The organism is Variovorax sp. CCNWLW235, from assembly GCF_037204085.1.
In the GTDB taxonomy this organism is placed as follows: Bacteria; Pseudomonadota; Gammaproteobacteria; order Burkholderiales; family Burkholderiaceae_C; genus Variovorax.
Window position 1 is genome coordinate 57,672 of the sequence record NZ_JBBCBW010000005.1, and the last position, 55,019, is coordinate 112,690.

The 55,019-nt window shown below is 67.1% G+C and carries 57 protein-coding genes (2 of these 57 cut by a window edge); 36 read left to right on the top strand and 21 right to left on the bottom strand.

Annotated elements, in window-relative coordinates:
• Together V9L21_RS07815 and fae (V9L21_RS07820) are read left to right on the top strand one after the other, a co-directional pair.
• Positions 1–285: the 3' end of a triphosphoribosyl-dephospho-CoA synthase gene (locus V9L21_RS07815; RefSeq protein ID WP_337310661.1), read on the top strand. Its footprint begins 654 nt before the window's first position; the window shows 285 of its 939 coding nt (coding positions 655–939); its start codon lies off the left edge, out of view; its stop codon occupies positions 283–285.
• A gap of 83 nt (positions 286–368) precedes the next feature.
• Positions 369–881: a formaldehyde-activating enzyme gene (fae, locus tag V9L21_RS07820; RefSeq protein ID WP_337310663.1), complete on the top strand. Its 513-nt coding sequence runs from the start codon at positions 369–371 to the stop codon at positions 879–881.
• Between the two features lie 70 nt (positions 882–951).
• Here fae (V9L21_RS07820) and V9L21_RS07825 read toward each other — a convergent pair whose 3' ends face one another.
• Positions 952–1,494, bottom strand: a complete 543-nt coding sequence (locus V9L21_RS07825; RefSeq protein ID WP_337310665.1) for a dihydroneopterin aldolase — start codon at positions 1,492–1,494, stop codon at positions 952–954.
• A gap of 215 nt (positions 1,495–1,709) precedes the next feature.
• Here V9L21_RS07825 and V9L21_RS07830 point away from each other — a divergent pair, with 215 nt between their 5' ends.
• From V9L21_RS07830 to V9L21_RS07850, 5 genes are read left to right on the top strand one after another with little or no spacing between them, the layout of a single operon-like run.
• On the top strand, positions 1,710–3,755 hold the full coding sequence (locus V9L21_RS07830) for a sigma-54-dependent Fis family transcriptional regulator (RefSeq protein ID WP_337310667.1): 2,046 nt from the start codon (positions 1,710–1,712) through the stop codon (positions 3,753–3,755).
• A gap of 19 nt (positions 3,756–3,774) precedes the next feature.
• Positions 3,775–4,428, top strand: coding sequence for a flavoprotein (locus V9L21_RS07835; protein ID WP_337310670.1), 654 nt, complete (start codon positions 3,775–3,777; stop codon positions 4,426–4,428).
• The gene (locus V9L21_RS07840) at positions 4,407–5,882 is read left to right on the top strand and encodes a DUF6513 domain-containing protein (RefSeq protein ID WP_337310672.1); all 1,476 of its coding nucleotides are present in this window, start codon (positions 4,407–4,409) and stop codon (positions 5,880–5,882) included. Before V9L21_RS07835 ends, V9L21_RS07840 begins: the two co-directional genes overlap by 22 nt.
• Positions 5,879–6,460 carry a DUF447 domain-containing protein gene (locus V9L21_RS07845; RefSeq protein ID WP_337310674.1) on the top strand — a complete coding sequence of 194 codons (582 nt, stop codon included), beginning with the start codon at positions 5,879–5,881 and terminating at the stop codon, positions 6,458–6,460. The genes V9L21_RS07840 and V9L21_RS07845 overlap by 4 nt, the downstream gene beginning before the upstream one ends.
• 5 nt (positions 6,461–6,465) lie before the next feature.
• Complete coding sequence (locus V9L21_RS07850; RefSeq protein WP_337311045.1) at positions 6,466–7,158, top strand: (5-formylfuran-3-yl)methyl phosphate synthase; 693 nt, start codon at positions 6,466–6,468, stop codon at positions 7,156–7,158.
• A gap of 38 nt (positions 7,159–7,196) precedes the next feature.
• Here the strand turns inward: V9L21_RS07850 and V9L21_RS07855 are convergent, their stop codons facing one another.
• From V9L21_RS07855 to V9L21_RS07865, 3 genes are read right to left on the bottom strand one after another with little or no spacing between them, the layout of a single operon-like run.
• Positions 7,197–7,796, bottom strand: a complete 600-nt coding sequence (locus tag V9L21_RS07855) for an amino acid kinase family protein (protein ID WP_258505724.1) — start codon at positions 7,794–7,796, stop codon at positions 7,197–7,199.
• Positions 7,796–8,887, bottom strand: a complete 1,092-nt coding sequence (locus V9L21_RS07860) for a hydantoinase/oxoprolinase family protein (protein WP_337310678.1) — start codon at positions 8,885–8,887, stop codon at positions 7,796–7,798. The genes V9L21_RS07855 and V9L21_RS07860 overlap by 1 nt, the downstream gene beginning before the upstream one ends.
• A complete protein-coding gene (locus tag V9L21_RS07865; protein WP_337310680.1) occupies positions 8,874–9,860 on the bottom strand; it encodes an ATP-grasp domain-containing protein in 987 nt (328 codons plus the stop codon). Before V9L21_RS07865 ends, V9L21_RS07860 begins: the two co-directional genes overlap by 14 nt.
• A gap of 41 nt (positions 9,861–9,901) precedes the next feature.
• Between V9L21_RS07865 and V9L21_RS07870 the strand changes: the two genes are divergently transcribed.
• The 8 genes from V9L21_RS07870 (at position 9,902) to V9L21_RS07905 (ending at position 18,839) form a co-directional block, all read left to right on the top strand.
• On the top strand, positions 9,902–10,639 hold the full coding sequence (locus tag V9L21_RS07870; RefSeq protein WP_337310682.1) for a HisA/HisF-related TIM barrel protein: 738 nt from the start codon (positions 9,902–9,904) through the stop codon (positions 10,637–10,639).
• Between the two features lie 253 nt (positions 10,640–10,892).
• Complete coding sequence (locus V9L21_RS07875; RefSeq protein ID WP_337310684.1) at positions 10,893–12,137, top strand: formylmethanofuran dehydrogenase; 1,245 nt, start codon at positions 10,893–10,895, stop codon at positions 12,135–12,137.
• Entirely contained in the window at positions 12,134–13,816 is a 1,683-nt protein-coding gene (locus V9L21_RS07880) for a formylmethanofuran dehydrogenase subunit A (protein WP_337310686.1), read from the top strand. The genes V9L21_RS07875 and V9L21_RS07880 overlap by 4 nt, the downstream gene beginning before the upstream one ends.
• 16 nt (positions 13,817–13,832) lie before the next feature.
• On the top strand, positions 13,833–14,795 hold the full coding sequence (gene fhcD, locus V9L21_RS07885) for a formylmethanofuran--tetrahydromethanopterin N-formyltransferase (RefSeq protein ID WP_337310688.1): 963 nt from the start codon (positions 13,833–13,835) through the stop codon (positions 14,793–14,795).
• Positions 14,792–15,622, top strand: coding sequence for a formylmethanofuran dehydrogenase subunit C (locus V9L21_RS07890; protein WP_337310690.1), 831 nt, complete (start codon positions 14,792–14,794; stop codon positions 15,620–15,622). The genes fhcD and V9L21_RS07890 overlap by 4 nt, the downstream gene beginning before the upstream one ends.
• Before the next feature lie 51 nt (positions 15,623–15,673).
• Positions 15,674–16,207, top strand: a complete 534-nt coding sequence (gene fae / locus V9L21_RS07895; RefSeq protein WP_337310692.1) for a formaldehyde-activating enzyme — start codon at positions 15,674–15,676, stop codon at positions 16,205–16,207.
• Positions 16,208–16,209: 2 nt separating this feature from the next.
• The gene (gene pabB, locus V9L21_RS07900; RefSeq protein WP_337310694.1) at positions 16,210–18,135 is read left to right on the top strand and encodes an aminodeoxychorismate synthase component I; all 1,926 of its coding nucleotides are present in this window, start codon (positions 16,210–16,212) and stop codon (positions 18,133–18,135) included.
• 47 nt (positions 18,136–18,182) lie between these two features.
• Positions 18,183–18,839, top strand: a complete 657-nt coding sequence (locus V9L21_RS07905) for an HAD family hydrolase (protein ID WP_337310696.1) — start codon at positions 18,183–18,185, stop codon at positions 18,837–18,839.
• Between the two features lie 6 nt (positions 18,840–18,845).
• Here V9L21_RS07905 and V9L21_RS07910 read toward each other — a convergent pair whose 3' ends face one another.
• The 3 genes from V9L21_RS07910 to V9L21_RS07920 are packed head-to-tail and all read right to left on the bottom strand — an operon-like array spanning position 18,846 to position 21,885.
• Complete coding sequence (locus tag V9L21_RS07910) at positions 18,846–19,502, bottom strand: response regulator (RefSeq protein WP_258505736.1); 657 nt, start codon at positions 19,500–19,502, stop codon at positions 18,846–18,848.
• Entirely contained in the window at positions 19,499–20,887 is a 1,389-nt protein-coding gene (locus tag V9L21_RS07915) for a histidine kinase (RefSeq protein WP_337310698.1), read from the bottom strand. Before V9L21_RS07915 ends, V9L21_RS07910 begins: the two co-directional genes overlap by 4 nt.
• Positions 20,884–21,885, bottom strand: a complete 1,002-nt coding sequence (locus V9L21_RS07920; protein ID WP_337310700.1) for an alpha/beta fold hydrolase — start codon at positions 21,883–21,885, stop codon at positions 20,884–20,886. The genes V9L21_RS07915 and V9L21_RS07920 overlap by 4 nt, the downstream gene beginning before the upstream one ends.
• 162 nt (positions 21,886–22,047) lie before the next feature.
• Between V9L21_RS07920 and pqqA the strand changes: the two genes are divergently transcribed.
• The 5 genes from pqqA (at position 22,048) to pqqE (ending at position 25,352) form a co-directional block, all read left to right on the top strand.
• Positions 22,048–22,122 carry a pyrroloquinoline quinone precursor peptide PqqA gene (gene pqqA / locus V9L21_RS07925; RefSeq protein ID WP_010100094.1) on the top strand — a complete coding sequence of 25 codons (75 nt, stop codon included), beginning with the start codon at positions 22,048–22,050 and terminating at the stop codon, positions 22,120–22,122.
• 74 nt (positions 22,123–22,196) lie between these two features.
• Complete coding sequence (gene pqqB / locus V9L21_RS07930) at positions 22,197–23,117, top strand: pyrroloquinoline quinone biosynthesis protein PqqB (protein WP_337310702.1); 921 nt, start codon at positions 22,197–22,199, stop codon at positions 23,115–23,117.
• A 23-nt stretch (positions 23,118–23,140) separates the two neighbouring features.
• Complete coding sequence (pqqC, locus tag V9L21_RS07935) at positions 23,141–23,905, top strand: pyrroloquinoline-quinone synthase PqqC (protein WP_337310703.1); 765 nt, start codon at positions 23,141–23,143, stop codon at positions 23,903–23,905.
• On the top strand, positions 23,902–24,195 hold the full coding sequence (gene pqqD, locus V9L21_RS07940) for a pyrroloquinoline quinone biosynthesis peptide chaperone PqqD (RefSeq protein WP_337310705.1): 294 nt from the start codon (positions 23,902–23,904) through the stop codon (positions 24,193–24,195). The genes pqqC and pqqD overlap by 4 nt, the downstream gene beginning before the upstream one ends.
• Positions 24,192–25,352 carry a pyrroloquinoline quinone biosynthesis protein PqqE gene (gene pqqE, locus V9L21_RS07945; RefSeq protein WP_443304517.1) on the top strand — a complete coding sequence of 387 codons (1,161 nt, stop codon included), beginning with the start codon at positions 24,192–24,194 and terminating at the stop codon, positions 25,350–25,352. The genes pqqD and pqqE overlap by 4 nt, the downstream gene beginning before the upstream one ends.
• Here pqqE and V9L21_RS07950 read toward each other — a convergent pair.
• From V9L21_RS07950 to V9L21_RS08010, 13 genes are all read right to left on the bottom strand, one after another.
• On the bottom strand, positions 25,336–26,334 hold the full coding sequence (locus V9L21_RS07950) for an MxaL protein (RefSeq protein ID WP_337310707.1): 999 nt from the start codon (positions 26,332–26,334) through the stop codon (positions 25,336–25,338). The two genes, pqqE and V9L21_RS07950, sit on opposite strands and share 17 nt — an antisense overlap.
• Complete coding sequence (locus tag V9L21_RS07955) at positions 26,331–26,882, bottom strand: MxaK protein (RefSeq protein ID WP_337310708.1); 552 nt, start codon at positions 26,880–26,882, stop codon at positions 26,331–26,333. Before V9L21_RS07955 ends, V9L21_RS07950 begins: the two co-directional genes overlap by 4 nt.
• Entirely contained in the window at positions 26,879–27,880 is a 1,002-nt protein-coding gene (locus tag V9L21_RS07960) for a vWA domain-containing protein (protein ID WP_337310710.1), read from the bottom strand. The genes V9L21_RS07955 and V9L21_RS07960 overlap by 4 nt, the downstream gene beginning before the upstream one ends.
• A 13-nt stretch (positions 27,881–27,893) precedes the next feature.
• Positions 27,894–28,763, bottom strand: coding sequence for a calcium incorporation protein MxaA (locus tag V9L21_RS07965; RefSeq protein WP_337310712.1), 870 nt, complete (start codon positions 28,761–28,763; stop codon positions 27,894–27,896).
• Entirely contained in the window at positions 28,760–29,638 is an 879-nt protein-coding gene (locus V9L21_RS07970) for a DUF58 domain-containing protein (RefSeq protein ID WP_337310714.1), read from the bottom strand. The genes V9L21_RS07965 and V9L21_RS07970 overlap by 4 nt, the downstream gene beginning before the upstream one ends.
• A 29-nt stretch (positions 29,639–29,667) precedes the next feature.
• Positions 29,668–30,687, bottom strand: a complete 1,020-nt coding sequence (locus V9L21_RS07975) for an AAA family ATPase (RefSeq protein ID WP_337310716.1) — start codon at positions 30,685–30,687, stop codon at positions 29,668–29,670.
• A 26-nt stretch (positions 30,688–30,713) separates the two neighbouring features.
• A complete protein-coding gene (locus tag V9L21_RS07980) occupies positions 30,714–31,259 on the bottom strand; it encodes an SRPBCC family protein (protein WP_337310718.1) in 546 nt (181 codons plus the stop codon).
• A 47-nt stretch (positions 31,260–31,306) separates the two neighbouring features.
• Positions 31,307–32,293, bottom strand: a complete 987-nt coding sequence (locus V9L21_RS07985; protein WP_337310720.1) for a YncE family protein — start codon at positions 32,291–32,293, stop codon at positions 31,307–31,309.
• Between the two features lie 25 nt (positions 32,294–32,318).
• Positions 32,319–32,693: a hypothetical protein gene (locus V9L21_RS07990; protein ID WP_337310722.1), complete on the bottom strand. Its 375-nt coding sequence runs from the start codon at positions 32,691–32,693 to the stop codon at positions 32,319–32,321.
• A 30-nt stretch (positions 32,694–32,723) separates the two neighbouring features.
• Positions 32,724–33,419: a hypothetical protein gene (locus V9L21_RS07995; protein ID WP_337310724.1), complete on the bottom strand. Its 696-nt coding sequence runs from the start codon at positions 33,417–33,419 to the stop codon at positions 32,724–32,726.
• An 11-nt stretch (positions 33,420–33,430) separates the two neighbouring features.
• On the bottom strand, positions 33,431–34,327 hold the full coding sequence (locus V9L21_RS08000; RefSeq protein WP_337310726.1) for a substrate-binding domain-containing protein: 897 nt from the start codon (positions 34,325–34,327) through the stop codon (positions 33,431–33,433).
• Positions 34,324–34,728 (bottom strand): c-type cytochrome, encoded by a 405-nt coding sequence (locus V9L21_RS08005; protein WP_157613452.1) that lies wholly within the window; start codon positions 34,726–34,728, stop codon positions 34,324–34,326. Before V9L21_RS08005 ends, V9L21_RS08000 begins: the two co-directional genes overlap by 4 nt.
• Before the next feature lie 102 nt (positions 34,729–34,830).
• Complete coding sequence (locus V9L21_RS08010) at positions 34,831–36,660, bottom strand: methanol/ethanol family PQQ-dependent dehydrogenase (RefSeq protein WP_337310729.1); 1,830 nt, start codon at positions 36,658–36,660, stop codon at positions 34,831–34,833.
• Between the two features lie 516 nt (positions 36,661–37,176).
• Between V9L21_RS08010 and V9L21_RS08015 the strand changes: the two genes are divergently transcribed.
• From V9L21_RS08015 to V9L21_RS08040, 6 genes are read left to right on the top strand one after another with little or no spacing between them, the layout of a single operon-like run.
• Complete coding sequence (locus V9L21_RS08015) at positions 37,177–37,890, top strand: ABC transporter ATP-binding protein (RefSeq protein WP_337310731.1); 714 nt, start codon at positions 37,177–37,179, stop codon at positions 37,888–37,890.
• Positions 37,891–37,930: 40 nt separating this feature from the next.
• A complete protein-coding gene (locus tag V9L21_RS08020) occupies positions 37,931–38,926 on the top strand; it encodes a PQQ-dependent catabolism-associated beta-propeller protein (protein ID WP_337310733.1) in 996 nt (331 codons plus the stop codon).
• Positions 38,923–40,113: a branched-chain amino acid ABC transporter substrate-binding protein gene (locus V9L21_RS08025; protein WP_337310735.1), complete on the top strand. Its 1,191-nt coding sequence runs from the start codon at positions 38,923–38,925 to the stop codon at positions 40,111–40,113. The genes V9L21_RS08020 and V9L21_RS08025 overlap by 4 nt, the downstream gene beginning before the upstream one ends.
• Positions 40,095–40,982, top strand: coding sequence for an ABC transporter permease (locus tag V9L21_RS08030; protein WP_337310737.1), 888 nt, complete (start codon positions 40,095–40,097; stop codon positions 40,980–40,982). The genes V9L21_RS08025 and V9L21_RS08030 overlap by 19 nt, the downstream gene beginning before the upstream one ends.
• Positions 40,979–41,974: a tripartite tricarboxylate transporter substrate binding protein gene (locus tag V9L21_RS08035; protein ID WP_337310740.1), complete on the top strand. Its 996-nt coding sequence runs from the start codon at positions 40,979–40,981 to the stop codon at positions 41,972–41,974. The genes V9L21_RS08030 and V9L21_RS08035 overlap by 4 nt, the downstream gene beginning before the upstream one ends.
• Positions 41,975–41,989: 15 nt before the next feature.
• Positions 41,990–44,293: a TonB-dependent receptor gene (locus V9L21_RS08040; RefSeq protein ID WP_337310742.1), complete on the top strand. Its 2,304-nt coding sequence runs from the start codon at positions 41,990–41,992 to the stop codon at positions 44,291–44,293.
• 18 nt (positions 44,294–44,311) lie between these two features.
• On the opposite strand, the gene V9L21_RS08045 is transcribed toward V9L21_RS08040, so the two are convergent.
• Entirely contained in the window at positions 44,312–45,289 is a 978-nt protein-coding gene (locus tag V9L21_RS08045; RefSeq protein ID WP_337310744.1) for a LysR family transcriptional regulator, read from the bottom strand.
• Positions 45,290–45,416: 127 nt separating this feature from the next.
• On the opposite strand from V9L21_RS08045, the gene V9L21_RS08050 reads away from it, so the two are divergent.
• The 10 genes from V9L21_RS08050 to fba form a co-directional block, all read left to right on the top strand.
• Positions 45,417–46,874, top strand: coding sequence for a form I ribulose bisphosphate carboxylase large subunit (locus tag V9L21_RS08050; protein ID WP_337310746.1), 1,458 nt, complete (start codon positions 45,417–45,419; stop codon positions 46,872–46,874).
• 35 nt (positions 46,875–46,909) lie between these two features.
• Positions 46,910–47,329: a ribulose bisphosphate carboxylase small subunit gene (locus tag V9L21_RS08055; protein WP_157613461.1), complete on the top strand. Its 420-nt coding sequence runs from the start codon at positions 46,910–46,912 to the stop codon at positions 47,327–47,329.
• A gap of 38 nt (positions 47,330–47,367) precedes the next feature.
• Entirely contained in the window at positions 47,368–48,297 is a 930-nt protein-coding gene (gene cbbX, locus V9L21_RS08060) for a CbbX protein (protein ID WP_337310749.1), read from the top strand.
• On the top strand, positions 48,294–49,097 hold the full coding sequence (locus V9L21_RS08065) for an HAD-IA family hydrolase (RefSeq protein WP_337310751.1): 804 nt from the start codon (positions 48,294–48,296) through the stop codon (positions 49,095–49,097). Before cbbX ends, V9L21_RS08065 begins: the two co-directional genes overlap by 4 nt.
• Before the next feature lies 1 nt (position 49,098).
• Entirely contained in the window at positions 49,099–49,824 is a 726-nt protein-coding gene (rpe, locus tag V9L21_RS08070; protein ID WP_337310753.1) for a ribulose-phosphate 3-epimerase, read from the top strand.
• Positions 49,821–50,549 (top strand): HAD-IA family hydrolase, encoded by a 729-nt coding sequence (locus V9L21_RS08075; RefSeq protein ID WP_337310754.1) that lies wholly within the window; start codon positions 49,821–49,823, stop codon positions 50,547–50,549. Before rpe ends, V9L21_RS08075 begins: the two co-directional genes overlap by 4 nt.
• Before the next feature lie 20 nt (positions 50,550–50,569).
• On the top strand, positions 50,570–51,643 hold the full coding sequence (locus V9L21_RS08080) for a class 1 fructose-bisphosphatase (RefSeq protein WP_157613465.1): 1,074 nt from the start codon (positions 50,570–50,572) through the stop codon (positions 51,641–51,643).
• 61 nt (positions 51,644–51,704) lie between these two features.
• Positions 51,705–52,583, top strand: coding sequence for a phosphoribulokinase (locus tag V9L21_RS08085; RefSeq protein ID WP_157613466.1), 879 nt, complete (start codon positions 51,705–51,707; stop codon positions 52,581–52,583).
• A gap of 52 nt (positions 52,584–52,635) precedes the next feature.
• Complete coding sequence (gene tkt / locus V9L21_RS08090; RefSeq protein ID WP_337310756.1) at positions 52,636–54,669, top strand: transketolase; 2,034 nt, start codon at positions 52,636–52,638, stop codon at positions 54,667–54,669.
• A 40-nt stretch (positions 54,670–54,709) separates the two neighbouring features.
• A protein-coding gene (fba, locus tag V9L21_RS08095; protein WP_337310758.1) for a class II fructose-bisphosphate aldolase crosses the window boundary here: on the top strand, positions 54,710–55,019 show its 5' end (the start). 704 nt of this gene lie beyond the right edge of the window; 310 of the gene's 1,014 nt are visible here — the first part of the coding sequence; its start codon is at positions 54,710–54,712; its stop codon lies beyond the right edge, outside the window.

Below are 55,019 nucleotides of genomic sequence, written 5' to 3' on the forward strand. Positions count from 1 at the left end.
GCCTGCCTGGGCGCCTTTCCCGATTCACACATTGTTCGAAAACACGGCGGGCGCGTGGCACAGACTGTCATGACGGCGGCGCAGGCCTGGCGCGAGCGCGCCGGCGAGGGCGCGGTGCTCGACGCGGACCCCGAATTCGCGGCATGGGACGTTTCGCTCAAGGAGGCGGGCATCAACCCGGGAACCAGCGCCGATTTCACCGTGGCCGCGCTGCTGCTGTCGGGCTGGATCCGCTCTTGCCCGGTGCCTGCTCGCGGCCCGGCGTGCGGATGGCACGGATCGTGATAACCATGGCATTGCGCTGGTCGTTCTGACCGGTGTCGTAATGACCCTAACCACCTTGGACCTCTAAGAGGAGACCCGAAACCATGGCAAAAATAGATCGACTGATGGTGGGCGAATCGCTCGTCGGCGACGGCAACGAAGTAGCCCATATCGACCTGATCATCGGACCGCGCGGAAGCGCCGCCGAGACCGCCTTCGCCAACGCGTTGACGAACAACAAGGACGGCTTCACTTCGCTGCTCGCAGTGGTGGCGCCCAACCTGCTGACCAAGCCTGCGACCGTGATGTTCAACAAAGTGACCATCAAGGGCGCCAAACAGGCGGTGCAGATGTTCGGTCCGGCACAGCGCGCCGTGGCACTGGCGGTGGCCGACAGCGTCGAGGACGGCACCATTCCCATGGCCGAGGCCGACAACCTGTTCATCTGCGTCGGTGTGTTCATCCACTGGCTTGCCGACGACGACAAGAAGATCCAGGACTACAACTATCAGGCTACGCGCGAATCCATTCAGCGCGCAGTGGCCGGCTTGCCGACCGCGGCTGAAGTGGTCGACAAGAAGGGCACCACGGCACATCCGTTCGCCGCGCACCTCTGAGTGAGAACCTGAAAGGAAGAAGCCGACGCGTGAACCGGGTCGGCTTCTTTTTTCTTGCCCGGTGTTTCGTTCAGTGTTTCGCAGGCACCATGCCGCTGGCAAGAAACTTCAGCACGGTTGCGCTGTGGGCAGGCTTCGAAGCACGGTGCGTTGCCGCATGGCGCTCGATCTGCACACCGACCGCTTGCACATCGTCGAACTTGCGCGGCTTCACGACCTTGACGCGTACCCAGCTGGCATTGAACTCGTCGATCAGGATGTCGGCGATGGCCTCTGCAAAGGCCTCCAGCAGCTGCAGCCGGTGTTCCGCCATGAGGCGCAGCAGCCGCTCGCGGACCACGCCGTAGTCGATGGTGTCGCCGATGCGGTCGGTGTCGCAGGCGCGCGCGCGGGGCAGGCCGGCATGCACGTCGATCACCAGCGGCTGCGCATGATGCAGCTCCGATTCGTGGATGCCGATGACCGTGTTGCCTTGAAAGCCCTCGATGAAGATCAGGTCCATGGGCGTTGCACTCCCGGACGCGGGCGCCTCGCCGGTGCCAGCGGACGCACTGGAAGCACGAGGAACATTCGAGGCAAAGTGGCCGATGGAAGGGCTCTGGCTGGTGGTCAAGCGATGTCTCCAGTGGATTCGAATGTGTTTGAAAGTGTGTCTGCAGACGAGGCGATGCCCCCATGCAGGATTCATCAACGCAAAATGCAGGCCAGACAGAGCGGATCCACTGCGGCGCTTTTCACTGCTTGGTGTTTCACCGGGTGTGCAGCGTGTCGGCAAGTACAACAATGGACCGACCAAGGAGACACGATGGAACGCGCTGGAGACATCCAATGACATTGACGCTGCGACAAGGCGACAGACACGCCGACCGGGTGCTCGACGTGGTGAGGCGAGGCTTTCACGAAGAGGGCAACGACCTGGTCACCCGCTCCTGGAGCCGCTGCCTCAACCAGTACCAGCTCGATCCGGGCCGTCCGCGCGAACCGGTGGTCATTGCGTCTTCGGCCTTGCAGAGCCGGCGCAACCAGCATGCCGACGTCATCGAATGCGCACGCTACGAGATGACCACGCTCTACCAGCAGTTGGCAGATGCGGAGTCCGCCGTGGTGCTGACCGATACCGACGGCGTCATCGTGCACATGGTGTCGTCGCCGGAGTTTGCCGCCGAGGCCGAGCCCATGGGCTTGCGCGCAGGTGGCATGTGGGGCGAGGCCGAGGCGGGCACCAACGGCATGGGCACCTGCCTTGCGGCCGCGCACCCGATCTCGGTCCGGCGCGAAGAACACTTCTTCAGCCACTTCACGCAGCTCACGTGTTCGGCGGTGCCGGTGTTCGATCCGTCCGGCGAGATCATCGCCGTACTCGACGTGACCAGCCGCTCCAGCCTTATGCAGCAGCACGTGCTCGTGCTGCTTGGCATGACCGCACGCATGATCGAGAACCGGCTTATCGACAAGCGCTTCTCGAACGCGCATCCGCTGCACTTTCACAGCCGGCCAGAGTTCGTCTACACGCTGCACGAAGGCAAGCTCGCCGTCGGCGACGACGGGCGCATTCTTGCGGCCAACCGCAGCGCCTTGTTCCAGCTTGGCGTGCAAACGATGGACGAGATCCGCACGCAGCGCATCGACGACCTGTTCCAGACTTCGCTCGAAGACATCGTGCAGCGCAGTCTTTCTTCTTCGTTCCACCCGGTGGTGGCGTACAGGGCCAACGCGGCGCTGCGCTTCTTTGCGGTGGCGCGCCGGCCTGCATCCGATGCGGCAACGCCGGCGCGCGCGCGTGCCGCCGGTGCCATCGCGGCGCCCATGGCGGCCGAGGCGGGAGCCGAGGCCTTTCGTGCGCCGCTGCGGCCCGCGGCAGCGCGCGCGCCCGGCATTCGCACTTTCAAGGATGCGCGGCTCGTGGCGCACCTGGACACCGCGCGCCGTGTGGTCGCGCGCCGGACCCCCGTGCTGCTGTGCGGCGAAACGGGCTCGGGCAAAGAGGTTTTTGCGCGCGCCATCCACGAGACCAGTCCGCATGCCGAAGGCGCTTTCGTCGCGGTCAACTGCGCAAGCCTGCCCGAGACGCTGATCGAATCGGAACTCTTCGGCTACAAGGCCGGCGCCTTCACCGGTGCGCAGCGCAGCGGCCGTCGCGGCAAGATCCTGCAGGCCGACGGCGGCACGCTGTTTCTCGACGAAATTGCCGACATGCCGCTGGAGCTGCAGGCCCGCCTGCTGCGCGTGCTCGACGAGCGGCAGGTCACGCCGCTGGGCACCGAAGAAACGCACCCGGTCGACTTCCAGCTTGTGAGCGCAAGCCACCAGCACCTGCCAAGCCTGGTGCGCGAAGGGCGCTTCCGCGAAGACCTTTATTACCGGCTGGCCGGCATCGAACTCGACCTGCCCGCGCTGCGCGACCGCACCGACAAGCGCGAGCTGATCCACGACGTGCTGAAGGACGAGGGCGGCAGCGACTGCAGGCTCGGCGAAGATGCCGAGCGCATGCTCATGGCCTATCCGTGGCCGGGCAACCTGCGCCAGCTCCGCCACGTGCTGCGCAGCGCTGCCGCGCTCGCAGACGGCAAGACCATCACGCGGGAGCACCTGCCTTCGCTTGTTGCAAGGGCTGCACCTTCGCCCGCACCGGCCTATGCATTACCTGCCGCAGCCATCGAGACGGCGGACGCGCAAGGCGAAGCCGCTGCTTCCGATGCGCCCCCGGCCGTCAAACTCAATCCGATCCAGGCCAACGAGCGGCAGGTGCTGCTGCAGATGCTCGAGCAGCACCGCTGGAACGTGAGCAACGTCGCCAAGGCGCTCGATGTCAGCCGCAACACCTTGTACCGAAAACTCCACAAGCTTCACATCGAGATCTCTCCACCCGATTGAGCCGGCAGGCTCGCCAGACATGACGAACGGAGGGACACCGGAAAAGGGCAAGATCGATCCGCGCGGTGCGGGCCTGGCAGTGGAAGACGGCGAGCCGCCGTTGCCCGCCTCGCCGCCGCGCTCGCGGCTGGCCTGGTGCATCACCGGTTCGGGTCACTTTCTCGAGGAGTCGCTTGCGCTTGCAGAGCGGCTGCCTTCCGTGGACCTGTTTCTTTCGGCCGCGGCGGAAGAGGTGTTGCCCATCTACAAGCTGCACATCGAGGCGCTGAAGTCGCGCTTTCGGGTGTTCCGCGACAAGACGGCCAGCGGCGTGCCCGTGGGCATGCTCTACGACGACATCTATCACACCGTGGTGGTGGCGCCGGCCACCAGCAACACGGTGGCCAAGTGCGCATTCGGCATCAGCGACTCGCTGCCGACCAACATGTTTGCCCAGGCCGGCAAGCTCGGCATTCCTGGCATCGTGTTTGCATGTGACACAGAACCCGTGGTGGTGACCAAGTCACCGCACGACTGGGTCACGCTGCGTCCAAGGCGCATCGAACTGGACAACGTGGAGCGGCTGCGCGGCATCGATTTTTGCCAGGTGGTCTCGTCGCCCGCCGAACTCGAAGCCGTGCTCGATGCACGCATGAAGGAACTCTCTCTCGCATGGAACACATCGTCTTCCTGACCGGGCGCCTCGCCCAAGCCAGCCTCTCGCGGGTGCTGGCCGGCATAGAGGCGGCACCGTTCACATGGGAAGTGCGGGAGATCGGGTTGCAGGTGGCCGCGTTGATGACGGCCGACATGATCCGCCGCCGCGTTGCGGCACCGGTGGTTACCGAGGCTGAAGGCGAGGGCGCCGCACCGCGCCGCGCCGACCGCATCATGGTGCCGGGCCGCTGCCGCGGCGACGTCGAGGCCTTGAGCCAGTACTTCGGCGTTCCGGTGGAGCGCGGGCCGCAAGAGCTGAAGGATTTGCCGCGCCATTTCAACCGCAGCGCGCGCGCCATCGACCTGAACGAGTACGAGGTCGCGATCTTTGCCGAGATCGTCGATGCACCGCGGCTCACCGTGGCGCAAATCGTCGAGCGAGCCCGGCAGCTTGCGGCCGATGGGGCCAACGTCATCGACCTGGGCTGCCTGCCCGAAACGCGCTTCGACCACCTGGCAGAAAGCGTGCAGGCGCTCAAGGCCGCGGGCTTTCAAGTGAGCGTCGATTCAAGCGATCCGCAAGAGCTGCTGCTCGGCGGCAAGGCCGGCGCCGACTACCTGCTGAGCCTGACGCTCGACAGCCTGTGGATTGCCGACGAAGTGGCCGCAACGCCGGTGCTGATACCGCGCGTGCCGGCCGATGAAGAATCGCTGTACGAAGCGGTGGCGCAAATGCAGCAGCGTGGCCGCGCATTCCTCGCCGATTCGATTCTCGACCCGATACCCTTCGGACTGACCGCCTCCATCGTGCGCTACCACCGGTTGCGCGAGCGTTTTCCGGATGCGCCGATCATGCTTGGCGTCGGCAACGTCACCGAGCTTACCGAGGCCGACACCAGCGGCATCAACGCGGTGCTGTTCGGCATTGCCGCCGAGCTGAACGTGGCGGCGGTGCTGACCACGCAAGTGAGCCAGCATGCGCGCCGCGCGGTGAGCGAGGCCGACTGGGCGCGCCGCATCATGCATGCGGCGGCCCGCAATGCCACGCTGCCCAAGGGCATGAGCGATGCGCTGATGACGGTGCATGCCAAGCATCCGTTCCCCGATACGCCGGAAGAAATCGGCGAGATCGCCTCGCAGGTGCGCGACCCCAACTTTCGGGTGCAGATATCGCCGCTGGGCCTGCACGTGTACAACCGCGACGGCTTGCGGCTGGGGCAGGGCGCCTTCGAGCTCTGGCCGCAGCTCAAGCTGCAGGACGATGCCGACCATGCCTTCTACATGGGCGTGGAGCTTGCGCGCGCCGAGATCGCATGGCAGCTTGGCAAACGCTATGTGCAAGACCAGCCGCTCGACTGGGGCTGCGCCGCGCCGCGGCCTGCCGAAGACCTTGCGCGCTGGTGCGCACCGGGCACCACGATGAAGACATCGAAGAACAACGCGCAAGAGCCCGGAGCCGTGAGTACGGCCGCCGCGCCATCACCCACATGAACGACCAGATCTTCGAAGCCGTGGTCACCACCGTTGCGCCCGGCGGCAAGCCGCACGTGGCGCCAATGGGCATCCGCTACCGCGAAGACGGCATCCTGCTGATGCCGTTCAAGCCCTCGACCACGCACGACAACATCGTGGCCACTGGTCATGCGGTGCTCAACATCGTGTGCGACACCCGCGTGTTTGCGGGCTGCGTCACTGGCCGCAAGCTGTGGCCCACGCTGCCCGCCGAACGCATTGAAGGCGTACGGCTTGCCGCGGCACTGCGCCACGTAGAGCTTGAACTGGCCGAGCAGCGCGACGACGTGCAGCGGCCGGTGCTGCGCATGGTGGCGGTGCACGAGGCCACCCATGCGCCCTTCGTCGGCTTCAACCGGGCACAGGCCGCGGTGATCGAAGGCGCCGTGTTGGTCAGCCGCCTGCACATGCTGCCCCCCGAGAAAGTGGAAACCGAAATGACCTACCTACAGATTGCCATCGACAAGACCGCCGGCCCCGAAGAGCATGAGGCCTGGGAGTGGCTGCGCACCGCCGTCGCGCAGCACCGCAACGGCACACCGGAGCGCGCATCGTGACCCGCATGCTGGTGAGCGTGCGCAGCGTGGATGAAGCCTTGATTGCCGCGCGCGGCGGCGCCGACTTCATCGACCTGAAGGAACCGAGCGACGGCGCACTGGGCGGCTTACCCGTGGCGACCATCGGCGCCATCGTGAGTGCATTGCGTGCGCACGGCATCGGCCTGCCCGTGAGTGCGACGATCGGCGACTTGCCCATGCATGCGCTGGGCGGCATCCTCGCTCAAGTCGATGCGGTCGGTGCTTGCGGTGTCGACTACGTGAAAGTCGGCATCGAGCGCGGGACCGAGGCCTTTGCGGTGCTCGACGCGCTCTCCGCCTGCGACTGGCCGGTGGTGCCGGTCTTCGTTGCAGACCATGGCATCGACGCGGCGCTGGTCGCGCATGCATGCACGCTCGGGTTTCCGGCGCTCATGGCCGACACTGCCGACAAGCTGGCCGGCAGCTTGTTCGATGCCTTGCCGACGGCGGACCTGCGCGCCTTTGCCGCCCGTGTGCGCGCCTCGGGCCGGCTCGTCGGCCTGGCGGGCGCGCTGCGCATGGCGCACGTTCCCTTGCTGCAATCCCTGGCGCCTGACTTCGCGGGCTTTCGCAGTGCTGTTTGTGTTGCCGATCGCAAGACGGCGCTGTGCCCGGAGCGGCTTGCAGCCTTGGCCGCATCGTTGCACGGCGAGGCTGTGGAGCCTGCAGCGGCCTGAGTACCAGGCGTGGGCGGCCGTGCCCGCGGCCTGCAGCTTCAGCGCGGAACGAAGGTGGCTTCTCCCAGCAGCAGCGCCCGCATGGTCTCCAGCTGATTCTTGTGAAGCAACGTGATCGGAAAGGCCGCATCGCCAGAGCGGTCGGCAAACTGCTGGTCCACCACGCCGGCGTCGCCAAGCTCGCCCAGCGTCATCTGCGGATCGATGGCGCAAGACTTGACCAGCACCAGTTGCTCGGCATTGAGATGCTTTGCCAGGTCGAGCGCAATCGTGTCCGAAGTGGCCTCCCAGCCGGTGCGCGAATCAGGCTTGTCGCGCCGCAGTTCAAGTGGCAGCCACAGCGCGGTTTTTCCGCGCCTCAGCAGGTCGGGGATCTCGGTCTTGCGTGTTGCGAGCTGCAGTGCCGGGTTCAGCGCATGCAGCTGATACGCCGTCTGCGCCATGGCCAGCACCGCCATGTTGTGGGCGGCCAGGTCGTTGAACTGCCAATGCGCCTGCACGCGCCGCACTTCGTCCGCAAAGGTGCCGCCGCCGCAGACCACCGTCACGCGGCCGCCGCCGATCTGCGTGAGCAGATCGAGCCACTGCGGCAGCACCGGGTCCGAGCAAAGGCTGCCGCCGATCTTGACGACCCACATCAGTCGTGCTCCCTTTCGAAAAGCGCCGCCACCGCCACGCTGGGTGCGCACACCTGCGCCCAGGCGGTCGTGCCTGGGGTTGCATGGCGGGCCACGTTGGCGACGTCGCCGCCATAAGAAGCAAAGCGGTGCGGTGCGGAAGCGGCTGTTGCCACTGCCGCCGCAAGGTCCGGTACCAGGAACGCACCGCAGCCCGCACTCACGATCACGGCCTCGCGCGAAAGCGCATGCGCCGCCAGCACGCGGCGCAGCTGCGAACCGATGGCCTCGACTTGCGCGGCGCGCCATGCACGCGCAAGCTCCAGCCATTCTTCCGCGGAGGCATCGCGCTCGTCCAGGCCCACCATGCGCGCAAGCCGCTGGCGCGTGGCAGGCAGGCTCTTGGCCGCGTTGTCGGCGCTCGGGTACAGGTCGTGCGCGGGGTCGAGCTCGCCGCACAGCCTGTAGACGTCGGCCGTGGTGGCGAAGAACTCGTTCATCACGTGGCTTGCCCGGCCGCGCCATTCGATGCGTTGCGTGAGCGCGCACACCGGCGTGCGCACCACGCCGTGGTAGGCGAGCTCTCCGCTCACCAGGCGCTCGGCATCGGTGCGGCTGGCGGCCAGCACGCGCTCGTTGCCGAAGGCGATCAGGTCGGTGGTGGTGCTGCCGATGTCGACCAGCACGCCTTGCGGAAACACCAGCGCGGCATGCCGCGCGGTGGCAAGCCAGTTGGCCGAGGCAATGTGCTCCCAATGCCGCGTGACCTGTGCGGGGGCGCACCAGCCAGCGTCTCCGGCAAAGAAATGCAAGGCACCCGGCCGCGAGGGAAGCGCGGCCGCCAGCGCAGCCGCAATGCCCCGCACGCCGGCTTCACGGTCGGGGAACAGGTCGACCATTTCACCCGTCATGGTCACCGCATGTTGTGCCGCATCGAAAGCCGGCCAGCGCGTTCGCGCGGCCTGCAGCGCGCGCGCCAGATGGTCGAGGCCCTGCCATAGCGGGCAGCCCCATTGCGCCACGTCGACCACCTCGCCGCTTTGCAGCAGGCAGGCCTTCACGTGCGCGCCGCCGATGTCCCACCCGATGGTGGTGCGTTCAGGCGTCGGCACGTGCAAGTTCCCGTTCGGCGAGTTGGCCGCGCCCGCGGTCCGCCAGCAGTTCGGCCGCCAGGTTGCGGCCCAGCGTGGCCGAGAGGCCGACATAGGCGCAGGTGACGCGCGGGTTCACCTCGATCACCACCGGCCCGTGCCGCGGATGCCACACCAGGTCGATGCCCGCGAATCCGAGCAGCCCTGGGATGGCGCGCGCGACCTGCGTGGCCAGTGCGGCCAGCGGTGGCCAGCGCGGGTCGCTGCGGTCCACCGCATCGACGCTCACACCGTCGAACGACAGGCTTCCGTGCGAGTCGATCGAAATGCACTGGCGGTTGATGCTCAGCATTTCGGCATTCTGCTCCGTGCACAGCAGCGAGAGGCTCAGGGCCTCGCCTTCGATCCAGGGCTCCAGCGTCAAGGTGGCGCCGGCCTGTGTGCGCCGGGCCTGGTCTTCGAGCGCGTTGGCGTGGCGCGTGTGCACATGGGTGGCCACGCCGCCGGCGCCGTCGTCGGGCTTGACCACCCAGCGCTGTATCTCGGGCGCATCGGCAAAGGCCAGGGGCGTCGGTACGCCGTGGGACGCCAGGTGCGCGAGGGTGGCTTTCTTGCCCGCCGTCAGTTCGATGGCGCCGGCGCTGCAGCCGAGCCAGCGCGCATTGCCGACCGTGCGTTGGAACCTTGCCAGCAGCCCGTCCGTCTCGGGCGCGACCAGCCACACCACATCGTGCAGCACGCTTTGGCGCGCCACGAAGTCGAAGGCCGATTCGTTGGCGAGCGGCCGAAGCGGCACCGCTCCGGCGGGCAGGGTGTTCCCCGGTTCGCAGACCGCGGCCGAGACCGAACAATCGGCCACGCGCATCAAGTCGGCCACCATGGCGTCGCGCATCGAAAGGCCGAGCGGCAGCAGCTCGTCGGCGGCCGCATCGTCGCCGTAGTCGCTCCAGCCGCCGCCACTGAGATACTCGTAGACAAATACGCGTGTCGTCATTTCATCATCCACTTTCCGGGTACGTTTCCCATCACTTGCCAATGACTTCCGAACTCAACCTGATCCCCGTCGTCGACTTGCTGCAGGGCCAGGTGGTGAGGGCGGTGCGCGGCGATCGCAAGTCGTACCGGCCGATCGTCTCGGCGCTGTGCGCCAGCAGCGATCCGGTGACGGTGGCGCGCATCCTGTGCGAGCACTGCGCGGCGCGTCAGCTCTACGTGGCCGACCTCGATGCCTTGCAGGGTGGAGCGGCGCAGATCGCCGTGCTGGCCGATGTGCTGGAGGCATTGCCCCACGTCGAGCTTTGGCTCGACGTGGGCCTGGCGGACGCCGCGGCCGGCGATGCGCTGCGCAGTCAGCTCGCGCCTTTTGCGTCGCGCATCGTGCTCGTGTTCGGCAGCGAATCGCTGCGTTCGCGCGAGGCCCTCGAGCGCTGCTTCGAGAACGCGAACGGCGAGGCTGAAGCGGGCGCCCCCGGCGCCGCGCTGTCGCTCGACCGCCGCGACGGCCGGCGGCTCGATCAGGCTGGCTGCTGGGATGCCGTGGACCTGTGGCCTCGGCGGCTGATCGTGATGACGCTCGAACGCGTCGGCTCCGGTGCCGGCCCCGACCTGGACACCTTGCAAGAAGTGCGGCGCCTGGCGCCGGGCGCCATGGTCATCGGCGCCGGCGGAATCCGCAGCCCCGAAGACCTGGCGCTTGCGAGTGCCGCCGGCGCCGACGCCTGGCTGGTTGCCAGCGCGTTGCACGACCTGCAGTTGCCGCGGGTGCACCGCTGATCCGGCGGGTCCGGCGCAACGAGGGTGGGTGAGGCATGCCATCAACCCGCCGCACACACGAACCGTGCCATCCCGGGAGGGGCTTGCAAGTACTGCCGATGGCCTCTGCCGGCACGCAATGACCGCCAAAATCGCAACACTGTGTCTCAAACGCGTGTGTCATGAGGGCCTTCTTGTAGCTGTCCGGCCAAGACGCCGCTAGGCGGGCCCGCCCGGGCGGTGAATGGCACATGGCTTGCGTGGTCGCCAGCCCATGAGCGAACTCGACCCCGCCGCCGCGCAGCCCGGCCACCCTCCGTGGACCTGCCCGTTCTGCCCCCTGCTGTGCGATACCTTCGGCGTTGAGGCTGGCCCGCCCGGCACGCCGCTGAAGCTTGTCGGCAGCGACTGCCCGAGGGCCAGCGCCGCACTGGCCGAGTTCGACGGTGCCCCCGTCGCGTCGCAGCCACAGGTCGATGGCAGCGACTGCGACTTCGACACGGCCGTTGCTGCCGCTGCCTCCGTGCTCGCAGCCAGCCATCAACCCCTGTTCGGCGGCCTTGGAACCGATGTGGCGGGTGCCCGCGCGCTGTACGCGCTGGCCTGCGAAACCGGCGCCATCTGCGATGCCGCGCAGGGCCGGGCGATGATGCACGGCCTGCGTGCGCTGCAAGACCGCGGCGGCTTCACCACCACGTTGGCGGAAGCAAGAACGCGCGCCGAGCTGATCGTCTGCATGACGGGCGACCCGAAGGCGCGATATCCGGAGTTCTTCCGCCGATGCGGCGTAGGCGAGCGGGACGACGTGCAGACCGAAATGCTGCCCATGGCAGGCGACATGTTCGATACCGTGGGCCTGCTCGCAGCCTTGGTGGCGGAGCGCATCTCCGCCGACGACGCGCGCGTGCCGCCGGAGCTTGCGGCCTTGTCGGTGCGGTTGCGGGCGGCGCGCTACTCGGTGCTGGTGTACGAGCCGGGCCGGCTGCCGGCACAGGGCGCGTTGATTGTCGAAGCCATCCAGCGCATCGTCGCCACGCTCAACCGCAGCACGCGCGCGGCGTCGCTCTCGCTGGGCGGTGGCGACGGTGCCGCCACGGTCAACCAGGTGTTCACCTGGCTTTCGGGCCTGCCGCTGCGTTCGCGTGCCGGGCCGCTCGGCCTGGAGCATGAGCCGCTGTGCTTCGATGCCGGCCGCCTGCTGGCGGACGACGCGGTCGACGCATTGCTGTGGGTGTCGAGCTACGGCCCCGAGCCCGCACCGCCCTTGGCCGACATGCCGCGCATCGTGCTCGGGCACCCGGGCATGCGGCCGCAGGGTGGGGGGGCGAGTGCGCGCAAGCAGGTGTTCATCCCCGTCTCGACACCCGGCATCGGTTGCAGCGGCCATTTGTTCCGCACCGACGGCTCGGTGCTGTTGCCCCTGCGGCCGTTGTACGAAGACGGACTGCCCAGCGTCGACGACGTCGTCAGGCGCCTGACGCAGTCCGTGAAAGCGCTGAAGCGGGAGAGGGCGCAATGACGACGCTGCGCCTGCGCGGTGGCCGCGTGATCGACCCGACGAACGGCCGCGACGAGGTGTGCGACCTGTACGTGCGCGACGGCCGCATGGTCGATCTGGCGCCGCACGAGGCCGCCACTGAAGAGATCGACATCGGCGGCTGCATCGTCATGGCCGGCGGCATCGACATGCACACCCACATCGGCGGCGGCAAGGTCAACCTTGCGCGCATGCTGCTGCCCGAGGACCACCGCGCCAATGCCAACCCCCTGGCGCTGCCGGACAACCTGCTGGAGCTTGCATCCTGCGGCGGCTGCGCGCCCGGCACCCTGGCCACCGGCTACCGCTATGTGGAGATGGGCTACACGGCAGCCTTCGAGCCGGCCATGATGGCTTGCAACGCACGCCACACGCACATGGAAATGGGCGACACGCCCATTCTCGACCATGGCGCGTACGTGATGCTCGGCAACGACGAGCTCTTCTTGCGTATGCTGGCCGAGGGCTGGGACTTCGAGCGCATTCGCGACTACGCGGGCTGGACCATCAACGCCAGCAAGGCAATGGGCGTGAAGGTGGTGAACCCGGGCGGGATCTCGGCCTTCAAGTTCAACCAGCGCAAGCTCGATGTCGACGAGAACCATGTGCACTGGCAGGTCACGCCCAGGCAGGTGGTGCACACGCTGGCGCGCGCGCTGCGCGAGCTTGGCGTGCCGCATCCGCTGCACATTCACGGCAGCAACCTCGGGGTGGCGGGCAACATCCAGTCGACGCTCGACACCATTGCCGCGCTTGACGGCTTGCCCGGGCACCTCACGCACATCCAGTTCCATGCCTACGGCACCGAGGGGCCGAAGAAGTTTTCTTCCGCTGCGCTGCAGCTTGCGGAGGTGGTGAACGCCAACAAGAACGTGAGCATCGACGTCGGCCAGATCATGTTCGGGCAGACCGTCACAGCCTCGGGCGACACCATGCGCCAGCATGCGCAATCGGGCCTGGCCGATCCGCGCAAGTGGATCGGCGCCGACATCGAATGCGAAGCCGGCTGCGGCGTGGTGCCGTTCCGCTACCGCGAGCAGAGCTATGTGAACGCGCTGCAGTGGGTCATCGGGCTCGAGATTTTCTTGCTGGTCGACGACCCGTGGCGCGTGGTGCTGACCACCGACCATCCCAACGGCGGGCCGTTTACCAGCTATCCGCATCTGATCCGCCTGCTGATGGACCGCAGCTTTCGCGAGGAGCAACTGGCCAAGCTGCACCCCGAGGTGGCGGCGCAGGCCGCGCTGCGCTCGATCACGCGCGAGCTTTCGCTCTACGAGATTGCCATCATGACGCGCGCCGGCCCCGCGCGCCTGCTCGGCCTGCGCGACCGTGGCCACCTGGGTGCGGGCGCCGCGGCCGACATTGCCGTGTACCGCGAAAACGAGAACCGCGAGGCCATGTTCGCCTCGCCCGAATACGTGTTCAAGGACGGCGTGCTGGTTTCGCGCGCCGGGCGAGTCACTGCGGTGCCCACGGGCGGCACGCACTTCGTGGCGCCGGAGTACGACCGCGGCATCGAGCAGCGGCTGCGCCGGCATCTGGCGGCGCACGGCTCGGTCAACTTCGACCACATTGCCATTGGCCACGACGAGCTTTGCCGCTGCTGCAACGGCGGGCGCCTGCTGCCGGCCGAATGCTTCCAGGAGGCGTCGTCATGAGGAAGGCGTGCGCGGCATGACCGCCCCTTCATCCGTTCAGCGCAACGGCGTCGTCATCGACCAGACCTTCGCCGAGGCCTTTCCGATGAAGGCCACCCGCATCGTCATCACGGCGCACACGCTCGAGTGGGCGCGCCATGCGGCGGTGTCGGCCACGGGCTTTGCAACTTCGGTGATCGCGTGCGGCTGCGAGGCGGGCATCGAGCGCGAGCTGGGCCCACACGAAACACCCGACGGCCGGCCGGGCGTGAACGTGCTGATCTTCTCGATGTCGGGCAAGGAGCTCGGCAAGCAGCTGGAGCGCCGTGTCGGCCAATGCGTGCTGACCTGCCCGACCACGGCGGTGTTCGCCGGCCTGCCGCGCACAGCAGGCGGCGACGTGGCGGCGCTCGGCAAGAACCTGCGCTTCTTTGGCGACGGGTGGCAGATTTCGAAGGTGATCGACGGTGTGCGCTATTGGCGCGTGCCGGTGATGGACGGCGAATTCGTGGCGCAGGAAGACACGCCCGTGGTCAAGGCCGTGGGCGGCGGCAACCTGCTGCTGCTTGCGCGCGACACCGACGGCGCACTGGCCGCCGCCGAAGCCGCCGTGGCCGCGATGAAGCGGCTGCCCAACGTGGTCATGCCGTTTCCGGGCGGCGTGGTGCGCTCAGGCTCGAAGGTCGGCAGCCGCTATGCGAACCTGAATGCATCGACCAACGATGCGTTTTGCCCGAGCCTCGTCGGACTGGTGCCTCACAGCGAGCTGGCAAGCAACGGTGGTGCGCCCGCAGCGCAGATCGGCTGCGTGATGGAGATCGTGATCGACGGGCTGACCGAAGCCGACGTGGCCGCCGCCATGCGCGTGGGCATGGAAGCGGCAATTGGCATTGGCCCGGCCGGCGGCCTGCTGCGTATTTCGGCGGGCAACTACGGCGGCAAGCTGGGCCCGTTTCACTTTCATCTGCACAAGCTGCTCGGCGCGGGAGATGAGCCATGAGCGGATGGAACCTCAGGCTGCGGCAAGTGCCCGCATTGCGCGTCGATCTGCGCGGCGTCACGCCGGCTGCGCTGGCGGAACTCTCGGCCGCGCAAGTCGAACAGCTGCCCGTGGGCCATGGCAACGAGATGCTTGCGCTGGCCGAATTGTTCAGCATTGCGCCAGACAAGGAAGAGGGCGTGCTTCGCTTCGAAGGCAACCTCGAGCGCGTCGACCGCATCGGATGGCAGATGGACGCCGGCCGCATCCGCGTCGAAGGCCATGCCGGCCACTACGCGGGCGGCTGCATGCGCGGCGGCGAGCTGCGCATCGAAGGCCGCGCCGGCCTGCTGGCCGCTTGCGAAATGGCCGGCGGCACCATCGACGTGAAGGGCGACGTCGGCGACTTTGCCGCCAGCACCTTGCCCGGCAGCATGGACGGCATGCGCGGCGGCACCTTCGTCGTTCATGGCAATGCGGGCGAGCGTTTTGGCGACCGCATGCGCCGTGGCACTGCGCTGGTTCATGGCGGGGCGGGCGCTTTCCTGGGCTCGCGCATGGTGGCCGGCACGATTGCCGTGGGTGGCGGTGTCGGCGCGCATGCGGGCTATGGCATGCGCCGCGGCAGCATTGTTTTTGCGGAGGCGCGGGCGGCCTTGCCCGAAGGCACCCGGTCGGCGCCGACCTTCGTGCCGAACCGCGCCGCAACGCCGGTCTTCTGGGCGCTGCTGGCGCGCGACCTTGCGCGGCACGGCGGGCTCTTCAGCGACTTGCCGATGCGCCGCATCGAGCGGCATCTGGGCGACCTTTCCGCAGACGGAAAAGGCGAACTCATCGTTTGCCTGTGATTCGCTTCTTCAAGCTTCTTCAAAAACCCTCCTTCCGAATCTTCCTTTCATATGACGCATCCTTATATTTTTCAAGCTGGCGAAGCCACTGTTCTTGCAAGGGAAGGGCAGTTCACCGACGCCATGCCCGAAATCCTGATCGGCGCGACCGACGGGCCGGTGGGCCATGCCTTCGCGGGCATGATGGCGCAGAGCAAGGGCCACACCGCGATGTTTGCGATTCGCGCCTGCAACCAGCTCGTGCGGCCCGCGACCATCATGGTGCCCAAGGTCACGCTGAAAGATTCGGCCAACATCGACCTGTTTGGCGGGGTGGTGCAAAGCGCAACGGCCGACGCGGTGGTTGACTGCCTGATCGATGGCATCATTCCCAGGAACCTGGCCAACACGCTGTGCATCATCAGCCTGGTGTGGATCGATCCACGCTGCGCCAAGGACGAGAACCTCGACAAGAAAGACATGTACCGCACCAACTACGAAGCCACCAAGCTCGCCATTCGCCGTGCGCTCAGCAACGAGCCTTCGGTGGACGAGCTGATTGCCAACCGCCACCGCATCAAACACGACATGGACGACTGGAGCTGAATTTGTCCGCCTTCGCGCTTCTCGACGACTGCGGCTCCACGGCCGAGCGGCCCACCAGCCGGCTGCACACCGGGTTCGTCCGCGAACACCGGTGCACCGATGCGGCCCGGCTCGACGATGTGTGGGCACAGGTCGATGCCGACTTGCGCCAAGGCCTGCATGCGGTGCTGCTGGCCGACTACGAATGGGGCGCCAAGCTGCTTCACGCGGGGCAGGCGCGGCTTGCTCCGGACGACGCTTCGGCATTGCGCGTGCTGATGTTCCGCGAATGCGCCCGGCTCTCGGCCGACGAGGCGGGCGCCTGGCTGGCAAGGCTCGAACAGCGCGAAAGGCGCGAAGGTAGCGAATCGCATCCGCCCGGCCAGCCGCAGCCTGCCGGCGTGATGGACCTGCACCCCAGCATCGATGAAGCCGCGTTCACGGAGGCCATCGCACGCATTCACGAGGCCATTGCCGCGGGCGAGACCTACCAGGTCAACTTCACCTACCGGCTGCATGGCCGAAGCTACGGCTCGCCCGTGACCCTGTACCGGCGGCTGCGCGAGCGGCAGCCCGTGGCCTACGGTGCGCTGATCGCCTTGCCTGAGGGCACCGGAAAGGCCGGCGATAGCGATGCGACCCACGTGCTCTCCTGCTCGCCCGAACTCTTCTTGCGCCATGACCGAGGCGTGCTCACCGCGCGCCCCATGAAAGGCACCGCTGCGCGCGCCGATGCGCCCGAAGGAGACAGCGAAATGGCGCGCCTGCTTTCGGTCGACACCAAGAACCGCGCCGAGAACGTGATGATCGTCGACCTGCTGCGCAACGACATCGGCCGCGTGGCGGAGGTCGGCTCGGTCAAGGTGCCCACGCTCTTTGCCGTCGAACCCTACGCCACGGTGTTCCAGATGACCTCGACCGTGCAGGCAAAGCTGCGTGCGAAAGTCGGCATGCCCGAGTTGCTGCGCGCGGTGTTTCCCTGCGGCTCGATCACCGGCGCGCCCAAGCACCGCACCATGGAGTGGATTGCGGAGCTCGAGAGCACGCCGCGCGGCCTTTACTGCGGCGCCATCGGCTGGATCGAAGCGCCGGCGCAGGGCGCGTCGATCGGCGACTTCTGCCTGTCGGTGGCCATTCGCACGCTCACGCTCGGCGAGGAAGCCGAAGGCCTGCGGCCGCTGCGCCTGGGTGTTGGCGCGGGCATCGTGCAAGACAGCGTCGCGGCCGACGAGTTCGAAGAATGCATGCTCAAGGCGCGCTTTCTCACCGCGCTCGACCCCGGCTTCGAGCTCTTCGAAACCATGCTGGTCACGCCGGGCGAAGGCATCCGCTACCTGGACCGTCACCTGGGCCGGCTGGCGGGCAGCGCACGCGCACTGGGCTTCAGGTTCAGCCGCGATGCCGCGATGGAGGCACTGCGCGATGCGCTTCCGGCGCTTTCGCCCAGCCAGCCTTCACGTTTGCGCCTCGCGCTCGCGCACGGCGGGCGCATCGGCATCACGCACTCGCCATTGCCGCCTTTGCCTCCCGGCGCGGTAAAGCTCGTTATCGCCGACCAGCGGCTGCCCAACGCCAACCCGCTGGGCGCCTTCAAGACCACCGTGCGCCAGCATTACGACGCCGGCGTGCGCGCCGCCGAACGCGCCGGTGCCTTCGACAGCCTGTTCTTCACCGAAGACGGCCGGCTCGTCGAAGGCGGGCGCAGCACGCTCTTCGCACGCATCGACGGACGCTGGTGGACGCCGCCCGTTTCCGACGGCGCACTGCCCGGCGTGATGCGCGGCGTGCTCATCGAAGACTCCATCTGGGAAGCCGCGGAACGCAGCCTGTACCTGCAAGACCTGCAGGCGGCGCAGAAGCTCGTGGTGTGCAACGCCTTGCGCGGTGTGCTGCCGGCGCAGCTGCTCATGCAAGCGCAGCTCCAGCCGCACGAGGCTTCGGCCGCCTGACGCAGCAGGGCGGCAAGCGGCCCCGCTCGCACGCACGCAGGCATGCAATGAAACTGGCGCTCTTCGACCTCGACCACACGCTCGTTCCGTTCGACAGCGGCATGGCGTGGACGCGCTTCCTGGTGGCGCGAGGCGTGCTGCCGGCGGATGCCGAAACGGTCTACCTCGGCTATTGCCAGCAATATGTGGACGGCACGCTCGACATTCGCGAACTACACCGCGTGAGCGTTGCGCCGTTGGCAAGCTTCGGCATGGCGACGCTAAGAAAGTGGGCGGCCGAATTCGAAGCCGAGATCGAGCCTCGGGTTCCAGGCCAGATGCGTGCGCTGGTGCGAAAGCACCAGGAAGCCGGCCACGTCTGCGCCATCGTGACCGCCACCACCCGCTTCATCGCCGAACCCTTCGGACGGGTGTTCGGCGTTGCCGACGTGCTGGCCACGCGCTCGCTCGTGATCGACGACACGCTCGACGGCGGTATCGACGGCGACCCATGCTTCGGCGTTCACAAGCTTGCGCATGTGAACGAATGGCTTGCGCTGCGCGATACGCGGCTCGATGCGCTGGAGCAGTCGTGGTTCTATTCGGATTCGGCTAGCGATCTGCCTCTGCTGGAGGCGGTGTCGGATGCGGTGGCGGTGGCGCCGGACGAGCGGCTGCGCGCCCGTGCTATTCAATGCGGTTGGCCGGTTATCGAGCGCGGCTGAGCCGCGCTAAACCTGAATCAACCCCCACCTCAGCGCCACCCACGTCAGCTCGGCCTGATTGGTGGCCCCGAGCTTCTGTTTCACCCGATACAGGTGCGAACCCACCGTGCTGAGCGAAAGGTTCAACGTGCTCGCAATCTGCGCCACCGTCATGCCGCGCGCAAGCTGGATGAAGACCGAGAACTCGCGCTCGCTGAGCAGGTCGGCGGGATTGGCTTCGCCCTCTATCTGCGCCGTGGCCAATGCTTGGGCGGTGTTCGCGTCGATGTAGCGCTCGCCGCGTGCCACGGCCTTCACGGCGGCAATCAGGGCTTCGGGCGCGCTGCGCTTGGCCAGGTAGCCCAGGGCGCCCGCACGCAGCACGCGGCGTGGATGAATCGTGTCCTCGTGCGCCGAGAGTGCGAGCACGCGCGCCTTCGGGTCGTGGGCCAGCAGGCGCCGCAAGGCTTCGAGGCCACCCATGCCGGGCATTGAAAGGTCCATCACCACCAGGTCGGGCCGCACCTGCGGGTAGTCCTGGCAGGCCTGTTCGCCGGTATCGGCTTCGGCCGCCACTTCGATCTGCGCGTCGGCCAGCAGCATGCGAAAGCCCATGCGCACCAGCGCATGGTCGTCCACCAGCATCACTCGAATCGGCTGGGCCGCCTGAACTGCCTGGGTCATGTGTCTGTGTTCTCCGTTTCGTCTGCCCGCATGGGCAGCCGCACCGTCAATCGGGCGCCGCTGGGCTCGGCGGGTTCGAGGCGCAGTTCGCCGCCCAGGCTGTCGATGCGCTCTGCGAGCCATCGCAGGCCATAGTGCCCTGTGCTGGTTTCCCTTGCGGCCTCAGGGCCGGGCAGGCCGCGTCCGTCGTCGGTGAGCGTGAGCTTGACCGATTGCTCTTCCTCGCCCTGCAAGGCGAGCACGATGCGATGCGCCTCGCCGTGGCGCAGGGCATTGGTAATGCCTTCCTGCGCGGCGCGGTACAGCACCAGCGCGGTGTCGGTGTCGAGCCGCAGGCGGTCTAGCTCAAGCTCCAGGCTCCATTCGACCTGCACATCGCTGTGGCTGTTGCGCGTGCGCTCCACCAAGTCTTCGAGCGCGGCCACCAGGCCGAACTTGTCGAGCACCAGCGGCGTCAGGCGCGGGATCATGCCGTGCATGGCGGTGTAGAGCCGGCCCGATTCCTCGGCGATGAGCCGTGCGGCCTGCTCGGCCTGTGGATCGAGCGCCTGCACGCGTTGCGCAATCGAAAGCGCCATGCTGCGCATTGCGGTGACCGATTGCCCCAGTTCGTCGTGCAGCTCGCGCGCGATGAGGCGGCGCTCTTGTTCGATCTTCTGGTCGACCCATCGGCCGAGTTCGCGGCTTTCCGAAAGGCGGCTTTCGGCACGCACTGCGCGCCGCTCGGTTTCGATGTGCTGCTGCAGCATGCCGACCATGCGGTTGAACGCGGCGCCGATGGCCGCGGCCTCGCTGCCGGGCAGGGCGCGCAACGCGACGTCGAAGCGCCCGCTTTCCAGCTGGTTGAGGGCATGGACGATGTCCGCGAACGGCCGGGTCGCGCGGCCCACGAGCCAGAACACGCCCGCATTGACGACCGCCAGCAGGCCCAACGCGCTGAGCATCAGCAGCACGAAATCATCCCAAGCGTCGAGCACCGCACGCGATGCGTTCGAAAGCACCATCAACCGCCCGCCCGGAAACGCGATGGACAGTTGAGAAGGCGGCGGCGAGACCAGCCCGGCAAACCAGTCAGGCGCATCGCGGCCGGCCTTGTAGACCGAGGTCGGCGAGCTGTACAGCACGCGGTCGTCGTTGTCGAGCAGCGTGATGTCGTTGGAGCGAACGCGCCCCACACCCTGCAGAAACGACAGCATGGCCGGCGTGCCCTGCGCTGCGTAGAGCCAGGCGGTGCGGTTGAGCAGCTGCGCCGCCACGCGGTTGGCGGCCACCACTTCTTCATGCACCGACTCGCGCATGGCGCGCACCTGCAGCGCGAGCATGGCCGCAACGAACAGCAGCGTGAGCAGGCTGACGATCAGGTTGATTTTCAGACGCAGCGTCATGGCACGGGCCTGTCGCCGAAGTGGCCATGCAGCGCATAGCTGTCGAGCGCGGTGACCATGGCCGAAGCCATCGCCGGATGTGAAGGATCGTGGCCCGCGCCGTTGACCCAGCGCAGCTGGCTGTGCGCGACGCGCTCGTGCACCGCCTGTGCGCCTTCGGGCCGGCAGATGCGGTCGTCTCGCGAATGCAGCAACAGGGTCGGCACCTTCGGGAGCGCATCGAGGCGGTCGAGAAGGGGAGGCGCATCGAGCCAGCAGCGATGCAGCAGGTAATGGCTCTGCACACGGTAGCGGTCGACCAGCGCGTCGAGCGTCTCGCGGTCGGGCTGCAGGCCGGTATTCGAAACGGGTTCGCCGCCGGCCAACGTTCGTTCCCATTGCCACCAGGCAAGGGCGAGCTGCCGGGGCAGGTCCGCATCACGGTCGGCGGGTGGCTCTTGAAGGCCGGCAGCCAGATAGCCCAGCATGTCGTGGCGTTGATCCGCCGGCGCCACAGATGCAAACCGCGCCCACGCGGCAGGCGCGTGGCCCGGGGTGTCCTGGAAGAAATCCTCGATGTATTCGGCGCTGGGCAAGAACACCGCGCGCAGCAGCAAAGCCGCGACTGCCTGCGGCTCGAATGCTGCATGCGCGAGCGCCAGCGTGGCGCCCCAAGAACCACCGACAACCAGCCAGCGCGGCACTTCGAGCCGCTCGCGCACAAGGCGCAAGTCATCGAGCAGATCCTCCGTGCGATTGTGCGCCGTCGCACCGCGCGGGCGGCTCCGGCCCGCACCGCGCTGGTCGATGCCGATCACCCGATACCGCGCGGGGTCGAAGAAGCGGCGCAGCAGCGGCGAAGTGCCCGAGCCGGGTCCGCCATGCAGCACCACGGCGCAGAGGCCGGCCGGATCACCACTTTCTTCTACATGCAGCACGTGGCCGTGCGGCGCCTCCATTGCGTGGGTGCGCCAAGGCTGGGTTTCTGGGTACAGGCCGGTAGAAAGCACGAGGGCCATGGTACGCGGTGGCCCCGAAGTCGCTATTCATGAAAATCATGAAGTCCCATTCATGATTTCACGGCTAGGTTGCGGCGGTGCATCGGTTCAATATGCGTTCTGGAGCACTCGAAGTTCCCGCAGCCGCCATGTGGCGCTGTGCCATCTTGCAGGAGACACAATATGAAATGGGAAACCCCGACGGCAACTGATCTTCGCTTCGGCTTCGAGATCACGATGTACGTCAGCGCACGCTGATTGCGCGCCTCTTCACAACCCGCCCCGGCTCGCCCGGGGCGGGTTGTTTCGAACCTCTTTCTTCCTGATTCGAGATGCGCATCACCGTTCTGGGCTCCGCCGCGGGCGGCGGCTTTCCGCAATGGAACTGCAATTGCCCCAACTGCCTGGGTGTGCGCGCGGGCACGGTGCGCGCCAAGCCGCGCACGCAGTCGTCGATCTTCGTACGGCCTGACCATGGCGAGGACGGCGTGCTGTTCAACGCGTCGCCCGACATCCTCGAGCAGATCCGCAGCAGCCCGGTACTGCAGCCGGGGCGCGCGCTGCGCGACACCGCCATCGCCGGCGTGGTGCTGATCGACGGACAGGTCGACCATGCCACGGGCCTTTTCATGCTGCGCGAACGCGGCACGCCGCTGCCGCTGTGGTGCACCGACCCGGTCGCCGAAGATCTGAGTCAGGGTAATCCCGTGCTGCGCGTGCTGTCGCACTACTGCGGCGTGGCGCGTCACCCGATTGCGCTCGACGGCAATGCCTTCGAGGTGCCGGGCGTGCCCAACCTGAGCTTTCGCGCCATGGCGCTCACCGGCAAGGCGGCGCCGTATTCGCCGCACCGCGAACAGCAGGTGCCGGGCGACAACATCGGTGTGACCGTGTTCGACCGCAAGAGCGGCAAGAGCCTGTTCTATGCGCCGGGGCTGGGCGCGATCACGCCGCCCGTGTTCGACGCCATGGCAACCGCCGATGCGGTCATGGTCGACGGCACCTTCTGGACCGACGACGAAATGGTTCGCCTGGGCGTCAGCGGCAAACGCGCGCGCGAGATCGGCCACCTGCCGCAATCAGGCGAGGGCGGAATGATCGAATGGCTGACGCGGCTGCCCGCGGCCACGCGGCGCATGCTCATTCACATCAACAACACCAACCCCATCCTCGACGAAGACTCCGACGAGCACGCGCTGCTGCGGCGCGCGGGCATCGAGCCTTGCGAGGACGGGATGACGATTCAACTCTGAAGCCAAGCGCCGGGTCCACCACCATGCATGCCGACAGAATCCAGGATCCGTTTCGACCGGCCGCGGGCGGCCAGCAGAACGCGCCGGCATGGAGCCGCGAAGAATTCGAAGCCAAGCTGCGCGAACGCGGCCGCAGCTATCACATCCACCATCCGTTCAACGTCATGCTCAACAGCGGCAGGGCCACGCCGGAGCAGATCCGCGGCTGGGTGGCCAACCGCTTCTACTACCAGATCGCGATTCCCATCAAGGACGGCGCGGTGATCTCGAACTGCCCCGATCCCGCGGTGCGGCGCGGCTGGGTGCAGCGCATCCTCGACCACGATGGCTTCGAGCTTGGCGGCATCAAGGACGAAGGCGGTATCGAGGCCTGGCTCCGCCTGGCCGAAGCCGTGGGCCTGTCGCGCGAAGAGGTGACCGACCTGCGCCATGTGGTGCCGGCCATGCGCTTTGCGGTCGATGCCTACGTGAACTTTGCGCGCCGCGCGCCGTGGCAAGAGGCGGCGTGCTCGTCGCTCACCGAGCTCTTCGCGCCCGAAATCCACAAGCAGCGCCTGGCCACCTGGCCGGAGCACTACAGCTGGATCGAGCCGGGCGGCCTGAGCTACTTTCGCAACCGCGTGAGCCAGGCGCGGCGCGACGTGGAGCAGGGGCTGGCCATCACGCTCGACCACTTCGACACCCGGGCACTGCAAGAGCGCGCGCTGGAAGTGCTGCAGTTCAAGCTCGACATTCTCTGGGCCATGAACGATGCGATGGCAACGCGCTACGGGGTCAGCAGCACATGACAGCAACCAAAGCCATGCTCACCGCCGAAAGCAAACCCCGCGTCGGCCCCGGCTTTCGCCTGCAATGGGAGCCGGCGCAAGACTGCCATGTGCTGCTGTACCCCGAAGGCATGGTGCGGCTGAACGGCAGCGCGGGCGAGATCATGAAGCGCTGCAACGGCGAGCGCAGCGTGGCACAGATCGTGGCCGACCTGGAACAAGCCTTCGACATCACCGGGCTCGAACCCGAGGTGCGCGGCTTCGTCGAAATGGCCGCGCAGCAGAACTGGCTGCGCTGGGACCCTGCATGACGCCCATGACGAACGCCGCACCACGCCCCGGACCGCCGCTCTGGCTGCTGGCCGAGCTGACCTACCGTTGCCCGCTGCATTGCGTCTTCTGCTTCAACCCGGTCGACTTTGCCAAGCAGGAGGACGAGCTCGGCACCGACGACTGGCTGCGCGTGCTGCGCGAAGGCCGCGAGCTTGGCGCGGTGCAGTGCGGCCTTTCAGGCGGAGAGCCGCTGCTGCGCGACGACCTCGAAATCATCATTGCCGAGGCCGCCCGCCTGGGCTACTACACCAACCTGCTGACCTCGGGCGTCGGCCTCACGGCGCAGCGCGCCGCCGCGCTCAAGGCCGCGGGCCTGGACCATGTGCAGCTGTCGTTCCAGGATTCCACGCGCGAGATGAACGACTTTCTCTCGCACACCAAGACCTTCGAGCTGAAGAACCGGGTGGCCAAGATCATCAAGGACCAGGGCTGGCCGATGGTGCTGAACGTGGTGATCCACCGCATGAACATCGACCACATCGACCGCATCATCGAAATGGCGCACGAGATGGGGGCCGAGTACCTGGAGCTTGCCAACACGCAGTACTACTCGTGGGCCTTCGTCAACCGCGACCAGTTGCTGCCAACGCACGAGCAGCTGCGGCATGCGGAGGAGGTGACCGACGCCTGGCGCAAGCGGCTGGGCGAGCGCATGCGCATCTTCTTCGTCGCACCCGACTACCACGAAGGCAAGGCCAAGAAGTGCGTCAACGGCTGGGGCAGCATGTTTCTTACCGTGGCGCCCGATGGCACCGCGCTGCCTTGCCACACCGCCAAGATGCTGCCGGGCCTCGAATTTCCGAACGTGAAGGCGCAGGGCCTCCGCGACATCTGGTTCGACTCCGAAGGCTTCAACCGCTACCGCGGCACCGGCTGGATGAAGGAACCCTGCGCAAGCTGCGACCAGCGCGAGCAGGACCTGGGCGGCTGCCGCTGCCAGGCCTACCTGCTGGCGCAGGATGCGGCCGCGGCCGACCCGGTGTGCGCGAAAAGCCCGGACCACCACCGCGTGGTCGAGGCGGTGGAGCGTGCCGCTGCGCGCGACCCTGCGGCGCCGGTGGAGCATCCGCTGGTGTTTCGCGACCCGGCCAATTCGCGCCGGCTTTCCGCCGCACTCGTCACGCCGGACGCGTGAGGCCGCGCGGCTGCAACCGTTCAGCCGCCTTCTTGTTTCGCGCCTTCGGCTGCTGCTCGCGCTTCCAGCCGAAATCCGGCGCAAACCGCCACGCGAGCAACAGCAGCGCGAGCAGGGCCGGAATCCAGCGCAGGTCCGCATCCGCAGGCAGGTATTGCGCATAGCGGCGGTCGAGCATCGCCGTTTTCAATGCATCGGGTGTCTGGAGGCGCCGGTAGTTCACACCCACCAGCTCGGCCAGCGACCGCAGGTGGTCTTGCCGCAGTTCGGAAAGATGCTCGTGGTTCAGCGTGCCGCCGATGGCCGAGCCTTGCACCACTTCGTCCGCCCGCCAGTAGCCGGCGGGCTCGCCGGTGCTGCCGGTCTTGGGAATGGGCACCGGCACATCGCCGCCCACGCCAACTAGCCAGCCCTTCACATCGCCGGGCTTGATGTCCGTCATCGGCGGCGTTTCGTTGATGCGCAAGGGCGGCGATTCCTGCCCGTCGCTGATGAAGACAAAGCTGGTGTCGGGCCCCACGCTGCGGGCGCCGCGCACCGCCCAGGTCACGCCCTTGCTCACATTGCTGGCGTTGGCCCAGCGCATGCGGCCGTCGATGCGTTCGAGCGAGGCCAGCAGTTCTTCGTAGTGGCTGCAGACCTCCACAGGCGCAAGAATCACCAGCGAGCGGTAGTCCGCAAAAATGCTCCAGCCCACCCTGGAGCCGCAAGGCAGCGCGCCCAGCACGTCGCGCATCGCGGCTCTCGCCAGCGCCAGGCGGCTGACGGCCACATGGTTCAGCTCGACATCCTCGACATTCATGCTCTGCGTGATGTCGAAGCTGACCTGCCAGTTGAACACCGGGCGCTGCAGCTGCACGCGCGGCGGCCAGACGGCCAGTGCCAGCAGCACAAAGGCGAGCAGCAGCGGCCCGTTGCCTGTGCTGCCGCCGAAGCGCCGCAAAGCGGACAGCCATCGTGCGGGCAGCAAGCGCAGTCTCACGGCAGGTCTCCGGCGACGAAGCCCGGCACCCGGACCCGGCGCTGTTCATGCGCCGGCTGTTGCTCGGCCGAAAAGGCTTCCTGGTCTTCGGGTGCCAGGCGCAGCGCACGCTCCAGGTTGTAGCGCGCGTCCCAGTCTTGCGGTGCGGCGCGCAGCAGGTCGCGCAGCCGCTGCTTGCCCAGTTCGAACAGCGGCAGCGCGCCGGCCTCTTGCGCCATGCCCTGGCGCAGGTACATGTTGCCCAGGTTGAACAGCGCCTGCCGCGCCACCGGGTCGCGTTCTCCGCTCTGGATCAGCGCCGCATAGCCCTTGAGCGCGGCATCGTGCGCGCCGGCTTTCGATAGGGCCAGGGCCTGCGCCAGCTGCAGTTCGCGCGGGGCCGAAAGCGGCGCCGGCGCTGCGTCCTTGCCTGCGGGCGTGGCTGCGATGCGGGCGATTTCGGTGTTCAGGCCGGCCGTGCGGTGCAGGCGCAGCCCACGCTCGCAAGCTATGCCCACGCAGCACAGGCTCAGCACGCCAAACACCAGGTGAACTGTGCGCCGCTTCATGTGCTTTTTCGCCAGCTTTGCAGTTGCACCGAGCGGCAGGCGAGCAGGCCCGCGCAGCAAAGCATGGCCGCAAGATAGAAGGCCGCGCCGTGGTCGCGCCGCGGCACCCGCTCGTGAATGGTCAGCGGAAAATTCTGCTGCCGGTCGATCTCGGCCATGGCGGCCGCCATGGCATTCGAATCGTCTACCTGGTAGAGCCGGTAGGGCGTGGCCAGCGTCTTGAAGAACTTGTGCAGCGCCAATTCCTCGCCAAGGCCGTAGGCAGATACCGTCTCGGTGTTGAGGTTGGGCGAGTTCGGTCCGCTGCGCACGTAGATCCAGTAGAGCCCGATCTTCTCGCGCGCGAGTCCGGCATGAATGCGCTCGCGCGTTGCCTCGTCGAGCTGCGCGCCGCCGTCCGAAACGATCAGGATCACGCGGCTGCCCGAATAGCTTCGGCCTTCGAATTCCTCGATGGCGGCAAGCAGCGCCACGCCCATGCGTGTTTCGGGCAGGCCCCGGCCGATGGCGGTGGCAGCGAGCGCGGCCTGCACCGTGTCGGTCTTCTGGGTGAAGGGCACCACCGCAACCGGCACCGTGCTGAAGGTCATGAAGGCAAAGCGGTTGTCGGGCCGCTTGGCGACGAACTCGCTCAGCAAGTCGCGCACCACCTTGGCCTTGGGCTCCTGCGACATGCGGCCCGCGGTCTGCAGGCCGTTGGTGTGCACAGTCGCGTCCATGCTGCTGCTGCGGTCCATGAGAATGAGCACCTCCGCGCCGCGCCCGGCACGCTCGACCACCGCGCCCGATTGGCCCGGCCCGGCAAGACCCAGAACGGTGAAGGCCATGGCGCCGACCGCGAACGCGCGCCACATGAAGCCGACAAGGCGGCCGACCCGGTCCGCCGGCAGCCACGCCACGTAAGAAAAGCCCAGCGTGTCGCTGCGCCTGCGCAAGAGCGGCAGCAGCGCGAGCGGCAGCAGGGCGAGCATCCAGGGCTGGGCGAGGTCGAAGCGCATGGCTCTGCTCCCGTCAATGCCTGTGGCGCTTTTCCGCATCGCGCAGGGCCCTGCACAGCGGCCGGAGCGGGTACGCGCCCTCGGGCTGTGCTGCCGAGGCAACGCTCTCGGCAAAGAAGAAGCGCCGCGTCGATTCGCGATAGAACTCCTCCAGGCGCGGCTGCAGTGGTCGCAGGTACGGCGCCTCGGCCATGAGCTGCGGCAGGCTGGCGTGGTGAACCACGCGGCCGGCGCTCCGGTTGAGCGCGCGATGCAGCACGCGCCAGGCTTCCGGGCTCGCGGGATCGCCGATGCGCTTGAGCTCGCGCCAGGCGTTTGCGAACGGAAGCTGCTGCGCTTCGCGCCGGTTGCGCCACGCCCACCAGCCGAGCCAGGCCACAAGCACGGCCAGCAGCGCAAGAACCGAAAACTTCAGCTGCTGCCCGAGCGCGTAAGTGGGAAGCGGGGCCACGGCGCGGTCCGGCCGCAGCGGCTGCAGATCGCCCTGCGCCGCCACTTCGAGCGGCGTCAGCGGGCCGATGCTGATCGGCCACGCGGGCAGCGCGAGCGGCACGCCCGTTGCGGTCGCAATGCTGAGCGCCGGCAGCGAAACGGCGGTGAGCGCGCGCGGCGCGTTGATCACCTGGTAATCGATGGCCAGCCACCGCCGCCCCTCGGCATCGGTCTCGACGCGCGAGGGCCTGCGCTCCAGCCACAGGTCGATGCGTGCGGCGCTGGGCAGCGCGCCGGGCTGCAGAGGCCGGCCGGCCTGCTCCAGCAGCACGCGCTGCGTGAGAACGTCGCCGATCACATGTCCGAAGGCGCGCGGCTGCTCGACCGTGGCGGCGCTTGCCGTGCCGGCCGCGACGGCGAACACCAGCAGGGCTGCAAGGCGCCGGTTCATGCCGTCGTCTCCATGAAGTACCGCGTGAGCGCCTCGGCGTCGAAGCGCCCATGCAAGTGAAAGGGCGGCATGCCGTGCGCGTTGAACAGGTCGGTGAGCTCTGCGCGCCGCGCGGCAACGGCATTGCGCCACCGCGTGCGCAGCGAATCGCGCATCCACAGGCTGCGCCGGCTTCCGGTTTCGGCATCGCTCAGCGCCACCAGGGCGGCGCGCGCATCCGGCGGTTCGGTTTCGGCCGGGTCCCAAACCACCAACGGAACGACACAGGCCGGCGCGAATTGCGGAAGCAGTTCGCCGAGCGCCGCAACCGGCCAGTGAAAATCGGAAGCGAGAAACACCAGCCCGCCGCGGCCGACCAGTCGCTCGGTGGCACGCCGCAGGCCCGCCAAGGCGCTGTCGTCGGATGGCGCCGCGCCCGGTGTCGCGCGGCAGTCTCGCAGCATCTTCGCCATCAGGTTGCCGTTGCCGCGGCTGTGGCGCGCTGGCACGAACAGGTCTTCGCGCTCCCGCTGGTCGAAGGCCAACAGGCCGACGGTGTCGCCGGCCCGAAAGGCGCTGTAGCCCAGCGCCTCGACCAGGTCGGCCACCACGTCGAGCTTGCGCCGCTCGGCGCCGAAATGCATCGACGCCGAAACGTCCACCACCACATGCACGGGAATGGCCACGCGCAACCGGTGGATGCGCACCAGCCAGTCGCCGCGGCCGTCGCGCACGCTGGCACGCAGGTCGATGCGGCGCGGGTCGGGGTGGTCGAACAACCGCCGGTGCGCGGCAAATTCCTGCCCGCTGCCCTGGCTCAGGCCGCGCTGCGCGCCCGGCCGCCAGCCGCCGAAGCGGCGCGGCAGCTGGTAGTGGAATTCGTCGACGCGGTCCATGGCCGGCTCGGTGTGTGTGCGGGGCGCGGTCAGGGCGCTGCGATCTTGTCCATGATCTGCGTGATCAGCGCTTCCGACAGCTCGGCGCGGCGCAACTCGTACACCGGCGTAAAGAACACGCGGTGCCCAAGCACCGAAGGCAGCACCGCCGCAAGATCCGCCGGCTCCAGGTGCGAGCGGCCTTCGAGCCACGCCACGGTGCGCGCCGCGCGCAGCAGCGCGCTCATGCCGCGCGGGCTTGCGCCGGCCAGGATCAGCCGGTCCATGTCGACGTTGTCCAGGCGTATGCCGAACTTCTGCGGCACCTCGGTGGCTTCCCACACGTCGAGCACGTAGCGCTCGATGGTTTCGCTGGCGCGCACGCTGCGCTGCACCTCCGCGGCAATGGCATTGAGCCGGTCCCAGGGCAGGATGGCGGGCGCCACCTTGTCGATGAGCCCTTCGGTGTCGTGATAGGCCGTGTCGAACACCAGCGACTGGCGAATGGCGCGGTCGCTCGGTTTGGGCATGTTCAGTTCGAACATGAAGCGGTCGCGCGCTGCGGAGGCCAGCTCGAAAGTCTCTTCCCGCTCGACCTTGTTGCGGTCGGCAAACACCGTCATGTGCGGAAAGCTGTATTCGCGGTCGAAGGCCGACACGGTGCGCTCGGCCATGGCGCGTAGCAGCAGCGACTGCACCTGCGGTCGGGCGCGGTTGATCTCGTTGAAGAAGAAGGTGACCAGCCGCTCCCCGTGGCGCAGCAGCGGCCCGGGATCGATGCGTGGCCGGCCCTGCGCATCGACATAGGTGTGATAGACCAGGTCGCCCGGCATCAGGTCGACCGTGCCCTCGACGCGCTCGAAGTCGCCGCCAATGGCGCGCGAGAAGGCGCGCAGCACCGTGGTCTTGCCGACGCCCACGTCGCCCTCGAGCAGCACGTGGCCGCGCGCGAACAGCGCCACGTTGATGAGGCGGATCGTCTCCGCTTGCCCGATCACCGCCTTGGCGACTTCGCCTTCCACGCGCAGCGCAAGGCGCCGCCAGTCTTCGAGTTGTTCCTGGGAGCCCATGGTGGTGCGATCGAAGCCCGCCGGGGCTACTTCGATTCCATCATCTTCTTCAGGTGGGCAAGCCCGCCCTTGTAGACGCCGGTCACCGCCTTGAGCGCGGCCTCGTCGTTGAGCTCGGGCGGCGGGTTGTTGTTGGGAAAGCCGCGGTAGAAGGCGCCGCGCCATTCGACGACCGACTTGCCGCCGTCCGCCACCACGGAGAGGGTGGAGGTGTAGTTGGTAACCGGCAGCGCGCCGCCGTCCTTGGCGCGGTAGCTGTATTTCTTTTGCGCGTCGTCGTAGCTTTCGAGCGTTTCGACCAGCGTGCCGCCGTCCTTGAGCTTGACGGTGCGAACCGAGCCTTCGGCGTTGCCCTTGTCGGCCGGGCTGTCGGCCACCGCGGGGTGCCACTCCTTCAGTGCGTTGAAATTCTTGACCTTGGCCCATACCGCATCGGCGGGCGCCTCGATGGTGACTTTCTCGCTCACCTTCTGGCGAGTCGGCCCGTGGGCCAGGCTGGAGGCCGATGCGGCGAGCAGGGCGGATGCGAGCAGGACGGAGAGAGTTCTTCGGCTGAAAGGTTGAGTCGGCATGGAAAACGTCCGTGATGAAGGAGAAGAGAAAGGTCGTCGGAAAAGATTCAAGGCTCCATGGGCGCGCCGATGAAGGCGCCGAACCCGCGGCTGTTCTGCCCTGTGGAAATGGTGGCGAGCTTCTGCCCGCTCGCGGCGTCCAGCACCTGCACGTTGTCGTCCATCCAGTTCACGACATACACGCGGTCGCCGTGCGCGGCAACGCCCTCGGGGTAGGCAAAGCCGGGCAGGGTGCGCAGCACCTTCAGCGAGGCGGCGTCGATAACGCTCACGGTGTCTTCGTGCTGGTTGGTCACATACAGAAGCGCGCCTCCCTGCGCCAGCGCGGCGCCGTACGGCGCCTTGCCCACTTTCACGGTGGCGACGACGGCTGGCCGGCGGGTGTCGCGCACATCGACTACCGTGACGTCGTTGCTCTGCACGTTGAGTGCATAAAGCCGAGCGCGCGGAGCGTCGTACAGCAGCGCGAACGGATGGCTGCCCACGCGCACGCGCGCAGCCACCCGGCGCGCCGCGGTGTCGACCACGGCTACGCTGTCGTCGTCGCGCTCGGCTACGAACACGGTGGCGCCGTCCGAATGCGCGGCCACGCCCGCCGGGGCACGGCCGACGGCAATCGAGGCCAGGGGCTTCGAGTCCTTGGCTGCCAGTGCATCGAACACCAATAGCCGGCTGCTGTACCAGTCGGCCGCATACAGGTGCTTTCCGTCGCCCGAGATGTCGATGCCCACCGGCCCGTCGCCCGCGGGCAGCGTGTTCACCACCTTCTGCTGGCGCATGTCGATGACCGAGATGGTCTTGCTGTCGGGGTTGGAGACGAAGGTGCGGCCCGCGCGGCTGGACGCGACCACGCCGGCCGGCGACTTGCCCACCGGAATGCTGGCCACGACCCGTTGCAATGCAAGGTCGATCACCGAGACGTCATGGCTGCCCTGGTTGGTGATGTAGGCGAACGGCGCGGCCCCGGCCGAGGTGCAGAAGAGCAGCAGCGCGGCGGCAAGCATCAGGCGCGCAGGGGGTGCGGTGGCCGTCATGGCAGCTTGCCCTGGGTGGTGCGCCTCAGCGGGCGGTCGGCGGGCCGATGAAGCAGCCCTTGGTCACCTTGGCCTGCAGCGCCTTGTACCGCTTGATGTCGGCCTGCAGCTTTTCCGAATCGCGGATATAGCCGCCGCGCTCGCCGCCGATGGTGGTGGCCTTGGCCGCGGTGCTCAACTGCACGTAGTCGTCGTACTTGATTTCCTTGGCAAGCGCGTCGAGCGCGCAAGAGCACTTGTTCGTCATCTCGAAGTTGCCCGCATCCGGATGGGCGGCGATGCACTCCTGCACGTACAGCACGCGGTCCACCGTGGGAAAGTCGTTGTTCGTGCGCGGAGCACCGTGCACGCCCATCGGCAGGGCCAGGAGGCAAAGAATGCGGAGAATGTTTTTTGTCATGGCTTTCGCGGGAGATTCGGAAAAGCGGCGCTAGCGCGCCGGCGCCTTGGCACCGTCGATGAGCAGCTCTTCGACGAGCAGGGGTTGGGCTGCGGCGCTCTCGCCCGGTATGGAGGTGCGAATGCCGTATACGCCGCCCGGCACGGCATCGGACAGCGTGAAGCGGTAGCTCTTCTTCGCGAACCTTTCGTACTTCGGCCGGTTCGGGTCGTCCAGGAACGGGCTGAACGCAATCTCCTTTCCCTTGACCGTGCGGCCCTGGTAGCGCAGCGACACGTCGCGCACATCGGCGGCCTGGTAGATCGCCATGCGGATGCGCTTGCGAAAGTGGTAGTCGGAGCCGCGCGTGAGCCGCTTCATCTCGCGCACGTCGTGCTCCAGAAAATAAAGGATGACGGGGTTGCCCTCGGCCGCGGGCACGTCGGGCACCTGCACCTTGCGCGCGTCGCTCAGAAACGCGCCCTTGGCGTCGCAGCAGCGGCCGTCGGCCTTGGCGCTCAGCGCCACGGTCACGCTGTCGTCGAAGTTCTGCTCGAAGGTGCCGGTCTTGCCGAAGGTGTAGCGCAGCAGCATGGGTGCCTGCAGGCCCCTGAGCTGCGGCGTCATGAAAAGCAGCCGCTCGGCCTGCGAGAAGTCGCGCTTGTCGGTCTCGGCGTGCGGGCCGATGGGGGCAAGGAGCAGGGCGCAGAGCAGGGCGCGCAGCGGAAAGGCAATGGCGAAGCGCATGAAAGACCCGATCAGTTGTTGGGCGCTCCGAAAGATGCATCGACCAGCGGAACGCCGTACTCCTTCAGGATGGCCTGGATCTCGGGCGCCTTGGATTCGATCAGCCCCTCGATCTGCTGCTTCCATTCGCGCTCGCCGTAGCGCACGCCCATGGCCATCTGGTAGTCGAGCTTGAGGCCCTTTTCGGACTTCAGCGGCACCACGACAAGGTTCGGCGTCTTGACGCGCTTGGCGAAGAAGCCCGCAATCGGGCCCCATACGATCACGGCGTCGAGCTTGCCTTCGGCCAAGTCGCGCTCGACGATCTCGCCCGGATACTGGGCGGGGTCGGCACTCATGAGCTTGTAGGGAATGCCTTGCTCCAGCAGGCCGTGCCGGTTGAGCCATTGCGAAGCCGGCGAGCGGTCGTAGATGCCGATGCGCAGCGACTTGAGCTTGGCCGGGTCGAGCTTCAGGAAGTCTTCCGCCGAAGCCACGTTGTCCATGCCCTTGCCCTTGGGAAACACCAGCGCGTAGGTCGACCGGTAGTACGGCTTGGTGACCGAGACTTCGTCGAGCCCGACGGGCACGCCCATCACGATGTCGCACGGATAGTCTTGCCCCGGCAGCTTGTAGCGCAGCGTGTTGCGAAAGAAGGCCAGCCGCTGCGGAAACGAGTAGTAGGTTACCGGCAGACCCAGCGCCTTGCCGAACAGCTCGGCAATGCGGTTCTCGATGCCTTCTGCCTTGGCGTTGGAGAAGGGCATGTTGTTGGGGTCCTGGCACACGCGCAGCGCCTTGCGCGGCGGCGTCTCCTGGGCCACGGCCACGGCCGGAACCAGCGCGCAGCAGCATGCCACGCCCGCCAGCACCGCCCCGAGGCGTGCGCCGAAAGCAACGGGCCTGCCAGCGCGCGGCCGGGCGGTCATTTGTTTTCTTCCACGCGGGCGCGTGTAATCGCGCCGTCCGACCGGCCCTTCAGATAGGCATAGAGCTGGTTGATGTTTTCCATCACCGCCGGGTTGTTGCCGAAGCTCTGCATGCCCTTGTCCAGCCGTCCGTCACGCACGACCTTGATGAACTCTTCCTTCTTCAGGGTCTTCAGGCTGTTGATGAGGGAAGGTCCCACCATGCCTTCCTGGTTGGGTCCGTGGCAACGGTCGCAGGCCGCGGAGCGCCAGGTACGGAAACCCTTCATGGTCTCAGGGTCGACCTTGTAGCCATCGGTCACCTTGTAGGGCGCCGGGTCCGGCGCTGCAACGGCCAGGGTGCAGGCCACGCCTGCAATCAGAAAAAGGGAAGACAGCAACGCTGACGTACGGAATTTCATGGCTCCAGGGTCTCCGATATTGTGGGAAATACAAGGGAGAGCCCTCTCGTGAGTGCGCTCTCCCGGCCCCGCGTTTCATCTGTCTCGCGGGTTGCGGTCTCGTCAGTTCTTCGGCAGCGCGAACACCGTCAGCGAACCACCGAGCTCGGTGTACTGGCTCAGCTCCTTGTAGCCGCCGACTGCGCCCAGGCCTTCGGTGCTCTTCTCGGGGTCGATGCCGGCTGCCATGCCGATGCCGGCCCAGCCGCCAATGCCCGAGAACACGCCGATGTACTGCTTGCCTTTGTGCTCATAGGTGAACACATTGCCGATGATGCCGGACGGCGTCTTGAACTTGAACAGCTCCTTGTTGATGTCCTTGGCGTCCACGCACTTCAGGTAGCCCTCCAGCGTGCCGTAGCAGGAGATACCGCCGGCGGTGTTCAGCGAGCCGCTCCACACCGAGAACTTCTCGGCCTTGGTCTGCACGATCTTGCCGGTGCCCGCATCCCACGTAATGAAGTTGCCCATGCCGCCATGGCTGCCCGGCGTGGGGTACATCGACAGCGTGGCGCCCACATACGGCTGGCCCGCGGTGTATTCGACCTTGAACGGCTCGTAGTCCATGCAGACGTGGTTCGTCGGCACGTAGAAGAGCTTGGTGTTGGGGTCGAAGGAGGCGGGTTGCTGGTCCTTGCTGCCGAGCGCCGCGGGGCAGATGCCCTTGGTGTTCACGTCCGCGCCGTTCTGCGCCGTGGAGTACTTGGCAACCACCTGCGGGCGGCCGGTCTTCATGTCCACGTGGGTGGCCCAGTTCACCTTGGGGTCGTACTTCTCGGCCACCAGCAGCGCGCCGGTCACGCGGTCCAGCGTGTAGGCAAAGCCGTTGCGGTCGAAGTGCACCAGCGCCTTGGTCGGCTTGCCCTTGACGTTGATGTCCGCCAGGATCATTTCATTGATGCCGTCGAAGTCCCATTCGTCGAAAGGCGTCATCTGGTAGACCCAGTTGACCTTGCCCGTGTCCACGTCGCGCGAGAAGATGCTCATCGACCACTTGTTGTCGCCGGGACGCTGCGAGGGGTTCCAGGTCGACGGGTTGCCGGTGCCGTAGTACACGGCATTGGTCGCCTTGTCGTAGCTGTACCAGCCCCAGGTGGTGCCGCCGCCGATCTTCCACTGGTCGCCCTTCCAGGTCTTCAGCGAAGAATCCTTGCCCACCGGCGCGAGCTTGCCGTCGGTCCAGGTCATGCTCTTGGCAGGGTCCATCAGCATTTCTTCGTCGGGACCCGTGCTGAAGCCCTTCCACGCCAGCTTGCCGTCCTTGATGTTGTAAGCGGCCAGGAAGCCGCGCACCCCGAACTCGCCGCCGCTGATGCCGGTGATGACCTTGTCCTTGAAGACGTGAGGGGCGTTGGTGTTGGTGGCGCCGACCTTCGGATCGCCGTTCTTCACCGTCCACGCCACCTTGCCGGTCTTCGCGTCGAGCGCCACCAGCGTGGTGTCCGCCTGTTGCAGGAAGACCTTGCCCTCGGCATAGGCGAGGCCCCGGTTCACGGTGTCGCAGCACATGACGGCAATGACCGACTGGTCCTGCTTGGGCTCGTACTTCCAGAGGATCTTCTGGGTTTCGATGTCGAGTGCGTACACCTTGTTGGGAAACGGCGAGTGCAGGTACATCGTGCCGTCGACCACCAGGGGCGAACCCTCGTGTCCGCGCAGCACGCCGGTGGAGAACGTCCACGCGACCTGCATCTTGCCCACGTTGCTCTTGGTGATCTGATTCAACTTGCTGTAGCGCTGGTTGAACATATCGCCCGCTTGCGTGGCCCAGTTCTTGGAGTTGGCGATGTTTTTCTCAACGTCGGTATTGGCTAGCGCCAACGCCGGGAGAGCCAACACCGCGACGCCGATATGCCGTACGAGACGGCCGGCGATCTGCCTGGAAAACTTCATATATGTCTCCTCACATTTCAGTGGGTTTGGAACACGGATCTGGCAGCAGCCAGCGGATCTTTCGATCGCTTTGGCGAATGCTGCGGTCCGCAACATCCATGCCTGCCGTTTTCAGCCGTGCCCGGCCCACGTTGCATCGCGCACCGGTTGCGAACGCCTCTGGCTTCACTCGCGGGGACGCCTGAGCAGTGTGTCAGCGTGCAGCGTGCGACGGCGTACCGCAAGGCGCATCGGACCTAGGGAAATCCCGGGCCGTTCGAAGCATTGCGCAGCGCAGCACAACACGCATGCGGCTGCGTGCGCCTTGTGTGCGCATCCAAATTTGACGCAAAGTGTCTCGTGCGAAGTACGGATGCCCGGCGTGGATGAGCAGCAGGGGCCGCTTGCGCGCGCAAATGAATAGGGACGCATCACAGTGAAAACCCTTGCCGGCCAGAGGCACAGAATTTGCGGCTTCAACAGCAAACGGCCCATACCATCGAAGCCCGGACAGCTCGACAAATCTCACCGATCTACATGCTGCGAACCATCGACTTAACCAAGCGCTATGGAACGCGCACGGCGCTGCGGTCGTTGTCGCTGCAATTGCCCGCGGGCCAGTTCGTGGCGCTGCTCGGCCCCAACGGCGCGGGCAAGTCGACCCTGTTCCAGGTGTTGACGGGCATGTTCGCGGCCGACGAAGGCGAGGTCGAGGTCGCCGGCCATTCGCTGCGCCGCTCGGCCACTGCTGCACTGCGGCACATCGGCGTGGTGTTCCAGCAGATGTCGCTCGACCTGGACCTGAGCATCCGGCGCAACCTGCTGTTCCAGGCCGACCTGCACGGCCTGCCGCGGCGGCTTGCGCAAGAGCGCATTGCATCGGCCTGCGATCGCCTGAACATCGACGCCGACCTCGACCGCAAGGTGCGCGAGCTGTCGGGCGGCAACCGGCGCAAGGTCGAGCTTGCGCGCGCCGGGCTGCACCGGCCCGCCGTCCTGCTGATGGACGAAGCCACCGTGGGGCTCGACCCGAAATCGCGGCAGGACCTCCTGGCGGCCTTGCGCGCGGACGTGCGCGAACGCGGCGTGTGCGTGCTGTGGGCAACGCATCGGGTCGAAGAAGCCGAGGAGGCCGATCGCGTGCTGGTGCTGCACAAGGGAGCGCTGCTGGCGGACGGCACGCCGGCGCAGGTCACCCAACTGCTTGGCGGCGCCACGCTGGAGGCGGGCTTCATCGCACGCACGGCCTGAAACAAGAAGAATTCGAGTCAAAGAAAAATGGAGACATCGCATGCCGCAACTTTCTTTCCTTCAGGGCCCCGGCGCGCTGCTTCGCGCGGCCGCTAGCGCGCTCGCACTGGCCGCGAGCGGCGCCGCGCTGGCGCAAGGAACAGCCTACGTTTCGAGCGAGAAGGACAACGCGTTGACCATGATCGACCTGGCAACGTTGACCGTGAAGGGCACCATTGCCACCTGCAAGCGGGCTCGCCACATCCAGCTGACGCCCGAGCGCCAGATCATGGTGGCCTGCACCGATTCCAACCAGGCCGACCTGATCGATCCCGCCAGCGGTAAGTCGGTACGGCGCATTGCGCTGGGCGACGAGCCCGAGGCCTTCGATCTCTCGCCGGACGGCAAGGTCATCTACGTTTCGAACGAAGACGCGGGCGAAGCCAGCTTCATCGACACGGCCAGCGGCAAGAAGCTGCGCTCGGTGAAGGTGGGCGCCGAGCCGGAGGGCGTGAAGGTGAGCGCCGATGGCAAGACCCTGTACGTGACCTCCGAGGTGGCCAGCCTCGTGCACGTGATCGACACCGCCACCGGCAAGGTGGTGAAGAACATCAAGGCCGGCAAGCGCCCGCGGCGCATGGCGATCACGCCAGACGGCAAAGAGCTGTGGATCACCAACGAGCTGGGCGCCAGCGTCAGCATTGTCTCGACCGCCACCCACGAGGTGATCGACACGCTCAAGTTCGAAGTGAAGGGCGCGCGCGCCGAAGACATCACGCCCGTGGGCATCCAGATGACGAGCGACGGCAAGCGGGCCTTCGTCGGCCTTGGCCGCGCCAACCACGTGGCCTTTGTCGATGTGCCCAGCCGCAAGGTGGGCTCGCTGGTGCTGGTGGGAAAGCGGGCCTGGAACGTCACGCTCGACAAGGCGCAGGCGCGGCTCTACGTGGTCAACGGCCTGAGCGACGACGTGACCGTGGTCGACGTGGCCGGCGCCAAGGCCATCAAGAGCGTTCCGGTAGGGCGCGTGCCCTATGGGCTCGTGATCGTCGAATGAGGATGCGCGCACCGGCACAAAGGTCACTGGGCGCCTGGTTGACGGCAGCGGCGCTCGTGTCGCTCATTGCGCCCGTCGTGGCGAGTGCGGCCGTGCTCAAGGCCACGCTGATCACGCCCGAAGACGACCCTCGCGTGGAACGCTCGCGGCTCGAACGTGCCTACCTCGGCCATCCGGGCGGACCGCTTTCCGACGGGCTCGAAGTAGCCCTGGAGGAAGCGAAGTTCGAGCTGGAGGCCGCGGGAACCGAGGTGGCGCTTTCCACCGCGCCGGCTGCTTCCATTGCGGCGGCACGCGCCGCGGCGGTGGCGGCCGAGAAAGCCGGCGCTGCGGTGCTGCTGACCGACCTGCCCGCCGACTGGACGCTGGCCGTGGCCGATGCCGTGAAGCTGCCGGTGCTGAACCTGGGCGACGCATCCGATCGCCTGCGCCAGCAGGATTGCCGCGCCCGCCTGTTCCACCTGATGCCCAGCGAGCGCATGCGCAGCGATGCGCTGGCGCAGACGCTGGTGTCGCGCAAATGGAGCAAGCTGCTTCTGCTGGTGGGCGGCAGCCCGCAAGACGCATTGCGCGCGGCCACCGCGCAGGCATCGATCAAGCGCTACGGCCTGCAGCTGGTGGCCACCAAGCCGTTCAAGCTCTCGGCCGACCCGCGCGAGCGCGACCTGGCCAATCCGCTGCTGCTCACGGCCGGCAACAGCTACGACGCCGTGTGGGTGGTCGACAGCGACGGCGAGTTTGCCCGCACGCTGCCTTACCGCACCGTGCTGCCGCGCCCGGTGGTGGGCGACGGCGGGCTGGTGGCGTTGGCCTGGCATGCGCAGTTCGAGCGCTATGGCGCGCCACAGGTCTCGCGGCGCTTTGCCAAAGCCACCAAGCGGCCGATGACCGCGCACGACTGGTCCGCGTGGATGGCGGGCAAGACCCTGACCGCCATCGCCATTGCGGCGCCCAAGGGCCCGAACGCGGCCTGGGCGCAGGCCATTGCGAAGAGCGCGCTCGACGGCTCCAAGGGCACCGGCCTGAGCTTTCGCGGCTGGGACGGCCAGCTGCGCCAGCCCATGCTGCTGACCGACGGCCAGGGCGTGATTGCGCAGGCGCCGGCCGAAGGCGTGCTGCATGCCCGCAATGTGCTCGACACGCTGGGGGCCGATGCGCCGGAGAAGCTATGTCCGAACGCGCGCTGAAAACCAAAACGCCCGCGGGCGAGCACGCCGAGCCGGCCGCCCGGCGGGGCCTGGGCCACGCGCTGCAGGCGATGCGCGCCATCGTGCTGCGCGAGCTCTACAAGTTCTCGCAGCAGACCGGGCGGCTGGTGTCGGCGCTGGTGCGGCCGCTGCTGTGGCTGGCGGTTTTTGCGGCGGGCTTTCGCAACGTGTTCGGCGTGGCGATCGTCGAGCCCTACGACACCTACATTCCGTACGACGTCTACATCGTGCCGGGGCTGGTCGGCATGGTGCTGCTGTTCAACGGCATGCAGTCGTCGCTGGCCATGGTGTACGACCGCGAGATGGGGCTGATGCGGCTGCTGCTGACGGCACCGCTGCCGCGGGCTTGGCTGCTGTTTTCCAAGCTGTGCGCCACCGCGCTGCTGTCGGTGCTGCAGGCGCTGGTGTTCGTGATCGTGGCGGCGCTCATCGGCACCGAGCTGCCGCTGCTGTCGCTTGCCGGGCTGCATGCGCTGGTGGCGCTGGCGGCCGGGGCGCTCATGCTGGGCGCGCTAGGCCTGCTGCTGTCGGTGCATATCAAGCAACTGGAGAATTTTGCGGGCACGATGAACTTCGTCATCTTTCCGATGTACTTCCTGTCGACCGCGCTGTACCCGCTGTGGAAGCTGCAGGAGTCCGGGGCCGAGTGGGTGTACCAACTGGCGCGCTTCAACCCGTTTACCTACGCCGTGGAGTGGATCCGCTTTGCGCTCTACGGCAAGGACCCGGGGCTCGCGCCCTACGTGGTGCTGGGCTGCCTGATCGTCTTCTTCGGGTTTGCCTGCTGGGGCTACGACCCGCAGCGCGGTTTCGGCGGCCTGACCAAGCGCGGAGGAGGCGGGCCATGATCGGGCAGGGCGGTTCCACCCGGCGCCGCTGGCTGCGCGATGCGGCCGCGTTGGCGCTGGGCGCGCTGCCCCTGGCGCGCGCGGCCGCTTCGACCGAGCCCTTTCCCTCGCGCCCCATCACGCTGTGGGTGCCGTGGCCCGCCGGTGGAGCCACCGACATTTCGCTGCGGCTTCTTGCCGAGCTGGCCTCCGTGCCGCTGGGCCAGACGGTGCTGACCGAGAACCGCGGCGGCGCAGGTGGCACGCTGGCCATGCCGGTGCTGCAGCAGGCGCGGCCTGACGGCTACACCATCGCGCAGATGCCGCAGCCGGTGTTTCGCGCACCGCACACGCAAAAGGTGCTGTGGGACCCGATCCGCGACGTGACGCCGGTCATCCAGGTGTCCAGCGTCACCTTCGGCATGCTGGTGGCGGCGGGCAGCCCGGTGCGTTCGCTCGAAGACCTGTTCGCATTCGCGCGTGCGCGCCCCGGCGAACTGACCATTGCCACCAACGGCATCGGCACCACGCCGCATATGGTGCTGGAAGAGCTGTTCACGGCGCGCGGCCTGCGCTACATCCACGTGCCATACAAGGGCACGGCCGAGCAACTGAACGCGATTGCGGGCGGGCAGGTGATGGCGGGCGTCAACTCCACGGGCTTCGGCCCCGCGGTGGATGCGGGCACGCTGCGGCTGCTGGCGATTTTTTCAGGCGAGCGGTCGAAGCGCTGGCCGCAGGTGCCCGTGCTGCGCGAACTCGGCTTCGACATCGCGGCCAAGTCGCCCTATGGGCTGGCCGGGCCGCGCGGCATGCCGCCGGCCGTGGTGAAGGTGCTGCACGACGCCTTCAGGAAGGCCATGTTCGACCAGCGCTTCAAGGACGAACTGGCCAAGTACGACCAGGAGGTCGACTACCTGGGGCCGGAAGCGTACGCGCAGTCTTGCCGGGAAATCTTTGCGCAGGAGCGCGCCATGGTGGAAAAGCTGGGCCTTACGCGCACCGGCACTTGAAGAGGAGGAGCATTTGTGAGCCGACCGAGCAAGCAGCCAAGAAAGAACACCCGCCGACTGATCGGCCTTGCCGTGGCCGCCGCAGCGTGCCCGATGCCGGGCCAGGCGCAAGAGGCCGCGGCGCAGCCGGGCAGCCTGCCGGCCGTCGAAGTGGTCAGCACCACCCCCGTGCCGGGCATCGAGGTGCCGAAAGACCAGATCCCGTCGAACGTGCAGACGGCGGACGACCGGAGCCTGCGCCGCGCGCAGAGCCTGAACCTGCCCGATTTCATGTCCACGCAGCTGCCGAGCGTGAACGTGAACGAGATCCAGGGCAATCCGTACCAGGTCGATGTGAACTACCGCGGCTTTACCGCGAGCCCGGTGCTGGGCACGCCGCAGGGCCTGTCGGTGTACCAGGACGGCGTGCGCGTGAACGAGCCCTTCGGCGACGTGGTGAACTGGGACCTGATTCCGAGGGCGGCCATCTCGAGCATCACGCTCTTGCCGGGCTCCAACCCGCTGTTCGGGCTGAACACACTTGGCGGTGCGCTGTCGCTGCAGACCAAGCGGGGCGACACGCACCCCGGCACCGAGCTGGAGCTGCAGGCCGGCTCCTTCGGCCGCGTGAGCACCGAGCTCACCCACGGGCGCAAGCTGGCCGAGGGCGGGCACCTGTTTCTCGCGCTCGGCGGGCTCAACGAAGACGGCTGGCGCAACTATTCGCCTTCGCGCGTGCGGCAGCTCTTTGCCAAGGTGGGGCAAGACAGCGGAAAACTCTCGTGGGACCTGAGCTTTACCCACGGCGACAACCGCATGATCGGCAACGGGCTGCTGCCCGAGTCGATGCTGGCGCAGAACCGCAGGCAGGTGTACACGCGGCCCGACCGAACCGACAACCGCATGTCGATGCTGACGCTCAATGCCAGCTACCGGCTGAGCGACGCGCAGACGATTTCCATGACCGCCTACACGCGGCGCTCGCGCTACAGCACGCTCAACGGCGACCTCAACGACGACTTCGAACCGCCCGAGGTCGAAGAAACCGGCGTGGAGAACCGCACCTACACGCGGCAGCGCGGCGAGGGCGTGGCGCTGCAGTCGACCTACACGGCCGGCATTCACCAGCTGACCTTCGGCGCCTCGGTGGACCGCGCGCGCACGCACTTCCTGCAGACCGAAGCGGAAGGCTTTCTCGACGGCACGCGCGCTGTGGTGCCGCAGGAAGAAGCCGAGGCCGACGCACTGCTTGCGGGCAAGAGCCGCACCACGAGCTTCTATCTTTCAGACCTGATCACGCTGCGGCCGAACCTGCAGCTCAGCCTTTCGGGCCGCTACAACGACACCCGCGTGTCCACCCGCGACGACGGGCGCGCCTTGCTCGGGCTTTCGACCCAGCTCGACGGCGAAGGCCGCTACAAGAAGTTCAACCCTGCCATCGGCCTCACGTGGCAGGCCACGCCGCGGCTCACGGCCTACGCCGGCTGGAGCCAGGGCAGCCGTGCGCCAAGCCCCATCGAGCTGGGCTGCTCCGACCCGGCCAACGCCTGCGTGCTGCCCAATGCGCTGCAGTCCGATCCGCCGCTCAAGCAGGTGGTTTCGCAGACCTTCGAAACCGGATTGCGCGGCACGCTCGACCATGGGCTGCGTTGGAACGCATCGGTGTTCCGCACCGTCAACAAGGACGACCTGCTGTTCGTCAGCAGCGGGCTCTCGCGCGGCTACTTCAGCAACTTCGGCCGCACCCTGCGCCAGGGCGTGGAGCTCGGCCTTTCGCAGCAGAGCGATCGCCTCGACTGGTCGCTGTCTTACAGCTACCTGCGCGCAAGGTACGACTCGCCGGCGTGCCTGGTGTCCGAATCGAACAGCAGCGCAGAAACCAACCCCGCTTGCACCGGCGAAGGCGAGATCGCGGTGCGCCCCGGCGACCGCTTGCCGGGCCTGCCGGCACACTCGCTCAAGCTCAATGTCGACTGGCGGATCACGCCCAGCTGGAGCCTGGGCGCGCAGTACCGCGTGTATTCCCGGCAGACCGTGCGCGGTAACGAGAACGGCCTGCACATGCCCGACGGGGCGGATTTCAGCGGCAGCGGCCGCATCGGTGGCTATGCGCTGCTCGACCTCACCACGCGCTGGAAGCTCGGGCGCAACGTGGAGCTTTTTGCCAAGGTGGCCAACGTGTTCAACCGCCGCTATGGCACCGCGGGGCAGCTGGGCCACAACGGCTTTGACGCAAGCGGCGTGGTGGCGTCTCCGGATGCGTGGCGCAACGCGCAGTTCGTGGCGCCGGGCGCGCCGCGGGCGGTGTGGGTCGGCATGCGAGTGCAGCTCGGCGTCTGAGCCCGCGGCAGCAAAGGCTCAGGCGGCGCGCCGTGCGCTGCGCTTCTTTGCCGGGGCGCGCGCCGCAGGCAGCGAGCCCAGCTGATGCTGGATCTGCGCCTGGCCATGCATGCGCAGGTATTCCTCGAACGCCAGCGCCACCTGCGGCAGTTGCCGCGACGCAAGGTGCATCACGTACCAGTCGCGCACCACGGGGTTGCCGGGCACGGGCAGCACGCCCAGCAGCCCTGCGTTCATCTCGAGCACGCAGGTGTGCATCGACAGAAAGGCAATGCCGAAACCCGCGGCGCACATCTGCTTGATGGCTTCGTTGCTCGACAGTTCGGAGCCGATGCGCAGCGGCAGCCCCTGGTCCTTGAAGAAGCGTTCGACTGTGGTGCGCGTGCCCGAGCCGCGCTCGCGCACCAGCATGCGCGTGTCCGAGAGCATGGCAAGCGTGGGCTTGGCCGCAGACATGAGCGGATGGCTCGGCGCCGCGAGAAAGGCCATCGGGTGCTTGGCGAAGGCGCTGGAGTTTGTCTTCAGCTCGGCAGGGGGGCGGCCCATGATGGCGATGTCGATCTCCTGGCCTGCGAGCATGCGGACGATCTCGTCGCGGTTGCCCACCTGCAGTTTCACCTTCACCTTCGGATGCTCCTTGGCGAAGTTCACCAATATGGGCGGCAGCAGGTATTCGGCCGTGGTGATGGCGCCCACGCGCAGCGTGCCCGAGAACACGCCCTGCAGCATGGCCATTTCGTCGCCGGCCTCGCGCCACAGGTCGAGGATGCGCCCCGCATAGCCCGCCAGCAGTTCGCCGGCCTCGGTGAGCCGGATGCCGCGGCCCGTGCGCTGCAACAGTGGCGTGCCGGCCGATTCCTCGAGCGTGCCGATCTGGATCGACACCGCCGGTTGCGTCAGGTGCATTTCGTCTGCAGCCAGTGAAACGCTGCCGAGCCGCGCCACCGCGTGAAAGGTGGCGAGCTGGCGAAAGCTCGCGTGCTTGGAAAGAGGCATGCAGCGATATTAGGTTTCGCAAATGTGAATGTCAAAAGATTTAATTTTTCGTAATCTTTCATGCGGCCTACATTCACTTCACCGACAGCACCAAACCCTTCTTTTCGAGAGGCACTCCATGGGCAACATGAACGAAGCAATCCAGATCACCGACGCCAAGAAGCGCTATTCGGCCGGTGTGCTGAAGTACGCGCAAATGGGCTACTGGGACGGCGACTACGTGCCCAAGGACACCGACATCCTCGCGCTCTTTCGCATCACCCCGCAAGACGGCGTGGACGCCATCGAAGCCGCTGCGGCCGTGGCCGGCGAATCGTCGACCGCAACCTGGACGGTGGTGTGGACCGACCGGCTCACCGCCTGCGACATGTACCGTGCCAAGGCCTACAAGGTGGAGCCGGTGCCCAACAACCCGGGCCAGTATTTCTGCTACGTGGCCTACGACCTCTCGCTGTTCGAAGAGGGCTCCATCACCAACGTGACCGCCTCCATCATCGGCAACGTCTTCAGCTTCAAGCCGCTGAAGGCGGCGCGGCTGGAGGACATGAAGTTTCCGGTGGCCTACGTCAAGACCTTTTCCGGCCCGCCGACGGGCATCGTGGTCGAGCGCGAACGGCTCGACAAGTTCGGCCGGCCATTGCTGGGCGCCACCACCAAGCCCAAGCTGGGCCTCTCGGGCCGCAACTACGGCCGCGTGGTGTATGAGGGCCTCCGCGGTGGGCTCGACTTCATGAAGGACGACGAGAACATCAACTCGCAGCCGTTCATGCACTGGCGCGACCGCTTTCTCTTCGTGATGGATGCGGTCAACAAGGCCAGCGCCGCCACCGGCGAGGTGAAAGGCAGCTACCTGAACGTCACCGCCGGCACCATGGAAGAGATGTACCGCCGCGCGCAGTTCGCCAAGGAGCTCGGCTCGGTGATCGTGATGATCGACCTGGTGGTCGGCTACACGGCCATCCAGTCGATGAGCCACTGGTGCAGGCAGAACGACATGATCCTGCACCTGCACCGCGCGGGCCATGGCACCTACACGCGCCAGAAGAACCACGGCGTGAGCTTCCGTGTCATCGCCAAGTGGATGCGCCTTGCGGGCGTGGACCACATCCACGCGGGCACGGCCGTGGGCAAGCTCGAGGGCGACCCGATGACGGTGCAGGGCTACTACAACGTGTGCCGCGACACGCACACCAAGGTCGACCTGCCGCGCGGCATCTACTTCGACCAGGACTGGGGCGCGCTGCGCAAGGTGATGCCGGTGGCATCGGGCGGCATTCACGCGGGCCAGATGCACCAGCTGCTCGACCTGTTCGGCGACGACGTGGTGCTGCAGTTCGGCGGCGGAACCATCGGGCATCCGCAGGGCATCCAGGCCGGGGCCACGGCCAACCGGGTGGCGCTCGAAGCCATGGTGCTGGCGCGCAACGAAGGGCGCGACATTGCCAACGAGGGCCCGCAAATATTGCGCGACGCGGCCAAGTGGTGCACGCCGCTGGCGGCCGCGCTCGACACCTGGGGCGAGATCTCCTTCAACTACGCCTCCACCGACACGTCGGACTACGTGCCCACGCCGTCGATGGCCTGAGGCCGCCCGTTCAACTTTTTCCTGGAGCAACCGACATGCGAATCACACAAGGCACTTTTTCCTTCTTGCCCGACCTGAGCAACGAGCAGATCAGCCGCCAGGTCGAGTATTGCCTGGACAAGGGCTGGGCCATCGGCCTCGAATACACCGACGACCCGCACCCGCGCAACACCTTCTGGGAGATGTTCGGCAACCCGATGTTCGACATCAAGGATGCCGCCGGCGTCATGCTCGAGCTTGCGGCCTGCCGCAAGACTTTTCCGCAGCAGTACATCCGCGTGACGGCGTTCGATTCGACGCACGGCACCGAGTCGGTCGTGATGTCGTTCATCGTCAACCGGCCTTCCAACGAGCCGGGCTTTCGCCTCATTCGCACCGAAGAGCCGGGCCGCACCATCCGCTACAGCATCGAAAGCTATGCGGCGCAGGCGCGGCCCGAAGGCAGCCGGTACTGAGCGGAACACGCAACGCACACGCATTGCCAGAGGCACGCATGGACGCCACCGAAACTCCCACCGCCCCGGCCGTTGCCACCGCGCCGAAGCAGCTCTTCGAGTCTTCGGGCGTGAAGGCGCTGCTCGACCAGCTCGATGCCGAGCTGGTCGGCCTGGCGCCGGTGAAGGGCCGAATCCGCGACATTGCGGCGCTGCTGTTGATCGACAAGCTGCGCCAGGAGCAGGGGCTGCAGTCGCAGCCGCCTTCATTGCACATGTCTTTTACCGGCAACCCGGGCACCGGCAAGACCACGGTGGCCATGCGCATGGCCGAGGTGCTCAAGCAGCTGGGCTACGTGCGCAAGGGCCACCTGGTGGCGGTGACGCGCGACGACCTGGTGGGCCAGTTCATCGGCCACACGGCGCCCAAGACCAAGGAAGTGATCAAGAAGGCCATGGGCGGCGTGCTGTTCATCGACGAGGCCTACTACCTGTACCGGCCCGAGAACGAGCGCGACTACGGGCAGGAGTCGATCGAGATATTGCTGCAGGTGATGGAGAACCAGCGCGACGACCTGGTGGTGATTCTTGCGGGCTACAAGGACCGCATGGAGACCTTCTTCAGCAGCAACCCGGGCATGGCTTCGCGCATTGCGCACCACATCGATTTTCCGGACTACAGCGAGGCCGAGCTCATGCAGATTGCGCAGCTCATGCTCGGGCGGCTGAACTACAGCTTCGACGACGGCGCGGTCTCCACCTTTGGGCGCTATGTGAGCCTCAGGCGCAGCCAGCCGCACTTTGCCAATGCGCGATCGATCCGCAATGCGCTCGACCGCATCCGGCTGCGCCACGCCACGCGGCTCTTCGGCAGCGAAGAGGCTCTGACGCGCGAGCAGCTTTGCACGCTCGAGGCGCAGGACATCCTCGCCAGCCGCGTCTTCAACCCGGCGGCAAATCCAACGCCGGCAGAAGGAGCAAGCAAATGAGCATCGAAGCCCTTGTATTCGACGTGGATGGCACCCTGGCCGACACCGAGGAAGTGCATCGCATGGCCTTCAACCTGGCGTTCGGGCAGCTGGGGCTCGACTGGCACTGGGAGCAGGCCGAGTACCGGGCGCTGCTGTCGGTGACGGGCGGCAAGGAGCGCATGAACGCCTATATCGATTCGCTGCCCCTGGGCACAGCCGAGAAAAAGCGCCTGCACGAACGCGTGCCCGAGATTCATGCCGCCAAGACGCAGCACTACACCGACATTGCGCGCCGCGGCGGCATTGCGCTGCGCCCCGGCGTGCTGCGCTTTCTTGAAGAGGCCCAGAACGCCGGCCTGCGCCTGGCCATTGCCAGCACCACCACCGCCGTCAACATCGACGCGCTGCTGCAGGCCACGCTGGGCCCGCGCGGCCTCACGATGTTCGACGTGATTGCATGCGGCGACCAGGTGCGCGCAAAGAAGCCGGCTTCCGACATCTACCTTCTGGCGCTCGAAACGCTGGGCGTGCCGCCCGAGCGCGCCATCGCCATCGAAGACTCGCCCAACGGCTTGCGCTCCGCCCTTGGGGCCGGCCTCTGGACGCTGGTCACGCCCACCTTCTGGACCGAAGGCAGCGACTTCCGCGGCGCGGGGCTGGTGCTGCCCGGGCTGGGAGACACCACCGATCCGCTGCCCGGCGAACCTGGCGGCCAGCTCCAGCGTGCGCCATGGCTGGGAATCGACGAACTGCTGGCAATGGCCTCCACGGCGCCGCAGCTCAATGCGGTGCAGGCGCTCTACCGGGAGGGGTGTTGACATGCAGAACCCGAAAACCGCTCCGCCGCGGTCCGGCCAGCCGATGCGCATCGCGCCCAGCCTGCTGTCCGCCAACTTCGCGCGGCTTGGCGAAGAGGTGTCGGCAGTGATCCAGGCCGGCGCCGACCTGATCCATTTCGACGTCATGGACAACCACTATGTACCGAATCTGACAATCGGACCGCTGGTGTGCGAGGCCATCAAGCCCTACGCAACGGTGCCGATCGACGTGCACCTGATGGTCAAGCCGGTCGATGCGCTGATCCCGATGTTCGCGGAGGCGGGCGCCTCGATCATCTCGTTCCACCCCGAGGCCAGCGAACACATCGACCGCACGGTCCGGCTCATCACGGCCAGCGGCTGCAAGGCCGGACTGGTGCTCAACCCCGCGACGCCGCTGCAGGTGCTCGACCATGTGCTGGACCAGCTCGACCTGGTGCTGCTGATGTCGGTCAACCCCGGCTTCGGCGGGCAGAGCTTCATCGAGAGCGTGCTGCCGAAGATCGAAGCGGTGCGCCGTCGCATCGATGCGAGCGGGCGCGACATCTGGCTGGAGGTGGATGGCGGCGTGAAGCCCGACAACGCGGCACGCATTGGCGCGGCGGGTGCCGACACGCTGGTGGCGGGCTCCGCGGTTTTCAGCGGCGGCCGCTACCGCGAAGCTATCGACGCAATCCGCACCCACGCGCTGCAGGGGCGGCATGCCGTGGAAGGGTGTCCCGCATGACGAAAGACCTGCGCGGCATCGATGCCATCGCCTTCGACCTGGACGGCACCCTGGTCGACAGTGCGCCCGACATTCGCGAGGCGCTGAATGCCGCGCTTCAACAGGAAGGGCTGGCCCGCTTCGACCTGGACACCGTGCGCGCGTGGATCGGCGACGGCCCCGATGCGCTCATCCTGCAGGCGCTGCGCCGGCAAGGCGTGCCGGGCGACGAGGCACTGCGCTTGCGGCTGCGCGCCGCGTTCGATGCCGTGACGCTGGCGGCGCCATTGCAGTTCGGCGGCGTGTTCGAAGGCATTGCGGAACTGGTTGCCGGGCTGCGCCGCGCGCTGCCGATGGTGGTGGTGACCAACAAGCCGACGCCGCTGGCACGCGCCGTGCTGGATGCAGCGGGTCTGCTGCCGGCGATGGCGGGGGTCTACGGCGCCGACGCCGCGGCGCAGCGCAAGCCCGCGCCTTTCCTGTTGCAGGCCGCGGCGCGCCAGTTGGGTGTGGAACCCGCGCGGCTGCTGATGGTGGGCGACGGTCCGGCCGACCTGCTGGCGGCGCATGCGGCCGGCTGTCCGGCGGCGCTGGTGGCATGGGGCTATGGCGGCCATGCGGCAGCGGCCGGCGCGGCGCCGGCCTGGCGCGTTGCCACGCCGCAGCAGTTGCTGCTGACGGTGCGCAAGTCGCACCCCGTGCGCCGCGATGAAGAAACGACGACGACGGCAACGACCAGAGTTTGAAAATCCAACAGGAGACGATCATGCCCATTGCAGGCAAGGCCACGCTGACCCAGTACATCATCGAGGAGCGCCGCCGCCACCCCGGTGCCACGGGCGCGCTCAACGCGCTCATCACCGACGTTTCGCTGGCCTGCAAGGCAATCTCGCGCAAGGTGGCGCTCGGCGCGCTGGGCGATGTGCTGGGCAGCGCCAGCACGCAGAACGTGCAGGGCGAAGAGCAGAAGACGCTCGACGTGCTGAGCAACGACATGTTCCTGCGCGCCAACGAGTGGGGCGGCCACGTGGCGGGCATGGTGTCGGAAGAGATGGAAGAGCCTTACCTGCCGCCGCAGCAGTACCCGCGCGGCAAGTACCTGCTGCTGTTCGATCCGCTCGATGGCTCGTCGAACATCGATGTGAACGTGGCGGTGGGCAGCATCTTCTCGATACTGCGCGCGCCGACGCTCGACGCCGATGCAAAGCCCGAAGACTTTCTGCAGCCGGGCACGGAACAGGTGGGCGCCGGCTATGCGATCTACGGCCCTTCGACCATGCTGGTGCTCACGCTGGGCAACGGCACGCATGCGTTCACGCTCGACCCGCAACTAGGCGAATGGGTGCTGAGCCACCCGAACCTGAGTATTCCGCGGCAGACGAGCGAGTTCGCAATCAATGCCTCGAACAGCCGCTTCTGGGAGCCGGCGGTGAAGCGCTATGTCGACGAATGCCTGGCCGGCAAGGAGGGGCCGCGCGGCATCGACTTCAACATGCGTTGGATCGCCTCGCTGGTGGCCGAGACGCATCGCATCCTGATGCGCGGCGGGGTCTTCATGTACCCGCGCGACAGCAAGGAGTCGGGCCGCGACGGGCGTTTGCGGCTGCTGTACGAGGCCAACCCGATTTCATTCTTGATCGAGCAGGCCGGCGGCATGGCCAGCACCGGACGGCGGCGGCTGATGGCGGTGGAGCCGGAGTCGATTCACCAGCGCATCGGCTTCGTCTTCGGCTCGTCGGAAGAGGTGGCGCGCGTGGAGGCCTACCACAGCGAAGACCCGCAGGACACCTACCAGGCGCCGCTCTTCGGCAAGCGCGGACTTTTTGCGACCGCTGCCTGAGCGATTGCGAACCGATTGCAAAGCGGTTGCACCACAGCTTTTTTATCTCTCCAAGGCCACCATGTCAGCCAAACATCCCATCGTTGCGATTACCGGTTCGTCCGGCGCGGGCACCACTTCCGTCACGCGAACCTTCGAGAACATCTTTCGGCGCGAGAGCGTCAAGGCGGCCATTGTGGAAGGCGACAGCTTTCACCGCTACGACCGCAATTCGATGAAGGTGGCCATGGCCGAAGCCGAGGCCGCGGGCAACCGCAACTTCAGCCACTTTGGCGAGGACGCGAACCTGTTCGCCGAACTGGAGGCGCTGTTTCGCGACTACGGCGAATGCGGCGCCGGCCGCAGCCGCAAGTACCTGCACGACGCACAGGAAGCCGCGCCCTTCAAGCAGGAGCCCGGCACCTTCACCGAGTGGGAAACGCTGCCCGCCAGCGAGCTGCTGTTCTACGAGGGCCTGCACGGCGGTGTGACGACGGAAAAGGTCGACATTGCGCGCCATGTGGACCTGCTGATCGGCGTGGTGCCGGTCATCAACCTGGAGTGGATCCAGAAGCTGCACCGCGACAAGAACACGCGCGGCTATTCGACCGAGGCCGTGACCGACGTGATCCTCAGGCGCATGAACGAGTATGTGCACTACATCTGCCCGCAGTTCACGCGCACGCACATCAACTTTCAGCGCGTGCCGGTGGTCGACACCTCCGACCCGTTCATTGCGCGCACCATTCCAAGCCCGGACGAAAGCCTGGTGGTGATCCGCTTCGCCAACCCGATCGGCTTCGACTTTCCATACTTGCTGAGCATGCTGCACGACTCGTTCATGTCGCGCGCCAACACGCTGGTGGTGCCGGGCGGAAAGATGGAACTGGCCATGCAGCTGATCTTCACGCCGATGATCCTGCGCCTGATGGAGCGCCGCAAGAAGGCCTATGCGATCTGACGCGCCGCGCACTCCCTGCACACCGCACAAAACCATCAACAGGATCTTCGGCATGACGATTGAAAACCTTGCCTTGCGCACGCAATGCGCCAACGCCATTCGCGCGCTGGCCATGGATGCCGTGCAAGCCGCCAATTCGGGCCACCCGGGCATGCCGATGGGCATGGCCGACATCGCGGAGGCCCTGTGGCGCCACCGGCTGCGGCACGACCCGGCGGACCCGCGCTGGATGAACCGCGACCGCTTCGTCGTTTCCAACGGCCACGGCTCGATGCTGCTCTATGCGCTGCTTCACCTGAGCGGCTATGCGCTGCCCATGGACGAGTTGCGGCGCTTTCGGCAATTGCATTCGCGCACGCCGGGGCACCCGGAGTTCGGCCTTACGCCCGGCGTGGAAACCACCACGGGGCCGCTGGGGCAGGGCATCAGCAACGCGGTGGGCATGGCCTTGGCCGAGAAGCTGCTGGCCGAAGAATTCAACCGGCCCGGGCATGAGGTGATCGACCACCGCACCTATGTGTTTCTGGGTGACGGCTGTTTGATGGAAGGCATCAGCCACGAAGCGTGCTCGCTTGCGGGCACATGGCGGCTCAACAAGCTGATGGCTTTTTACGACGACAACGGCATCTCAATCGACGGCGAGGTCGGCGGCTGGTTCAGCGACGACACGCCGGGCCGCTTCGAAGCCTATGGCTGGACGGTGCTGCGCAATGTCGACGGCCACGATGCCGCGGCGCTCGATGCCGCCATTGCGGCGGCCACCGCGGCGGACCGGCCGGTGCTGGTGTGCTGCAAGACGCGCATCGGCCAGGGCTCGCCGAACCGCGCCGGCACGGCCAAGGCACACGGCGAAGCACTGGGCGACGCCGAAATTGCGCTGACGCGAGAAGCGCTCGGCTGGAGCGCCGCGCCCTTCGAGGTACCGCATGCGGTTGCGCAGGCCTGGTCGGCGCGCGAGAAGGGCGCCGCATTGCACCAGGCGTGGCAAGAGCGCTTTGCAGCCTATGCGCATGAGCACCCGGTGCTTGCGCGCGAGTTGCTGCGTCGTCACCGCACCGATGTGCCGCTCACCGCGCAGGTCGAAGACGCATTGGCTTCGGCCGCGGCCGGCGCGGAGCAGCGCAAGGCATCGGTCGCCACGCGCAAGGCCTCGCAGCAGGTGCTCGACGAGGTCGGCCCCGCCATGCCCGAGCTGATCGGCGGTTCGGCCGACCTGACCGGATCGAACCTCACCGACTGGAAGGACCACCGCGCGCTCAAGGGCACGGGCACAGGCAACCATGTGCACTACGGCGTGCGCGAGTTCGGCATGGCGGCCATCATGAACGGGCTTGCGCTGCACGGCGGCTTTCGTCCGTTCGGCGGCACTTTTTTGACCTTTTCCGACTACGCGCGCAACGGCGTGCGAATGTCGGCGTTGATGAAGCTGCCGGTCATCTATGTTTTCACGCACGACTCCATCGGCCTCGGCGAGGACGGGCCGACGCACCAGCCGGTGGAGCATGCATCGAGCCTGCGGCTGATTCCCGATGTCGATGTGTGGCGGCCTGCCGATGCGACCGAAACCGCGGTGGCCTGGCGCGAGGCGCTGCGCCGCATGGACGGGCCGAGCTGCCTGCTGCTCACGCGGCAGGCGCTGCCGCATGCGGGTGAAGACGGCGCACGCATCGAATCGATTGCGCGCGGCGCCTACGTGCTGCGGCGGCCGCAATCGGAATGCGTGGCTCTGCTGGCAAGCGGCTCCGAGGTTGGCGTTGCGCTGGCTGCCGCGGCGCTGCTGGCAAAGGAGGGCATCGAGGCCCGCGTGGTCTCAGTGCCGTGCATGGACGTGTTCGAGCGCCAGGACGCCGCGTGGCGCCATGCGGTTATTCCGCGTCACCTGCCGCGCTTGGCGGTGGAGGCCGGCAGCACCGGCCTGTGGTGGAAGTTCGTCGGCGAATACGGCGACGTGGTCGGGCTCGACCGCTTCGGCGAATCGGCTCCGGCCGGCGAACTGTTCAAGCTCTTCGGCCTGACCGCGGAGGTGGTGGCCGAGCGTGCGCGCCGCCTGCTGGCCGCCGAGGCCCTGCAGGACGGCGGCCGCTGACCTCATTCATTTGCATTCCCCCCATCCACAGGAGCTTTCCATGGCCATGATTTCGCTGCGTCAGTTGCTCGACCACGCGGCCGAGCACCAGTACGGCGTGCCGGCATTCAACGTCAACAACCTGGAGCAGATCCAGGCCATCATGCAGGCCGCAAAAAAGACCGACAGCCCGGTCATCCTGCAGGCCTCCGCCGGCGCGCGCAAATACGCCGGCGAGCCCTTCCTGCGCAAGATGGTCGAGGCGGCGGTGGAGATGTACCCGGAGATCCCGATCGTGATGCACCAGGACCATGGCGCCAGCCCCTCGATGTGCATGCAGGCCATTCGCTCGGGCTTTACCAGCGTGATGA

What these genes read in the sequence shown, in the direction of transcription:
- fae (WP_337310663.1), top strand. Translation starts at nt 369, where the DNA reads ATGGCAAAAATAGATCGACTGATGGTGGGCGAATCGCTCGTCGGCGAC.
- V9L21_RS07830 (WP_337310667.1), top strand. Translation starts at nt 1,710, where the DNA reads ATGACATTGACGCTGCGACAAGGCGACAGACACGCCGACCGGGTGCTC.
- V9L21_RS07835 (WP_337310670.1), top strand. Translation starts at nt 3,775, where the DNA reads ATGACGAACGGAGGGACACCGGAAAAGGGCAAGATCGATCCGCGCGGT.
- V9L21_RS07840 (WP_337310672.1), top strand. Translation starts at nt 4,407, where the DNA reads ATGGAACACATCGTCTTCCTGACCGGGCGCCTCGCCCAAGCCAGCCTC.
- V9L21_RS07845 (WP_337310674.1), top strand. Translation starts at nt 5,879, where the DNA reads ATGAACGACCAGATCTTCGAAGCCGTGGTCACCACCGTTGCGCCCGGC.
- V9L21_RS07850 (WP_337311045.1), top strand. Translation starts at nt 6,466, where the DNA reads ATGCTGGTGAGCGTGCGCAGCGTGGATGAAGCCTTGATTGCCGCGCGC.
- V9L21_RS07855 (WP_258505724.1), bottom strand. Translation starts at nt 7,796, where the DNA reads ATGTGGGTCGTCAAGATCGGCGGCAGCCTTTGCTCGGACCCGGTGCTG.
- V9L21_RS07865 (WP_337310680.1), bottom strand. Translation starts at nt 9,860, where the DNA reads ATGACGACACGCGTATTTGTCTACGAGTATCTCAGTGGCGGCGGCTGG.
- V9L21_RS07870 (WP_337310682.1), top strand. Translation starts at nt 9,902, where the DNA reads ATGACTTCCGAACTCAACCTGATCCCCGTCGTCGACTTGCTGCAGGGC.
- V9L21_RS07875 (WP_337310684.1), top strand. Translation starts at nt 10,893, where the DNA reads ATGAGCGAACTCGACCCCGCCGCCGCGCAGCCCGGCCACCCTCCGTGG.
- V9L21_RS07880 (WP_337310686.1), top strand. Translation starts at nt 12,134, where the DNA reads ATGACGACGCTGCGCCTGCGCGGTGGCCGCGTGATCGACCCGACGAAC.
- fhcD (WP_337310688.1), top strand. Translation starts at nt 13,833, where the DNA reads ATGACCGCCCCTTCATCCGTTCAGCGCAACGGCGTCGTCATCGACCAG.
- V9L21_RS07890 (WP_337310690.1), top strand. Translation starts at nt 14,792, where the DNA reads ATGAGCGGATGGAACCTCAGGCTGCGGCAAGTGCCCGCATTGCGCGTC.
- fae (WP_337310692.1), top strand. Translation starts at nt 15,674, where the DNA reads ATGACGCATCCTTATATTTTTCAAGCTGGCGAAGCCACTGTTCTTGCA.
- V9L21_RS07905 (WP_337310696.1), top strand. Translation starts at nt 18,183, where the DNA reads ATGAAACTGGCGCTCTTCGACCTCGACCACACGCTCGTTCCGTTCGAC.
- V9L21_RS07910 (WP_258505736.1), bottom strand. Translation starts at nt 19,502, where the DNA reads ATGACCCAGGCAGTTCAGGCGGCCCAGCCGATTCGAGTGATGCTGGTG.
- V9L21_RS07915 (WP_337310698.1), bottom strand. Translation starts at nt 20,887, where the DNA reads ATGACGCTGCGTCTGAAAATCAACCTGATCGTCAGCCTGCTCACGCTG.
- V9L21_RS07920 (WP_337310700.1), bottom strand. Translation starts at nt 21,885, where the DNA reads ATGGCCCTCGTGCTTTCTACCGGCCTGTACCCAGAAACCCAGCCTTGG.
- pqqB (WP_337310702.1), top strand. Translation starts at nt 22,197, where the DNA reads ATGCGCATCACCGTTCTGGGCTCCGCCGCGGGCGGCGGCTTTCCGCAA.
- pqqC (WP_337310703.1), top strand. Translation starts at nt 23,141, where the DNA reads ATGCATGCCGACAGAATCCAGGATCCGTTTCGACCGGCCGCGGGCGGC.
- pqqD (WP_337310705.1), top strand. Translation starts at nt 23,902, where the DNA reads ATGACAGCAACCAAAGCCATGCTCACCGCCGAAAGCAAACCCCGCGTC.
- pqqE (WP_443304517.1), top strand. Translation starts at nt 24,192, where the DNA reads ATGACGCCCATGACGAACGCCGCACCACGCCCCGGACCGCCGCTCTGG.
- V9L21_RS07955 (WP_337310708.1), bottom strand. Translation starts at nt 26,882, where the DNA reads ATGAAGCGGCGCACAGTTCACCTGGTGTTTGGCGTGCTGAGCCTGTGC.
- V9L21_RS07960 (WP_337310710.1), bottom strand. Translation starts at nt 27,880, where the DNA reads ATGCGCTTCGACCTCGCCCAGCCCTGGATGCTCGCCCTGCTGCCGCTC.
- V9L21_RS07965 (WP_337310712.1), bottom strand. Translation starts at nt 28,763, where the DNA reads ATGAACCGGCGCCTTGCAGCCCTGCTGGTGTTCGCCGTCGCGGCCGGC.
- V9L21_RS07970 (WP_337310714.1), bottom strand. Translation starts at nt 29,638, where the DNA reads ATGGACCGCGTCGACGAATTCCACTACCAGCTGCCGCGCCGCTTCGGC.
- V9L21_RS07975 (WP_337310716.1), bottom strand. Translation starts at nt 30,687, where the DNA reads ATGGGCTCCCAGGAACAACTCGAAGACTGGCGGCGCCTTGCGCTGCGC.
- V9L21_RS07980 (WP_337310718.1), bottom strand. Translation starts at nt 31,259, where the DNA reads ATGCCGACTCAACCTTTCAGCCGAAGAACTCTCTCCGTCCTGCTCGCA.
- V9L21_RS07985 (WP_337310720.1), bottom strand. Translation starts at nt 32,293, where the DNA reads ATGACGGCCACCGCACCCCCTGCGCGCCTGATGCTTGCCGCCGCGCTG.
- V9L21_RS07990 (WP_337310722.1), bottom strand. Translation starts at nt 32,693, where the DNA reads ATGACAAAAAACATTCTCCGCATTCTTTGCCTCCTGGCCCTGCCGATG.
- V9L21_RS07995 (WP_337310724.1), bottom strand. Translation starts at nt 33,419, where the DNA reads ATGCGCTTCGCCATTGCCTTTCCGCTGCGCGCCCTGCTCTGCGCCCTG.
- V9L21_RS08000 (WP_337310726.1), bottom strand. Translation starts at nt 34,327, where the DNA reads ATGACCGCCCGGCCGCGCGCTGGCAGGCCCGTTGCTTTCGGCGCACGC.
- V9L21_RS08005 (WP_157613452.1), bottom strand. Translation starts at nt 34,728, where the DNA reads ATGAAATTCCGTACGTCAGCGTTGCTGTCTTCCCTTTTTCTGATTGCA.
- V9L21_RS08010 (WP_337310729.1), bottom strand. Translation starts at nt 36,660, where the DNA reads ATGAAGTTTTCCAGGCAGATCGCCGGCCGTCTCGTACGGCATATCGGC.
- V9L21_RS08015 (WP_337310731.1), top strand. Translation starts at nt 37,177, where the DNA reads ATGCTGCGAACCATCGACTTAACCAAGCGCTATGGAACGCGCACGGCG.
- V9L21_RS08020 (WP_337310733.1), top strand. Translation starts at nt 37,931, where the DNA reads ATGCCGCAACTTTCTTTCCTTCAGGGCCCCGGCGCGCTGCTTCGCGCG.
- V9L21_RS08025 (WP_337310735.1), top strand. Translation starts at nt 38,923, where the DNA reads ATGAGGATGCGCGCACCGGCACAAAGGTCACTGGGCGCCTGGTTGACG.
- V9L21_RS08030 (WP_337310737.1), top strand. Translation starts at nt 40,095, where the DNA reads ATGTCCGAACGCGCGCTGAAAACCAAAACGCCCGCGGGCGAGCACGCC.
- V9L21_RS08035 (WP_337310740.1), top strand. Translation starts at nt 40,979, where the DNA reads ATGATCGGGCAGGGCGGTTCCACCCGGCGCCGCTGGCTGCGCGATGCG.
- V9L21_RS08045 (WP_337310744.1), bottom strand. Translation starts at nt 45,289, where the DNA reads ATGCCTCTTTCCAAGCACGCGAGCTTTCGCCAGCTCGCCACCTTTCAC.
- V9L21_RS08050 (WP_337310746.1), top strand. Translation starts at nt 45,417, where the DNA reads ATGAACGAAGCAATCCAGATCACCGACGCCAAGAAGCGCTATTCGGCC.
- V9L21_RS08055 (WP_157613461.1), top strand. Translation starts at nt 46,910, where the DNA reads ATGCGAATCACACAAGGCACTTTTTCCTTCTTGCCCGACCTGAGCAAC.
- cbbX (WP_337310749.1), top strand. Translation starts at nt 47,368, where the DNA reads ATGGACGCCACCGAAACTCCCACCGCCCCGGCCGTTGCCACCGCGCCG.
- V9L21_RS08065 (WP_337310751.1), top strand. Translation starts at nt 48,294, where the DNA reads ATGAGCATCGAAGCCCTTGTATTCGACGTGGATGGCACCCTGGCCGAC.
- rpe (WP_337310753.1), top strand. Translation starts at nt 49,099, where the DNA reads ATGCAGAACCCGAAAACCGCTCCGCCGCGGTCCGGCCAGCCGATGCGC.
- V9L21_RS08075 (WP_337310754.1), top strand. Translation starts at nt 49,821, where the DNA reads ATGACGAAAGACCTGCGCGGCATCGATGCCATCGCCTTCGACCTGGAC.
- V9L21_RS08080 (WP_157613465.1), top strand. Translation starts at nt 50,570, where the DNA reads ATGCCCATTGCAGGCAAGGCCACGCTGACCCAGTACATCATCGAGGAG.
- V9L21_RS08085 (WP_157613466.1), top strand. Translation starts at nt 51,705, where the DNA reads ATGTCAGCCAAACATCCCATCGTTGCGATTACCGGTTCGTCCGGCGCG.
- tkt (WP_337310756.1), top strand. Translation starts at nt 52,636, where the DNA reads ATGACGATTGAAAACCTTGCCTTGCGCACGCAATGCGCCAACGCCATT.